The following is a 56,676-nucleotide window of genomic DNA, read 5'->3' on the forward strand; positions in this document are numbered from 1 at the left end:
ACCCCACCGACGCGGTTCTTACAGTTGGTAATGCTCCCAGAATCACCGGGGTCCCGTAGGCCGCTCAGGCAAATTGTGATCAAAAACGGCGGCCCACGGCCGACTTGAGGTGTGATGGGCGTTACCAGGCTGCTCGTACCCTTCACTCGGTCGCAGGAGATAGCGTTGGCAGCCATGAAGACCCTCGTCGTTGACCATCCGCTGGTCGCTCACAAGCTGACCACCCTCAGGGACGTGCGCACCGACTCTCCGACGTTCCGCCGGCTGGCCGACGAGCTGGTCACGCTGCTGGCGTACGAGGCCACGCGCGACGTACGGGTCATCGACGCGACGGTCTCCACCCCCGTGGCCCCCGCGCACGGCGTGCGGCTGGCCCGCCCCGCGCCCCTGGTCGTGCCGATCTTGCGGGCCGGCCTCGGCATGCTCGACGGCATGACCCGCCTGCTGCCCACGGCCGAGGTGGGCTTCCTCGGCATGATCCGCGACGAGGGCACCCTCAAGGCGCAGACCTACGCCACCCGCCTGCCCGAGGACCTTTCGGGCCGCCAGTGCTTCGTGCTGGACCCCATGCTCGCCACCGGCGGCACGCTCGCCGCGGCCATCGAGCTGCTGTTCGAGCGCGGCGCCGAGGACGTCACCGCCATCTGCCTGCTCGCCGCGCCCGAGGGCCTGACGTACCTGGAGCAGGTCTTCGCCGACTCGGGCAACCCCGTGCGGGTCGTGACCGCCGCCCTGGACGAGCGGCTGAACGAGCACGGCTATATCGTCCCCGGCTTGGGCGACGCGGGAGACCGCCTCTACGGCGTCGTCTGATTCTTTTTCCTTCCTCTTCCCCAGGTTGACGCACCCTTCGTTACATACTGTGTTTCACAGGGTACACAGAGTGATGACATAGTCACTGTGTTCCGGCCCCCGCGGGGCCGTGGACGCACACCTGGGAGAGCGATGGACCACCTGCCGGATTTTGACGCCTACACACAGGTCGAGACCGCGCTGAAGGTCGAGTTCGCCGGGGTCCATCCCGCCGCGACGGTGACCCGCTGCATAGAGGCGGCGCACCACGGCGCGATGGAGGTCACTGGTTACGCGTACCCGAGCCTCGTCGAGCGGATCGCGCGCAAGCACCTTCAGGTGCTGGCCACGGTCGTCGGCGAGCAAGGGTGACGCAGGTCACATCCAGACCCCTAAAGACTGTGGGGTCAGGATGCCTTTACCGAGCGAATGAGCTGGGTAATGTATACGGTGGGTGCAGTGGGTGAGTTGGTTAACGGAGGCGGCAGTGCAGGTCAAGAAGGTTCTAACGTACGCAGCCATCGCGTTTGTGGCTTTCTACCTGTTCACCAGACCGGCTGACGCGGCGAGCGCGGTCAGAGGAGCAATGGACACTGTGGTGAACGCCGCGGATTCGCTGGCGCTATTCGTCGCGAAGCTGACATGAGACTTGTGACCCACGGGGACTCTGCTCCGTCGTCGGTCAATCGTTACCTTCTGCCCCACGAACACCAGGTCATCATGGTGCGGCGCCACCCGGCCGTGCTGCTGCGGCCGGTCGCCGAGGTCTTCGGCGGCCTGGTCCTGGCGGGGCTGCTGAGCAAGTGGCTCGGAGAGAACCAAGGGTCCCAGGCCCTCGTGATCGTGTGGTGGGCCTGGCTTCTCTTACTCATCCGCTTCGTGTGGAAAGTGGCCGAGTGGTCCGTCGACTACTTCGTGGTGACGTCCAAACGCATGCTCCTTACCACTGGTTTGATCACTCGCCGAGTGGCGATGATGCCGCTCGGCAAGGTGACCGACATGAGCTTCCAGCGCTCATTGCTCGGCCGCATGCTCGGCTACGGCGAGTTCGTCCTGGAGTCCGCCGGTCAGGACCAGGCGCTCTCGACGGTCCCCTTCATTCCGTATCCGGAGACCTTGTACCTCGAGGTTTGCCAGATGCTCTTTCCCAGTTCTGACGACGACGATTAGTCCGGGTTCGTCCTGAATCCCGAGGGGTGAGACAGTCTTGCCCCTCGGGATTCTTGACGTGGGTATACCCGATTCGGCTGCTTCGTGCCATCATGGCGAGACCATTGACCATAACATCGCCTTAAGAGATCACATGCCGAGTCAGGGAACCATTGGTGATCGCGTCCGCGGGCTGCGTCTGAGCAGGCGCATGTCTCAGGCCCAGCTGGCTGGACCCGACCTCTCCGACAGTTATGTCTCACTCATCGAGTCCGGTAAGCGTACGCCGACGCCGGTGGTCGCCCGCCTTCTCGCGGAGCGCCTCGGATGCACCACCGAGTTCCTGCTCCACGGGATCGAGCCGCGCCAGCGCATCGACACCGAGCTCGGCCTGCGCCACGCCGAGCTGGAGCTGTACCACGGGGACGCGGCCCTGGCCGCCGACCGCTTCGGCGACATCGTCAAGGCCGCCGGCGAAGAGAACGCTCTCTTGGCCGCCCATGCCCGTCTGGGGCGGGCGCGTGCGCTGGAGGCACAGGGCAAGGTGGGCCGCGCGGTCGAGGCGTACGAGCGGCTGCGCCGCGAGGCCGCCGCGCACCCGGAGCGGCTGGCCGACATGCCGCTCACCGTGGCGCTGTGCCGGTGCTACCACAAGGCCGGCGACGTGATGCGTGCCCGCGATCTCGGCGCCAAGGCGCTGGAGCAGGTTACGCAACTGTCACTGTTCCACGGTGAGGTCGCGGTGGACCTCGCCGCGGCGCTCGCCGACCTCGAGATCGGCCTGCCCTACGTCGAGCACGTGCTCGAGGTCACGGGCGTGCCGGTGCCGTCCGACCGTACGACCGAGATCCTCTCGCTCTGGCAGGCCAGCGTGTCGGCGGCCGAGGGTGAGGATTCGGCGCTCGCGGTGCAGTTCGCCGACGACGCCCTGTCGGCCGGCCGGCCCGCGCGCATCGCGGTGCAGATGGCGAAGATCGCCATGCGCTGGGCCGAGATCGCCGCCGCACGGTCCGGCGGGGACGATTCCGACGCGCTGGTCTCCCGCGCCTCGGAGGTCTTCTCCGTGCTGCCGGCCGAGTCCGCGGAGTACGCGCACAGCCTCATCGTGCTCGCCCGGGTGCACCTGCGGTCCGGGGACACCGGCGACGCCGACGACCTCGCGTCCAAGGCGCTGGACCTGCTGGCCGACGAACCGCGCACCATCAGGGCTTCGGCCCATCTCGTGCGCGCCGGGGGCGCTTTGGCACGGTCCGATGCCACGGTCACGGCTCACCTGCAGCGTGCCGAGGAGGTCCTGGCGGCGATGCCGTCGTCGGGCGCGATCCGCGACAGGGAAGCCGCCGAGGTGTGGCGCGAGTTGGGCGACCTGTGGGGCAAGGCCGGTGACCGTGGCCGGCAGACGCGCGCGTATCGTAGGGCACTCGAAGCGGTCGGGGTCAGGTCGACCGTCGCCGGTGCCGTCACAGCAACGGTTTTCGCGCGGTAGACCTCCCTCCAGGGCCCCGGATTTGGCTCGGGGCCCTGGAATAAATAAGGTCGACCAATCATTGACTCGTAGGATGATTGGTTACCCGGAGGAGGCAGACTGTGAGTCTGCGTACGGCGCAGCGGGCTTCCCTCGTCGACCAGGTGATCGAGCAGCTCAAAGAGCAGATCACCTCTGGGTCCTGGCGTCTGCACGCCAAGATCCCTACGGAGACCGTCCTCGCTGAGCAGCTCGGCGTCGGCCGCAACACCGTCCGTGAGGCGGTGCGCGCGCTCACTCATGCGGGCCTGCTCGAATGCCGGCAGGGTGACGGCACCTACGTCCGCGCCACCAGCGAGCTCTCGGGCGCCATGGCGCGGCGCCTGCGGGCCGCCGAGCACCTGGAGATCCTCGAGGTGCGGCGCGCGCTGGAGGTCGAGGCCGCGCGGCTCGCGGCCGTCCGCCGCACCGAAGGTGACATCGAGCTGATCGAGGCTGCCCTGCTCAGGCGCGAGGAGGCATGGGCCGAGGGCGAGGTCAACTCCTTCGTGGAGGCCGACCTTGCCTTCCACGTCGCGGTGGTCGAGGCCACGCACAACCGGGTGCTGATCGAGCTGTACAAGGACTTCTCGGCGGCGCTGCGCGCCAGCATCGCCGCCGCGGGCGCGCCATTGCAGAACGGCCACATCCCGCACGACGCCATCGCCAGGGCCATCGCCTCCGGTGACGCGGCCGCCGCCGAGCGCGCCGGGCACGCCTGCATGGAGCACATCGCGATCGCGCTCACCGAGACGCCCGAGCTGGTCGACTGACGCGCGGCTCCTCCCCTCGAAGGCCGCCGACCGGGCGGTTCAGGGCATGCGCTGACCGGGTGGTTCAGGGCATGCGCAGAGACATCACCAGATAGCGGAACGCCGGGTCGTCGTCCTCGTCGGTGATCAGAGCGGGCCGGGTGGGCGAGGCCATGTGGATGCTCGCCTTCTCGGTCTGTACCCCGGCCAGGCCGTCCAGCAGGTAGTGCGGCTGGAAGGCGATCTGGATGTCGTCGCCTTCCAGGTCGGCGGCGACCGCCTCGGCGCCCCGGCCGATGTCGCCGCCGCCGGCCTGCACCAGCACCTGCCCCTGCGTGAACGACAGCCGGATGGCGGTGTGGCGTTCGGCGACCAGGGCGACGCGCTTGACGGCTTCGACGAACGGCGCCACCGTGACGTCGGCGCGGATCGCCCAGGTGTCGGTGAGCCGCGCCCGGTAGTCGATGAACTGCTCGTCCAGCAGGCGCACGGTGGTGGTGCGGCCTGCGCACTCGAAGCCGGCCACCCCGTCGCCGAGGCCGATCGACACCTCGCCGGCGCGCAGAGCACGGCCCACCTCGACCATGACCTTCGCGGGCACCATGACCGCGGCCTGCCCGTCGGGACGCTCGGGGTTCCACAGGAAGTCACGTACCGCGATGCGGTAGCGGTCGGTGGCCGCCATGGAGACCTGGGCGCCGTCGATGTCGACGCGGATGCCGGTGAGCATGGGCAGGGTGTTGTCGCGGCTGGCGGCGGCCGCCACCTGCGTGACGGCGGAGGCGAAAACGCCGCCGCCCACCGCGCCGGCCTTGGGCGGCATGGCGGGCAGCGTCGGAAAGTCCTCCACCGGCATGGTCAGCAGGCCGAACTCGGCGCCGCCACAGGTCAGCACCGCCTCGGCGCCGGAGGTGACGATCTGCACGGGCTCGGGCGGCAGGCTGCGGGTGATCTCGGCGAGCACCCGGCCGGGGATCAGCACCCTGCCCGGCTCGGCGACGTCGGCGTCCACGACCGCGCGGGCGGAGACGTCGTAGTCGAACACCGACAGCATGAGGCTGTCGTCGAGCGCCTCCAGCAGGATGCCGGACAGCACGGGCATCGCGGGACGTCCCGGCAGCGTGCGGGCGCTCCATGCCACCGCGTCGGCGAGGACATCGCGGTTCACCTGGAACTTCACCCTGATCCATCCCCTTCGGTAACCTTTGTTCTCCAGAAGGTAGCGCCTGGGTCGGACATTTACCCGCGAAGCAAGCGGACCATCACCCACCTCGCCCCTACTTCGGGAGATTCAGCCCCTGGTGCCGTTGAGGTAGGCCAGGACGGCGAGGACGCGCCGGTTGTCGTCGTCGGACACGGCCAGGTCGAGCTTGGTGAAGATGCTCGCGGTGTGCTTGGCGACGGCGCTTTCGCTGAGGAACAGTCGCTGGGCGATGGCGGCGTTCGACCGTCCCTCGGCCATGAGCCCGAGCACCTCGCGCTCGCGCGGGCTGAGCCGTCCCAGCGGCTCGTGGCGGGCGTTGCTGGCCAGCAGTTTGGCGATCACGTCGGGATCCATCGCGGTGCCGCCGGCGGCCACCCGCCGCACCGCGTCGACGAACTGCGCGGCGTTGAAGACCCGGTCTTTGAGCAGGTAGCCCACCCCGCCGGTGCCGTCGGCGAGGAGCTCTCTGGCGTACAGCTGCTCGACGTGCTGGGACAGGACCAGCACGGGCAGGCCGGGGATCGACTGACGGGCCGCCAGCGCCGCCTGCAGCCCCTCGTCGGTGAAGGTCGGCGGCAGCCGCACGTCGACCACCGCGACCTCGGGGCGCTCGTCGAGCAGGGCCTTGAGCAGCTCGGGCCCCGACTCGACCGCCGCGACGATCTCGAACCCGTGGGCCTGCAGGAGGCGGACCAGGCCGTCGCGGAGAAGGTAGAGGTCTTCGGCCAGGACCACCCTCACGCGTTGACCCCGGACTCCGCCTGCTTGGCCTGGTGGGACAGGCCGTACGCGACGAGGAGCATGGCCGTGCCGACAGCGGTCATGCCGATGATGGTGGGCCACTGGAGCGCCTCGGGCAAGTAGAGCGCCAGGAACCAGCTCCGCTGGTCGGCATTGAAGATCTTGAAGCCGGCCGTGACCAGGCCCTGCGGGAACAGCGGCAACCAGCTCGTCCCCCAGCAGAAGACCATGAGTTTGTGCTTCCAGCCGGGCAGCCTGGCGTGGCACGCGGCGTATCCGGCGAACACGCGGGGGATGTCCACGCCCGCCTTGGTCGGCCCGCCGGGAGGGCTGTGCAGGGTGAGGGTGCCGCCGAAGGCGGCCACCCGCCGTTCGATGCCGCGCAGCCCGCTGCCACGCGACGGATCGGCCCCGCCCTGCCCGTCGTCGATGACGGTGATGCGCAGGGCGGGGCCGCGGCGGCTGATGTCCACCGCGACACGGCGGGCGCCGCCGTGCCTGCAGGCGTTGGTGAGCAGCTCGCTGACCACGAAGTACGCGGCCGACTCGACCGGAGCCTCCGGCCGGACGGCCAGTTCGACGTCGACCGAGACCTGCAGCGGGCTGTCGAGGGCCAGGGCTCGCACGGCGTCCTCCAGGCCGCGTTCGGCGAGCACGGGCGGGTGGATGCCCCGCACGAGCTGCCGCAACTCGACCAGCGACGCGGCCGACGCCTCGCGGACCTTGGCGATCAGCGCCTTGGCGGCCTCCGGGTCTGAGTCGATGAGCTCCTCGGCCGCGCCGAGGGTCATGCCCATGGCCACCAGACGGGCCTGCGCGCCGTCGTGCAGATCGCGCTCGATGCGCCGCAGCTCGGCGGCCTGGGTGTCGATCGCCTCGGTGTGCGCCTGCGTCAGCCGGCGCATGGCGTTGGTCAGGCGGGCGCGGTAGGTGGGGGCGAGCAGCCGGCGCGTCCACACGCCGTGCAGGCGGACCGCGCGCGGGGCCACCAGGAGCCCCGCGACCGCGAGCGCCACCCCGGCCGGCGCCGCAGCCAGGCCCTGCGCCGCCAGCGCCGCCCCGGCCGCCACCATGAGCGGCGGCACCAGGACCGGACCCCCGCCGAACAGCGGGTCGGCGATCAGCCAGGCGAGATCGCGCCAGGTGGCCGGGTCTGTCAACATCCAGTTCAGGGTGCGGTTGAAGTTCGGCACCAGGGACGTGCGGTAGAGGCTGCGGCCTTCGCGGTACCAGCCGTCGCGCTGCGGCACGGGCGGCGGCGGCGCCGCGCGGTAGGGCGGGACGATCTGCACCTCGGCCCAGGCGAGGGCGAGCCTGCGCGCCTGCGTGGCCCGGCGGCGGATCAGGCGGATGGTGGCCGGGAACAGGAAGACCATGCCGAGGCCGAAGCTCAGCACGAGCACCAGCAGCGCCAGCGCGCCGATCGCCGCGTTCACCGCGGCCAGCGCGAGCAGCGCCAGAGCGCGCCCGAAGCCGACCGCCGTCCTGAGAACCATGCCGCCCAGTCTGCGACATCCGGCGCTTAGCTCGTAGTGCCCATTGCACCCGTTCGAAGGTGTACTTAGGTACACCCCGGCCGGGGCCGCAGGCGCATTCCACCGACAAGCCCGGCGTTCTTACCGTCGGGTGCATGGAAATCATCGAGATCACCGACCTGCGCAAGGTGTACGGAGATCAGGTGGCGGTCGACGAGGTGTCGTTCGCCGTGCGCGAAGGCGAGCTTTTCGGCGTGGTGGGCCGCAACGGCGCCGGCAAGACCACGACAGTCGAGTGCGTGTGCGGCCTTCGCACTCCCGACGGCGGCGCCATCACCGTCACGGGGCTCGATCCGCGTGCGGACCGCGCGCTGCTGCGCCAGAGGGTCGGCGTGCAGCTCCAAGACTGCTCGCTGCCCGACAAGCTGCGGGTCGGTGAGGCTTTGGAGCTGTACGCGTCGTTCTACGACCGGCCGGCCGACTGGCGGGCGCTGCTGGAGGAGGTCGGGCTCGGTCCCAAGCGCGACACCGCGTTCGCCAAGCTGTCGGGCGGGCAGCGGCAACGGCTGTCGATCGCCCTGGCCCTGGTGGGCGCGCCCCGCGTGGCCATCCTGGACGAGCTGACCACCGGCCTCGACCCTCAGGCACGCCGGGAGACCTGGGAGCTCATCGAGCGGATCAAACGGCGCGGCGTCACGATCGTCCTGGTCACCCACTTCATGGAGGAGGCCGAGCGGCTCTGCGACCGCATCGCGGTGATCGACCGCGGCCGGGTGGCCGCGGTCGACACGCCCGCCGGCCTGATCGCCCGGGTGGACGGCGGTCAGCGTCTGCGCTTCCGCGGCGCGCCCGGCGCCGACCAGGTGCTCAAGGCGCTCCCCGAGGTGGCGACCCTCACCCGAGACGGCGACACGGTCACGGTGACCGGGGCGGACGGCGTCCTGCTGGCCGTGACGACGGCCCTCGCGGCCTGCCAGATCGTCCCTGCGGGCCTCCAGATGGAGCGCGCCACGCTGGACGACGCCTTCCTCGCCCTCACCGGCCGCCCGTCCGTCGACGCCTCCTGACCGGCGGCTCCGACCGACCGGGCGAGTGCCACCGACGCCGCCCCCCAAGCACACCCAGGAGACTCCATGACGACGACCGGCTCGCCCTCTCTTCACCCGGCCCGCCGGGGCCGCTCGGCGCTGCGCAAGGTGCTGCTCACCGAAGCCCGCCTCTATCTGCGCGAACCCCTCACGGCGTTCTTCACCATCGTCCTCCCGGTCGGCCTGCTGCTGATCCTGGGCAGCGCCATCCCCGCCTTCCGCGCGGCCGACCCCTCCTTGGGCGGCGAGCGGGTGGTCGACACCCACCTCCCGGCAATGATGATCATGCTGTCGGTCGCGACCTCCGCCTTCAGCGCCATCCCCACCGCGCTCGCCACCTATCGCGAGCGGGGCGTGCTGCGCAGGCTGTCCACCACTCCCGCCTCGCCGGCGTCGCTGCTCGGCGCCCAGCTGGTGCTGAACCTGGCCACCTCGGTGCTCGCCGCCTTCCTGACCCTCCTGCTCGGGCACCTCGTCCTCGGCACGCGCGTCCCGGCGGCTCTGCTGTGGTTCGCGCCATCCTTCGTCGTCGGGGTGTGCGCCATGTTCGCGCTCGGCCTGTCGGTCGCCGCCGTGGTGCCGAACGGCCGCGTCGCCGGAGGTGTCGGCTCGCTGGTGATGTTCCCGTTGCTGTTCCTCGGCGGCATGTGGCTTCCCCGCGAGCTGATGCCCGAGGTGCTGCGCCGGCTCAGCGATTTCACTCCGACGGGCGCGTTCGGCCAGGCGATGCGCGACACCTGGGCCGGCGCGGCCCCGCAGCCGCTCCACCTCGGCGTCCTGGTGGCATGGGGGCTGGCCGCAGGCGTGTTCGCGGCCCGGGTCTTCCGGTGGGAGTGAGGGCGGACCGAGCGTACGGTGACGGTCCGCGGGGGCGGCCGTCGCCGCTTTTATTAGACCGTTCATTCTTGATAAGGTCAGAGCCATGGCGCGTACGAAGGAGTTCGACCCCGAGAAGGCGCTCCAGGCCGCTCTGGAGCTGTTCTGGGAACGCGGCTACGAGGCGACCTCGATGGCCGATCTGGTCGACAGGCTCGGCGTCGCCCGCGCCAGCCTCTACTCCACCTTCGGCGGCAAGCACGAGCTGTACGTGCTCGCCCTGCGCCGCTACATCGAAAGCCGCCGGCCCTCGCCGCTGGAGATCCTCTCCCAGCCCGGCCCCGCGCTGCCGGCCGTGCGCGCCCTGGTCGAGTTCTACGCCTCCGACTCCGTGAACGACGTGCGGCGGCGCGGGTGCATGGCGGTCAACGCGGCGGGCGAGATGCTCCCGGGCGACGAGGAGGTCACCCGCATCCTGGACGCCAACTGGACGGCCATGGAGACCGCGATCGCCTCGGCTCTGACCCGCGCCCGCGCGCAGGGCGAACTGCCTGCCGACCGCGACCCGCTGGCGCTGGCCCGCTTTCTGCTGGTCTTCCTGCAGGGGCTGCGGCTGGTGAGCAAGGGCTCCCCCGACCATCGGCGGCTGCGCGACGCCGCGGCCCAGGCCCTTTCGGTGCTCGGCTGACCGTGCCCTCCGGGCGCGCGCCGCCTCCACACCGCCCGTGCCGGCCCGCGGCACGGCGATCGACCCGGCCACCAGGACCGACTCGGCAAGTTTCGAGAACGAACGATCCAATATCAGATACGACCAGAGCGGACATCCGCCAGGGGGCACGATGAGATTCGACGGCAAAGTGGTGCTGGTCACCGGGGCCGGTTCCGGCATCGGCCGGGCCGTCGCGCGCGGCTTCGCCCGCGAAGGCGCGGTGGTGTGCGTCGCGGGCCGCCGGCGCGAGCCCCTGGAGGAGACCGTGCGCCTCATCGAGGCCGACGGCGGCCTGGCCACCGTGCTGACCGCGGACGTGACCAGCTCCTCCGACATCGCCCGGCTCGTCACCGAGATCACCCGACGGCACGGAGGGCTGGACGTCGCGGTGAACAACGCCGGCGTGTTCACCATGGGCCGGGTCGCCGACATCGACGAGGACGACTGGGCGCGCACCATCGACGCCAACACCACCGGCGTCTTCCTGTCGATGAAGCACGAGATAGCCGCCATGCGCCGGCGCGGCACAGGGGTGATCGTCAACGTGTCGTCACAGATCGGCGCGCACAAGAGGGTCCCCGGCCTCGGCGCCTACGCCGCGTCCAAGGCCGCGGTCGCGGCGCTCACCCGCACGGCCGCCCTGGAGTACATCGGCGAGGGCATCCGCATCAACGCGGTGAGTCCCGGGCCGCACGACACCCCCATGTCCATGCGCCCCGGCGAGTCCGAGGAAGACCGTGCCGCCCGCATGAAGGCGCAGCTGCCCATCGGACGGGTCGGCACGCTCGCGGAGATCACCACCGCGGTGCTCTGGCTCGCCTCGGACGAGGCCGGCTTCGCCGTGGGACACGATCTCGTCGTGGACGGCGGCTCCACCGCCTGACGCGAGCCATCGGCGGAACGCCTGCCATTACCCGGGACGTAATCGCGGCGGCGCGGGGCCGCGCATAGCCTCGGGTCATGACGATGACGGCGCTCTCCCAGCGGCCGGTCGGCGAGCTGCTCCGCCAGTGGCGCGAGCGCCGCAGGCTCAGCCAGCTGGACCTCGCCATCCAGGCCGACATCTCCGCCCGGCATCTGAGCTTCCTGGAGACCGGGCGATCCAATCCGAGCCGCGAGATGGTGCTCAACCTGTCCGAGCATCTGGAGCTGTCGCTGCGCGAGCGCAACCGTCTGCTGCTGGCGGCCGGCTTCGCGCCCGTCTTCTCCGAGAGCACGCTGGACGCGCCGGGCATGCGGGCCGTGCGCCGGGCGATCAGGCAGGTCCTCACCGGGCACGAGCCCTACCCCGCGGTCGTGGTCGACGGGCGCTGGAACCTCGTGGACGGCAACACGAGCCTCGCGCTGTTCACCCGGCTGGTGTCACCGGAGCTGCTCTCTCCGCCCGCCAACGTGCTGCGAGCCAGCCTGCATCCCGACGGCCTGGCCCCGCACATCGTCAACCTCGGCGAGTGGCGGGCGCACCTGCTCGGCAGGCTCCGCCGCCAGATCTCGCTCACCGCCGACCCGCGATTGGAGGCCCTGGACCAGGAGCTGCGCTCCTATCCGTGTGACCAGCCCGAACCGGAGGTGGAGCTGCCCGGTCCCGGCGACATCGTCGTGCCGCTGCGCCTGCGCCACGAGGGCGGCGAGCTCGCGTTCTTCAGCACGATCGCGACCTTCGGCACTCCCCTCGACATCACGGTCGCCGAGCTGGCCATCGAGTCGTTCTACCCCGCCGACGAGCCCACGGCCGACGTCCTGCGCACGGTGGCCTCCCAGGCCGCCGGCTCATCGTCCGGCCCATCGTCGTGACGGACCGGCCCCGCGACCGCGAGAACGCGCCCGGTGACCCGCCCCTCGCGGAAAGGGTTCAGTGCGGGGCCATGTCGACGAAGCGGCTGTAGTGCCCCTGGAAGGCGACGGTCACCGTGGCGGTGGGGCCGTTACGGTGCTTGGCCACGATGAGGTCGGCCTCGCCGGCCCGCGGCGACTCGCGCTCGTAGGCGTCCTCCCGGTGCAAAAGGATCACGACGTCGGCGTCCTGCTCGATCGACCCGGATTCTCGCAAGTCGGACACCTGGGGGCGCTTGTCTGTGCGCTGTTCAGGACCGCGGTTGAGCTGGGAGATCGCGATGACCGGCACCTCGAGCTCCTTGGCCAGGAGCTTGAGCGCACGGGAGATTTCGGAGACCTCCTGCTGGCGGCTTTCGGTCTTCTTCGGCGAGCTCATCAGCTGGAGGTAGTCGACGATGACGAAGCGCAGGTCGTGACGCTGCTTGAGGCGACGGCACTTGGCGCGGATCTCCATCATCGACATGTTGGGCGAGTCGTCGATGAACAGCGGCGCCTCGGCGACCTCGCTCATGCGACGCGCCAGGCGCGTCCAGTCGTCGTCGTTCATGGTGCCGGAACGCATGGTGTGCAGGGCCACCCGCGCTTCGGCCGACAACAGGCGCATCGTGATCTCGTTGCGCGACATTTCCAGCGAGAACACCACGGTGGCCATATGGTGCTTGATCGCAGCAGATCTGGCGAAATCCAGCCCCAGGGTGGACTTGCCGATGGCAGGGCGGGCGGCCACGACGATCATCTGGCCGGGGTGGAGGCCGTTCATCAGGGCGTCGAGATCTTGGAAGCCGGTGGGCACGCCGACCATCTGGCCGCTGCGGCTGCCGATGGCCTCGATCTCGTCGAGCGCGCCCGGCATGATCTCGGACAGCGGGCGGTAGTCCTCGCTGGTGCGGCGCTCGGTGACCGCGTAGATCTCCGCCTGGGCCCGGTCGACCAGCTCGTCGACCTCCTCGTTCTGCCCGCCGTAGCCGTAGGAGACGATGCGGGTGCCCGCCTCGATGAGCCGGCGCAAGATGGCCTGCTCGCGCACGATCTTGGCGTAGTAGCCGGCGTTGGCGGCCGTGGGCACGATGGCGGTGAGCGTGTGCAGGTAGGTGCCGCCGCCCACCCGCGCCATCTCGCCGCGCCGGGACAGCTCGTTGAAGATGGTCACCGCGTCGGCCGGCTCGCCGCGCCCGTACAGGTCGAGGATGGCGTCGTAGATGACCTGGTGCGCGGGCCGGTAGAAGTCGTCGGAGCGCAGGACCTCCACCACGTCGGCGATGGCGTCCTTGGACAGCAGCATGCCGCCCAGCACCGACTGCTCGGCTTCGATGTTGCTGGGGGGCGTGCGCTCGAACGGTGCGTCGAAGGCCGGGACGATCTCACTGGTCAACTGGCGGCCCTCCCTGACTTCCGCGCCACCCCCGAAGTAGCCGGGCTGACAGTTTCGCCGGTTCTCGCCCCAGGGGCAACGCGTCCTGTCGACAAGGTTGTGGATAACGTGTGCAGTTCTCCGCCGGAGGTGTGGGCACACTGGGGACAACCTTGTGGATAACTGTTGGGGAAAACCACGGACCCCCTTCCGAACAGGGGAAACGGTATCCACGGGCTGTGGAGAAAAGAAAGTCCTCGCGACAGGCCGGTGACGGCGGGGCCGGTGCGGAGCATGCTGAGGTAAGGGGCAAGATAGACAAGTGGCTCTTACCCCCCGTGTCGGCAGCCGGGAGATCCTCAGGCTCGCCATCCCCGCCTTCGGCGCCCTGGTCGCGGAGCCGCTTTTCATCCTCGCCGACTACGCCATCGTCGGCCGTCTCGGCACGGCCTCGCTCGGCGCCCTCGGCATCGCGGGGACCGCCCTCACCACCTTGGTGAACGTCTGCGTCTTCCTGGCGTACGGCGCCACCGCCGCGGTGGCCAGGCAGGTCGGCGCGGGCAACTTCGTGCGGGCGGTCAAGCAGGGCATCGACGGGCTCTGGCTCGCCACGGCGATCGGGCTGGCGCTGATCGCCGTGTGCTGGCCGCTCACCCCGTGGATCGTCCAGTGGTTCGGCGCCACCGCCGAGGTGGCCGGGCCGGCGGTCACCTACCTGCGCATCAGCCTGTCCGGCGTCCCCGCCATGCTGATCATCCTGGCCGGCACGGGCGTGCTGCGCGGCCTGCAGGACACCGTCACCCCGCTGGCCGTCTCGGTCGGGTCGTTCGCGTTGAACGCGGTGCTGAACGCCGTGTTCGTGCTGGTGTTCCACTGGGGCATCGCGGGGTCGGCCTGGGGCACGGTCGTGGCCCAAGGGCTGGGCGCCCTCGTCTACCTGCTCGTCATCGCCCGTGCGGCCCGCCGGCATCGGGTCCCCGTACGGCCGGACCTGGCCGGCGTGCGGGCCTCCGGCGTGGCGGGCATCGCATTGATCATCCGGACGGTGTGCCTGCGGATCGTGCTGATCGCCGCGACGGCCGTGGCCACCCGCATGGGCGTCGCCCAGCTCGCGGCCCACGCGATCGCGACGCAGATCTGGTCGTTGCTCGCCTACGCCCTCGACGCGATCGCCATCGCCGCCCAGGCCATCGTCGGCCGCACGCTCGGCGCGGGGCAGAGCGCCCACACGCGGGCCGCCACGCGCACCATGGTGACCTGGGGCGTCGGCTACGGGGCCGTCCTCGGAGCCGTCATCATCGTGCTGCGGCCGGTCATCCCGCACCTGTTCGACGCCGACCCCGCCGTGAGCGCCGAGCTGGTCGCGGTCCTGTGGCCGGTCGCACTGCTCCAGCCGCTGGCCGGCGTGGTGTTCGTCCTGGACGGCGTGCTCATCGGGGCCGGCGACCGGCGATATCTCGCCTGGGCCTCGGCGATCACGACGGTCGTCTACCTGCCCGCCGCGTTCGCCGTCGTGCACCTGGGCGGCGGCCTGGTGGCCCTGTGGACGGCGTTCGGCCTGTGGATGGCGGCCCGTCTGCTCACCCTCGGGTCACGCGCGTACGGCCGCGCCTGGCTGGTCACCGGCGGCTGAGCGCCCGCCCGACGAGCTCGCGGGCGAGCGACCCGACGCCCACCGTGCCTCGACGCCCGCCGCCTCAGGAGGCCCACCGCCTCAGGACGTTCATCATGCGGAAACGCACAACGTGCGGAGACGATCAACGTGCGAAGACGCCGAAGGGCCCCTCTCCGTCAGGAGAGGGGCCCTCGCGGAACTCTGTCCACAGGCTGCCTTCCCCGCGGGCGGGGATGGCGGGCCGGCGGCGGCCGTAGCCGGCGCGGTCAGGCGCCGACGACCTCGACGTCCAGGTTGGCGGACACCTCGGGGTGCAGCCGGACCGAGACGCGGTGCGAGCCGACGCTCTTGATCGCGTTGGTGATCTCGATGCGGCGGCGGTCGAGGCTGGGACCGCCGGCGGCCTTGACGGCGTCGGCGATGTCACCGGTGGTCACCGAGCCGAACAGGCGGCCCGAATCGCCGGCGCGGGTCTTCAGCGTGACCCGCAGGGCGCCGAGCCGGCCGGCGACCTCCTTGGCGGTGCCGAGGTCGCGGATCTCGCGGGCGTCGCGCGCCTTCTTGATCGACTCGATCTGCTTCTCGCCGCCACGGGTCCAGCGCATGGCGAAACCGCGCGGGATCAGGTAGTTGCGGCCGTAGCCGTCCTTGACCTCGACGATGTCACCGGGCGCGCCGAGGCCCGAGACCTCATTGGTGAGAATGAGCTTCATATCTGCAAGCCTCCTGTCAGCGCGCAGTGCTCGTGTACGGCAGCAGCGCCATCTCACGAGCGTTCTTGATCGCGGTGGCCACGTCACGCTGGTGCTGGGTGCAGTTGCCCGTCACCCGGCGGGCACGGATCTTGCCGCGGTCGGAGATGAACTTCCGCAGCAGCGCCGTGTCCTTGTAGTCGACGTAGGCGATCTTGTCATGGCAGAACAGGCAAACCTTCTTCTTCGGCTTGCGCAGTGCCGGCTTCGCCATCTTGGTGCTCCTCCTAAGAGAGCCCCGCATGACGCGGGAATGGTCGATCGGTTACTGGAATGAATGGATGATCAGAAGGGGGGCTCGTCACTGAGGTCGCCGCCACCGCCACCGCCGCCGAAGCCGCCCTGGTTGTAGCCGCCACCCTGGTTGTAGCCGCCCCCGCCGCCACCGCTGTAGCCGCCGCCGGAGGGCGCCGGAGTGGCCGAGGCCCACGGGTCGTCGGCGCCGCCGCCGAACCCGCCTCCGCCGCCGCCCTGCCGCGCGGTCTTGTTGACCTTGGTGGTGGCGTTGCGCAGGGACGGGCCGACCTCGTCGACCTCGACCTCGTAAACCGTGCGCTTCTCGCCTTCCTTGGTCTCGTACGACCGCTGGCGCAGCCGCCCCTGGACGATGACCCGCATCCCACGCTGGAGGCTCTCGGCGACGTTCTCCGCCGCCTGGCGCCACACGTTGCAGGTCAGGAAGAGGCTTTCGCCGTCCTTCCACTCATTGGTCTGGCGGTCCATGAACCGCGGAGTGGACGCGATGCGGAACCGGGCCACGGCCTGCCCCGAAGGGGTGAAACGCAGCTCGGGGTCGTCGACAAGGTTGCCGACGATGGTGATCGTTGTGTCGCCTGCTGCCATCGGTCGCTTTCGCCTTCCTGCGTGAGTCTGCGCAGCCTGTCGGGGCTCAGAGTACGGCTACCGCCCGACAAAAGCCGGGCTTCCGCGGACTCGGGGCCGCTCAGTGCATGTCGGGGCGCAGCACCTTGGTGCGCAGAATGCCTTCGTTCAGGTTGAGCTGGCGGTCGAGCTCCTTGACGGTGGCCGGAGCCGCCGTCAGGTCGATGACGGCGTAGATGCCCTCGGACTTCTTGGTGATGTCGTAGGCCAGCCGGCGACGACCCCACACGTCGACCTTCTCCACGGTGCCGCCGTCGTTGCGGACGACGGTGAGGAACTGGTCGAGCGAGGGAGTCACCGTGCGCTCATCGAGGGACGGGTCGAGGATGACCATCAATTCGTAGCGACGCATGCGGACTTCCAACCTCCTCTGGACTTTCGCGGTCACGACACCATGCCGTGACAGGAGGACGCTGACGTCTTCGCCCCCGCCTTTCGGTGGCGGGGCGAGCGCGCGGCCGTTGATCGGCATGCCGAACGGCACGCATATGCGACGCAGCCCAGGAAGTCTACCAGGGCGGCGCGACTGACCTGCCGCGATTGCCCGCCGCCGCAAGGGGAACGTGGAAAAGAAGAGGAAAGGAGGTGGTCGGCATGCGATCTGCCACCGGCCGTGCCGGCGAAGAGCGCCTCGACGCCGGCAGAGAGCGCTTCCACCTGACGCTGAACACCGACGGCAGGAAGCACACCGTCGAGAACACCTTGACGATGGTGGCGCTGGCCTGCGGCGTCATCGCGTTCATCAGCGGCCTGGTGGTCGCCGCGCACGTGGTGGCCTCATGGGCGGGAGCGCTCGGATTCGTGGTGGGAATGTACTCCCAATATGTGTCGGCCACGACGGCCGAGCGGGCGCTGAACATCGTGGCCATCGTCATGTCGTTCGTCGGCGTCGCGATGGGCGTCTACCACGGCGGGTTCATCTGACCGACCGGCACTGTCGTCGCGTCCGGCGGGGACGGTGAGTGCGGCAGGCTGCGACAGGAGCGTCCGGCCGGTCATCAGGCGATGGGGGCGCCCCCCGAGGCGCCCCGCCGTTCACTCTCCGCCGATGTGGAGGTCGACTCCGAGCAAGATCAGGAACCACAGGAAGACGGCCAGCAGGGCCTGGGCGATCCTCCTTAGCAAACTGGGGGTGATGTAGTCGTGAACCCATGCCACGTAGATGCCGATGAGGATGTAGATCAGGCCTAAGAGGCTGACCCCGCGGCGGTAGTAGGCCACAGTCGTTCTCCTATTTGTCACGGCACGCGAGTTTTCAGGGCGTACCAGCCTGGGCCCCCCACTGCCCCTGGTGCAGGCATCGAAACGGCTAGGCTCGACCCATGGTTCGCATCGGAGCTCACGTCGACCGAGATGACCCGCTGGCGCACGCCGCGGCGCGCGACGCCGAGGTCGCGCAGTTCTTCCTGGGCGATCCGCAGGGGTGGAAAGGGCCGGTCCTGCCGCAGAACGTCGAGGCCCTCACCGCCTCGGACGTCGACGTCTACATCCACGCTCCGTACGTGATCAACGTCGCCACCGCGAACAACCGCATCCGCATCCCGAGCCGCAAGCTGCTCGCCGGCCAGCTGGAGGCCGCGGCGTCGATCGGCGCCAAGGGCCTGATCGTGCACGGCGGGCACGTCGGCAAGGACGACGACCCGCAGGTCGGGTTCGACAACTGGCGCAAGGTCTTCGAGCGCCTGGAGACCCCCATCCCCGTCCTGATCGAGAACACCGCCGGCGGCGGTAACGCGATGGCGCGCCGGCTCGAACGCCTGGCGCGGCTGTGGGACGCGCTCGACGGCTTCGACGTGGGGTTCTGCCTGGACACCTGTCACGCGCACGCCGGCGGCGAAGAGCTCGCCGACGTGGTCGACCGGGTCAAGGCCATCACGGGCCGCATCGACCTCATCCACTGCAACGACTCGCGCGACGCCTTCGACTCCGGCGCCGACAGGCACGCCAACCTGGGCAAAGGTCAGATCGATCCCGAACTGATCCTGGGCGTGTGCCGCGCCGCCGGGGCGCCGATCGTGGTCGAGACCCCGGCCGACGGGCAGGCGGCCGACATCGCCTTCCTTCGCGAGCACCTTTGATCCACAGCCTGTGGATAAATCCCCTGGATTACGGCGCGGGAAAAATGGGTAAACCCCGCCCGCGTTGAGCCCCGACGCCGGCCCGGCGGCTCCAGGGGCCCGTCAGCCCGCCCAGGCGCCTCTCATGAAGGTCAGGGTGTTGAGCACCATGAGCGGCCCGGCCACCAGCGCGTACAACAGAAGCACCCAGGGGCGGCGCACCGACACCCGGCCGATCATCACCCACAGCGGCCACCACAGCAGCGCCGCGCGCGGCACCGACAGGTAGTACGCCGAGAACAGCAGGGCCCCGAGCTGCAGGCCGACGTAGACGAACTCGCTCCACCGGCGCGCGAGGAGCAGCCAGAGCAGCACGGCGACCCCGAGCAGCGCGCCGGCGACCTCCATGCGGAACGCCCACACGAACTGCCCGTCCCCGGACGCCATCGCCCAGGTGGTCGAGAACGAATCCCACGGCCACACCATCTGCCGTCCCCAGCCGGCCTCCTGCGCGTGCTGCCAGGCGAGCCAGTCGCCCGTGCGCCCGTGCTGGTAGGCCGAGTAGGCGATCAGCGGCAGGAACGGCACGAGCAGCCACCACGCCCGGCGGATCCGGCCGCGGCTCGTGACGAACTCCACGATCAGCGCGAGCGCGAGGAACAGCCCGGTGATGCGCACGCAGGACGCGCCGGCCGCCAGCAACGCCGCCGCCGGCCAGTCGCCGCGCCGCGCGTACAGCCACGCGGGGATCGCGAACGCCAGGAACAGCGACTCGCTGTATCCGGCGAACAGGAACACCGCCATGGGGAACAGCAGGATCGCGATCACGGCGCGCCCTCCGGCGCCGGCGGGGCCCTCGAATTCGGCCAGCCGTGCCAGGGCCACCATCGCCACCGCGCCGGCGACGAACGAGATCAGCAGGCCGGCCAGCGACCAGTCGTCGACGATCACATTGACCAGGCGCAGTGCGAGGGGCATCCCTGGGAAGAAGGCGGGCAGGCCGGGGTCGGGATCCTGGGCCGGGTCACCGTCGTAGCCGAACTTCGCGATCTCCGCCAGGTGCCCGGCGTCCCAGTGCGCCCAGCGCGACAGAAAAGGGGTCTCGTCCGCCTCGCCGCCCAGCACGCCGGCGCCGACCGTCATCGCGACGACGAGCCCCAGGCGTGACCCGACCCATACCAGCAACGCCTCGCCGACGGAGAATCGCGCGGGCCGCGGGGCGGTGGGCTCCGGGGCGGCGGTCTCCGGAGGGGAGGTTTGCACATACAGGAGAATAGGGGATCAAGCCGGACTTCCCGCTAGAGATCGCGCGGCCACCGCGACGGTCAGGAGGCGTCGGGAGCGGCCTCCCGCACCACCGGGCGCGACGGGATCCGCAGCACCAGGCGGTCCTCGGCGCCGTCGAAGACCCCGCCCACCGGATCGTCCACGCCCCCCTGCCTGATGACATCGTGCTCGGGCCGCAGGATGTCCCTGACCACGAACACCGCCATGATCGCGACGGTGATCGCCCGGGCCCACACCGCGCTGAAGTAGGCGCCGTCGCCGATGCCGAGGGCCTCGTTGCCCGGCTGCACGTGAACCAGATACAGCCAGATCGCGAAGAAGTACCAGCACTCGGCCACCTGCCACAGGGCGAGCGGCTTCCAGTTCGGCCGCGCCAGCACCGCGAACGGCACCAGCCACAGCACGTACTGCGGAGACCACACCTTGTTGGTGGCCATGAACGCGGCCAGCACCAGGAAGCAGAGCTGCATGAGCCTCGGCCGGGTGGGCGCGGTCAGCGCGAGCAGGCCTATGGCCAGGCAGAGCACGCCGAACGACACGATGCCGAGCATGTCCACCCGCCCGGCGTCACCCAGGAACGGCCACTGCCGGTTCTGGAAGAAGAACCACAGCGACCCCCAGTCGGCTCCGCGCTTGCTGCTGAAGACGTAGAACTCCTTCCATCCGGTGAACGCCAGCAGCATGAACGGCAGGTTGACCACCACCCAGGTGATCACCGTGCCGCCCAGCGTCCACAGGAACGGCGACAGCTTGCGGCTGCGCAGTGCCAGCAGCAGCAACGGACCAATGAAGATCACTGGATAGAACTTCGTGGCGATGGCGAGGCCGAGCAGCACACCTGCCAGGAAATGCCCCCGCCGCGACCAGGCGAGGAAGGCGCCGAGGCAGAGCGCGCCGCACAGCAGGTCCCAGTTGATGAACGCGGTGAGGATGACCGCGGGCGCCAGCGCGTACCAGGCCGCGTCCCACGGACGGCCCTGCAGACCGGCGAGCGCCACCATGATGACCACCCCGGCCACCAGCGACGCCGCCATGACGATCACGGTCAGGTCGTAGAAGCGGACGCCCGGATCGCTGGTGCCCATGACCAGCTTCTGGATGACCCACATCAGCGACCCGATGCCGACCGGGTACTCCACCGGATGCCCGAAGTACGGCGCGAGGCCCTGGTCGAGCTTCTCGGTCCACCACAACGGATAGATGTCGGTGTAGCAGAAGTTGAGGAACTGCTGGGTGCCGTCGTTCCACGCCCCGCCGAACCGGCACGGCGCCTTCCATGCGTACGCGAGTATCGCCCCGAGGGCCGCGAGCAGCCCGAGGGGGACGTACGGCAGCGCGGCGCGCGCCACGGAGCCGGGGCCGGTGGTCCCCGGCAGGGACGTGGAACGGGTCATGACGTCGTCCGATCAGCGAGAGGGCGCGGGCGTCGAGCGGCGCCCGCCCGGCGCGGTCGGGGTGGGGGCCGGCGTGGTGGCGGCGTTGGGGGCGCTGCCCTGGTTGAACGGGTCGTTCCCGCCGCCGTTGTTGCCGTTGTTGCCGTTGTTGCAGCTGTCGTCCCACGGCAGGCAACCGCCGCCGTTGTTGTCGGGGTTGCCGTTGCCGTCCGGGAAGCCGTCGTCGTCGGGGAAGCCGTTGTCGTCGGGGAACCCGGGCTCGTTCACCGTGGGCGTCGGGGTGGGGACCGGCTTGGGCGCCAGGTCCAGCGGCGAGCCGATGTTCGACGGCGGGGGGAACTCCATGGGCTTGCGGCCCTTCATCGCCTCGGACATGAACGCCCGCCAGACGCGGGCGGGCACGGTGCCTCCGTCGAAGTTGTTGCCCAGCGACAGCTCCGCGCCCGTCTTGCGGTTCTCCTTGTACATGCCGACCGCCGTGGAGAGCTGCGGGGTGAAGCCGACGAACCACGCTTCCTTGTTGTCGTTGTTCGTACCGGTCTTGCCGGCCACCGGACGGTCCGCCAGCGCAGCCGCCGTACCCGTGCCTCCCTTGACCACCGACCGCAGCGCCACGATCGCGTCGGCGGCGACCTCCTCGGAGATGACCTGCTTGGGGGACTTGTCCTCGTTGATGATCTCGGTCTTGTCCGGCGCGATGACCTTGATGACGGTGTGCGTCTTGTAGTGCTTACCCTTGTTCGCGAAGATCGAGTAGCCGCCCGCCTGCTCGACGGGGGTCACACCGGCGCTGCCGATGGAGAACAGGAACTTGTGCTCGTCGACGTCCTTGTCCAGGCTCTCCTTGCTCAGCCCGGCCTCCTCGGCGATGCGCTTCACCGCGTCCAGCCCGACCTCGGCGCCCATCTGGCCGTAGGCCGTGTTGATGGAGTGCTGAGTCGCGTAGATGATGTCCATCGACTGCGGGGTGGCGTGGCCGTTGAAGATCGGCGTGGTGCCTTCCAGCTTGAGCGGCTGCTTGCCGGTCACGTAGCTCTTCAGGCTGTGATCGGCCGCCAGCCACGCCGCGAGCACGTACGGCTTGAACGCCGACGCCGCCTGCTTGCGGGCCTGGAACGCCTCGTTGAACTGGTCGGGGTGCTTGCCGAGGTAGTTGTCACCGCCGTAGAACGCCACCACACGCCCATTGGTCGGGTCGACCGCGGCCAGGCCGGTGTGGACCTCCTTGGGAAGCCCGGCGGTGGTCTGGTTCACCGCCGTCCTCGCGGCCAGCATGAGCTTCTTGTCGAAGGTCGTGTAGATCTTGTAGCCCTTGGTCTCGATCTCCGAGCGCGGGATGCCCGCGGCCTCGAGCTCCTTGAGCACCTCGGTGAGCATGTACCCGCGGAGTCCGGCGTAGGCCTGGGAGATCTTCTGCGGCTTGGGCTTGGGGAACTTCAGCTTGGCCGGGAAACCGCCGTACGCCTGGGGGTTGAGCTTCGCCATCTGCTTGAGGACGTAGTTGAAGCGGAACTCGGTGCCGGAGTAGTTCTTCTTCTCCTCGGCGGCGTCGAAGTTGCTCGGCTGCTGGATGCGTCCGGCGAGGTAGGCGCCCTCGGCCTCGGTCAGTTTCTTGACGCCGTGACCGAAGAACTTCTGGGCGGCGGCCTCGATGCCATAGGTGTTCCGGCCGAAGGGCACCGTGTTCAGGTAGAGCTCGAGGACCTTCTTCTTCTCCCAGTCCTTGTCCAGCTTGACCGCGATGAAGATCTCCTTGACCTTCCTCTTGATCGACACTTCCGAGCTGAGGCCCTTGAAGTAGCCTCTGGCCATCTGCTGAGTGATCGTCGAGGCGCCCTGCAGCTGTGTGCCGGTCGCGGTGCTCCACGCCGACCGCGCGATGCCGGACAACGAGATGCCCGGGTCGGTCCAGAAGGTGTCATTCTCGGCCGCGACCACCGCGTCCTGGACGTACTTCGGCACGTCGTCGAGCTTGACGGCCTTGCGCTCGGTGCCCAGGCGGGCCATCGCCGTGCCGTCCGCGTAGTAGAACGTGCTGCCCTGAGCCGTCGCGGTCTCCTGGGCGTCCTTCTCGCTCGGCAGCGGAGTGTTGGCGTACGCGACGGCGATCATGCCGAAGACGCCGGCCGTCAGGACGGCGAAGGCCGCCATCACGATCTTCCAGTTGGGGATGAACCGCCGCCAGCGGGGACGGCCGGGCGGGCCCGCGTCCTTCGTCCGCCGGCCGCGTCCCTCACCGGGAGGGCCGTCTCCCGGACCGCGGCCACCCGGCCCACCCGGCCCACCCGGGCCGCCTGGGCCTCCCGGACCGCCGGGGCCACCTGGGGCGGCCGGGCCGCCGCGAGCCCGGCGAGAGCGCCTGGCGCCGTCGGCGTCCCGCTTCACCACCGTCTCGGCATCGGGCACCTCACGCCGCGGGGCTCCCGGGACCGGCGAGGACGCGACCTGCCCCATCGACTGGGTGTCCTCGAAGGCCGCCTCGGAACGGCGGCTGCGCGGGTCCCCCGCGCCCCTGCGCGGGTCGCCGCCACGTGAGCGGGGGTCGGCCGCGGCCGCGCGCGGACGCGGGGCGGAGGCGGGACGGCCGGTCGACGGGCGCTGGGAGGAGGGCCACCCCGCGTCCGGGGCCGGCTGCGGGGCGGCACGCCGCCCGGAGCCCTGGTCGTATCCCGGCGCCGAAGGCGCCGGCTGGTGTCCACCGGCGGGCGCGTCCCCTTGGGGAGAGCGACGGCGCCGCCCGGGACGAGCTGATCCACCGGCGCCCTCTGATGGGTCGGGTCGGCCGGTCGGCTCGGGACCATAGCTGCTGTAACTCACGCGTCCTCGTTGGGTCATCTGGCGATCTGGAGGGTCTTCGACGTCTGTCTACGGCAGGCGGAGAACGTGCCTCCCGGGGGAACTCATCTGCGCACGGCTAGGTCTCGTCGGGATGCCCGCCTGAGTCGGAGCCGGTCTGTCGCGCCGTGTCTGAGTTGCCCGGTGGCCCGCCGTTGCCCAGGACGAAGGAAACCGTCAGGTGATTCCATGAACAACCTTGGCAGACCTCGACTACGTAGACCCGGAATTCCTCGTATTCGTGGGCCATCTGAACAAGGTCTGACGTGGCTTTTACCCGGCCTGCGCTGCGACCGAGCGCATCGCCGTACACGTATGTGACATGAGTCACGTTCCGGTGTTCACAGATGGGGCAGACGCGTTCCGTCGGCTCCCCGTGGTAGCGAGCGGCACGCAAAAGGTAGGGATGCGCATCGCACACATCGCGCCTGGCCGTGCGACCGGAGCGAAGCGACTGGAGCGTCGCTCGCTTCGCGAGGCCGTAGTCCACGACCGCTCGCTGTGACCACATGAGCGTCAGACTACGACTTTTTCGGCTATTCCGCCCAACAGCTTGACGGATTTCTTGATTGCGGAGTATGCCGACGCGACGTATCCTCTGGATGTATCGGCTCGATACATCGACGGGACACATCGCTGCGAGAGGGGGCGGTTCCAGTGGCGGTCGGCAAAGGCGGAGTGTTGGAACTGGCCGTGCTCGGCTCGCTCCACGAGACGCCTCTGCATGGCTATGAGCTGCGCAAACGGCTCAATGCCCTGCTCGGCATGTTCCGCGCGTTCTCCTACGGCTCGCTCTACCCGTGCCTGCGGCAACTGCTGGCGAACGGGCTGATCGCCGAGGAGTCGCCCGAAGAAAGCGCTGCGGGCGCCGGCGCGCAGACCGCTCTCGACAGCGCCCTGCCGCTCACCGGCCGCCGGTCGAAGATCGTCTACAAGCTCACGGCCGAGGGCAAGGAACGGCTCCACGAGCTGCTGACCCAGGCGGGTCCCTCCTCCTGGGAAGACGAGAGCTTCGGCGTCCACTTCGCCTTCTTCCGCCACACGGAGGCGGAGGTCCGGCTGCGCATCCTCGAAGGCCGCAGAAGCCGGCTGGAGGAGCGGCTCGACGGGGTGCGCACCGCCCTCGCCCGCACGCGAGAGCGGCTCGACAGCTACACATTGGAATTACAGCGCCACGGCTTGGAATCGGTCGAGCGCGAGGTGCGCTGGCTGAACGAGCTGATCGATACCGAACGAGCGCAAGCCGTCCGGGCAAGAGCGGACAGGGCACAGGCGCAGGACGCCGAGCCCGTTCCTGATAAGACGAATGAGTAAAGGAGCGAGTGCCATGGGTTCCGTGCGCGTAGCCATCGTCGGTGTCGGCAACTGCGCAGCAGCGCTGGTCCAGGGCGTGCATTATTACAAGGACGCCGATCCGGCAGTCCGGGTGCCCGGCCTCATGCACGTCCAGTTCGGTGACTACCACGTCGGTGACGTCCAGTTCGTTGCCGCTTTCGACGTCGACGCCAAGAAGGTCGGGCGCGACCTGTCCGAGGCGATCGTCGCCTCGGAGAACAACACGATCAAGATTTGCGACGTGCCGCCGACGGGCGTCACCGTGCAGCGTGGCCCGACCTATGACGGCCTCGGCGAGTACTACCTGGAGATGATCGAGGAGTCCGACGAGGAGGCGGTCGACGTGGTCGCCGCGCTCAAGGCCGCCAAGGCCGACGTCCTGGTCTCCTACCTCCCCGTGGGCTCGGAGGACGCCGACCGTTTCTACGCCCAGTGCGCCATCGACGCGGGCGTCGCCTTCGTCAACGCGCTGCCGGTCTTCATCGCCTCCGACCCGGTCTGGGCGCAGAAGTTCACCGACGCCGGCCTCCCGATCGTCGGGGACGACATCAAGTCCCAGGTCGGCGCCACCATCACCCACCGCGTCATGGCCAAGCTCTTCGAAGACCGCGGGGTCGAGCTGCTGCGCACTTACCAGCTCAACTTCGGCGGCAACATGGACTTCATGAACATGCTGGAGCGCAAGCGCCTCCAGTCGAAGAAGATCTCAAAGACGCAGTCGGTCACCTCGCAGATCCCGCACGAGATGGCCAAGGCGGACGTCCACATCGGCCCGTCCGACCACGTGCCGTGGCTGGACGACCGCAAGTGGGCCTACGTCCGCCTCGAGGGCAGGTCATTCGGCGACACCCCGCTGAACCTCGAGTACAAGCTGGAGGTCTGGGACTCCCCGAACTCCGCCGGCGTCATCATCGACGCCGTGCGCGCCGCCAAGATCGCCATGGACCGCGGCATCGGAGGTCCGATCCTGTCCGCCTCGTCCTACTTCATGAAGTCGCCGCCGGAGCAGTACTCCGACGACGACGCGCGCGACGCCGTTGAAAAGTTCATCCGCGGCGAGGTCGAGCGCTGACAGCGGTCCGATCGCCGGCCGACCGGCCGGCACGGCGGCGGTCCGGCGCGCTCGGCGCGTCCAGAGCTTGAACGGCTCGCGCCACCCGGCGGCGGTTCCAGCGGTCCGTACTGATCAGCGGCGTACCGACGCCACATTCGCACCACCTCGGCTCGCGACAGAAGCGCCCGTGGTTCCACGTGAAACCACGGGCGCTTCCGCATCACGCGCTCAGAAGACCGCCATCGGCGCGCCCCCACGACCGAACGGCGCTCGAAGAACCCGAGGCTCGAGAACCTGACGCGCTTCAGGCGCCCGGCGCGGGGACGCGAGCAGCGGGCGGCAGCTCGGCGGGGTCGGCGGAAGGCCAGGTGTACGGGTCGGAGCCGAGCGCCGCGAGCAACGGCACCTGTTCCCCGCACCAGGGGGAGATCGCCAGCAGCCCGCACATGACGTCGTCGGTGAACTCCTTCCACGGCATCCAGCGAACGTCGCCGACCTCCTCGGGGTTCGGGGAGGGAACGGTGGAGACGACCGCCCGGTAGACCGGGCACATCTCGTGCTCCACGGTGCCGTCCCGCATCACCGCGCGGTAGGTGAAGCTCGGAAGCATCAGCTCGACGTCGTCAGCCGTGAGGCCCAGCTCGTAGGAGAGCCTGCGCCCGACCGCCTCGGTCAGCGGCTCGCCCGGCAGCGGGTGCCCGCAACAGCTGTTGGTCCACACCCCCGGCCAGGTGCGCTTGTGCGAGGCGCGCCGGGTGAGCAGGACCCTTCCCTCGCCGTCGAACACATAGCACGAGAACGCCAGATGAAGCGGGGTGTCGGCGCCGTGCACGACCGTCTTGGCGGCGGTGCCGATCGCCTCGCCTCGCGCATTCACGAGTACGACATGTTCGTCCTGGGTCACGTCAATGAGAGTACGTGATCATGTCAGGTAGATGGACTGCGCTGAAGTGCTGTCACCAAGACTCGACCCAAAACGATCCCCCACAGATAAAGGATCGTCCTTCCCGGTAGACCAACCATCTACCTACAGTCACCCACAAAACCCGACTTCGCCCCAGCACCACCAGAAGACACGTTCCCCGCGATCGCCCACACAAGCGGCCCCACCCCTCACCCCCACCGCCTCCTGGCCAGGCCTCCCATCCATCGGTCTGCTGCATCGGCCAACGGATGATGGCGTCCGGGACCGCCGGCGGCGACCGGCTTTGGTCTGCGGTTCGATGCCGGGTGAAATGGGAGAGTTCATTACCTATTGGGGGTGAATCAGGGTTGTTCCGGATGTGGTGCGCGACAGGCGGACAGTAGGCTGGCCCGCGTGTCATTCGTCTCCGACCTCCGTGCCGTCCTTCGAGGCCGGGACTTCAGACGTCTGTTCGCCACCCGCCTGGTCTCGCAGTTCTCCGACGGCGTGTTCCAGTTCGCGGTGGCGGGTTACGCCTTCTTCACTCCGGAGAAGCAGACGAGCGCGGCCGAGGCCGCCGTCGCGTTCGCGGTGCTCCTCCTGCCGTACTCCATCCTCGGGCCCTTCGCCGGGGTGTTCATCGACCGCTGGTCGCGGCGGCAGATCCTGGTCATCGCGCCTGTCGTGCGCGGGGTGCTGCTGGTGGCCGCCGCGCTGCTGGTGGGGCTGGGCGCCCCCGACTGGTGCTTCTACGCCGCCGCCCTGGCGGTACTGGGCGTCAACCGATTCTTCCTGTCGGCGCTGAGCGCCTCGCTGCCGCACGTGGTCGAAGGCGAGCGCCTGTTGCTGGCCAACGCCGTCACCCCGACGTCGGGCACGGTCGCCACGTTCGTCGGCGCCGGCGTGGGCTTCCTGCTGCGCCTGGTCTTCGGCCCCGAGCACAGCGGCACCGCCGGACTGCTGGTCGTGTCGGGCGTGGTCTTCGGGTTGAGCGCCGTCATCGCCTCCACCATGCACAGGGACCTGCTGGGCCCGTCGTACGACCCGAGCCTCCCGCAGGCCCGCCAGGCCGTGCGCCATGTGATCACCGGGCTGGTCGACGGAGCGCGTCACGTGGTGCACAAGCGGGCTCCGGCCGCCGCGCTGGGCAGTATGGCCGCCCACCGGTTCCTGTACGGCCTGACCATCGTCATGACCGTGATGCTCTACCGCTTCTATTTCACCTCGAACGTCGAGGCCGGTCTGAACGAGATCACCGGCGTTCTGGCGACCTCCGGCGCCGGCTTCTTCATGGCCGCGCTGATCACCCCGTGGGCCACCGAGCGGTTCCGCCCGGAGGCGTGGATCCCGATCATGCTGGCGACGGGAGGGGTGCTGCTGCTGGCGCTCTGTCTGCCGTTCCAGCAGATCGGCTTCCTGGCCGCGGGCTTCGTCCTCGGCGTGACCGGACAGAGCGTGAAGATCTGCGCCGACACGATCGTGCAGCGCGACGTCGAGGACGCCTACCTCGGCCGGGTGTTCTCCATCTACGACATGCTCTTCAACGGCATGTTCGTGCTGGCCGCCGTGGCCGCCGCGTCGCTGCTGCCCGCCAACGGCAAGTCCTACCCGGTGCTGCTGATCGCCTCCATCGGCTACGTCGTGAGCGCCGCCGTCTACCGTCTGCTCGTCGGCGTCACCACCCGTCCCGCACCTCAGGAAGCCGCTCACGGATCGACACCCCATCTCTGATCACTCATCGCCCACCTGCCTTCCGTCACCCCACACGACCCCGCTGAGCGCCCGGCGGCCCAGGACGCCTGGAAGGGTCAGGGATGGAGGGTGGCCACGGCCGCTCTCATCGCCTCGGTGATGGTCGCGAGGTCGGCGGAATCGGTGCAGTACGGGGGCATGGTGTAGAGAAGGTGTCCGAAGGGGCGCAGCCAGACGCCGTGCTCCATCACGACATCTTGGATCTTCGCCACGTCCACCGGATCGACGGTCTCTATGACGCCGATCGCCCCCAGGACGCGGACATCTCGCACCCCTGGAGCGCCGGCCGCCGCCGCCAGCCCTTCGCCGAGGGCGGCCTCGATGCCCTTGACCTCCTCGCGCCAGGGGCGCTCGGACAGCAGGGTGAGGGAGGCGTCGGCGACCGCCGCGGCCAGCGGATTGGCCATGAACGTCGGGCCGTGCATCAGCACACCGATGCGCTCGGCGACCTCGGCGGTGCACAAGGTGGCGGCCATGGTGAGATAGCCGCCGGTCAGAGCCTTGCCCACGCACATGATGTCGGGCCGCACACCTGCGTGATCACAGCCGAACAGCTCGCCCGTGCGTCCGAAACCCGTCGCGATCTCGTCGGCGATGAGCAGGAGGCCGTGCTCGTCGGCCAGCTCGCGAAGCCGCCTCAGGTAAGCCGGGTGGTAGAAGCGCATGCCGCCCGCTCCTTGCACCACGGGCTCGACGATGATGGCCGCCAGCTCGCCCGCGTGCCGCGCGACCATCGCGTCGAGATGCCGCAGGTAGGCCTCGTCGACGGCCCCGGCGGAGACCGGTGAATCCGGGCGCAGGCCGTAGTCGCTCGGTGGGCGATCGGCGAAGACATGGGCGGGCAGGACGCCGCTGAACAGATGATGCATGCCGTTCACCGGGTCGCAGACGGACATCGCCCCGAAGGTGTCGCCGTGATAGCCGCCCCGCACGGTGAGCAGGCGGCTCTTGCCCGTGCACTGGAGAGCCATCTTGATGGCGACCTCGACGGCCACCGAGCCCGAGTCGGCGAGGAAGACCTTGGTCAGGCCGGTCATCTCGGCCAGCCGCCGTGCCAGGCGGACGGCCGGTTCGTGGGTGAGGCCGCCGAACATCACGTGCGCCATGTCGCCGAGCTGATCGCGGAGCGCGGCGTCCAGACGCGGATGACCGTACCCGTGGATCGCCGCCCACCAGGAGGACATGCCGTCGATGAGCTCTCGCCCGTCGGCGAGCGTCAGCCGCACACCTTGGGCTTTGATCACGGGATGGGCGGCGACGGCCGGAGAAGCGGCGGCGTAGGGGTGCCACAGGTGTCTCCAATCGAGGTCACGCAGGTTCTCGGCGTCCATGCGGCCACCTTAATCAGGCTTGCCGTCTTCGATCGGAACCGCGTGCTGCCTGTGGAAAACCTACCCCGGACACTGGCCACAAGCTGGGGATAACCCTCCCGAAAGCCCGACATCCTGTGGAAAACTCCGGGATCCGGTCCTCCGGCACGGAGGCGGTAGGCCGGTCCACTCGCGCGGAGGGGCGGTCGGCGTCCCGGAGCCGGCTGCGGGTGCGTGCGAGGGCCGGTCAGTCGGTCGCCGGGGGGAAGCCCTGTTCGCGGCTCCAGTCGAGCAGGGCTTCCTTGGCGGCGTCCTTACCGACGATGCCCTGGTCGAGGCGCATGTCGAGCAGGAACTTGTACGCCTTGCCCACCACAGGACCCGGTCCGACGCCCAGGACCTTCTGGATCTCGTTGCCGTCCAGCTCTGGCCGCATCTTCGCCAGCTCCTCCTCGTCGGCGAGGCGGGCGATGCGCTGTTCGAGGTCGTCGTAGGTGCGGGACAGGGCCTGAGCCTTGCGCTTGTTGCGGGTCGTGCAGTCGGCGCGGGTGAGCTTGTGCAGCCGCTCCAGCAGGTGGCCGGCGTCGCGGACGTACCGGCGCACGGCGGAGTCGGTCCACTCGCCGGTGCCGTAGCCGTGGAAGCGCAGGTGCAGTTCGACCAGCCGGGCGACGTCGGCGACGACGTCCTTGGGGAAACGCAGCTCGCCGAGACGCTTCTTGGCCATCTGGGCGCCCACGATCTCGTGGTGGTGGAAGGAGACCCGTCCCGCCTCCTCGTACCGGCGCGTCTTGGGCTTGCCGATGTCGTGCAGCAGCGCCGCCCACCGCAGCACGCGGTCGGGCCCGGCGGCCTCCAGCGCGATCGCCTGCTCGAGCACGATGAGGGTGTGCTCGTAGACGTCCTTGTGGCGGTGGTGCTCGTCGATCTCGAGCCGGAGCTTGGGCAGCTCGGGCAGCACGTGGGCGGCCAGGCCGGTGTCGACGAGGAGCCCGAGGCCCTCGCGGGGACCGGCGCCGCAGATCAGCTTGTCGAGCTCGTCGCGGATGCGCTCGGCGGACACGATCTCGATGCGGTCGGCCATCGCCGTCATGGCCGCCACCACGGCGGGATCGACGGCGAAGCCGAGCTGGGAGGCGAAGCGCGCCGCCCTCAGCATCCTGAGCGGGTCGTCGTCGAAGGACTGCTCGGGCGTGCCGGGCGTGCGCAGCGTCTTGGCGGCGAGGTCGGACAGGCCGCCGTACGGGTCGACGAACTCGTGCCCGGGCAGCCGCACGGCCATGGCGTTGACCGCGAAGTCGCGCCGCTCGAGATCGGCTTCCAGGGTCTCGCCGTAGACGACCTCGGGCTTGCGGGACTTGGGGTCGTAGGACTCGCTGCGGTAGGTGGTGATCTCCAGGACCCAGTTGCCCTTGCGGACGCCGACCGTGCCGAAGTCGATGCCGATGGTCCAGATGGAGTCGGCCCAGTCTCTGACGATTTCCAGCACCCGCTCTGGGCGCGCGTCGGTGGTCAGGTCGAGGTCGTTGCCGATGCGGCCGAGCAGGACGTCGCGGACCGAGCCGCCGACCACGGCGAGCTCGTGCCGCTGCGCGGCGAAAAGTTCGCCGAGCTCGTCGGCGACGGGAGCAATCCGCCGAAACAGGTCGATGACGGCCCTCTGCTGACTAACGCTCAGATTTGAGACGGACAAGCTGGGTAGGTCCTTCGGTTACGGAAGCAAATCTCCGAGCTAGCCCTGGTGTAACCCGCCCGGGAATACACCCCGAGCGATCACCAGGTTACGGTCGGTCGTAGATCTGTCGGGGGCACCCGGACAAGACAAGGAGCACGAGAGATGAAAGACGCCCTCGCGATCCACCGCTGGCTCCTGTCCCACCAGATCCACCATGAGATCGTACGGCTTCCCCGCGCCTTGACATGCGCCGACGACCTCCCAGCCATTCTCCACGCCGAGCCGGCCCGCTGCATTCGAGTAACGGTCTTTGAGGTCACGACCCGCAACCAGCGCGAGGCCGTCGCCGTGGTCACCACGGTCGCCTCGCCCCCGCGGCCGGGCGCCGTCGGAGCCCTTCTCGGCGCCCGCAGGGTGCGTCCCGCGCCCGCCTTCCTGGTCAACTCCGCCACCGACTACGCCGCCACATGCGTATCACCTCTGCTGCTCCCCCAAGACCTCACCGTGCTGATCGACGAGCGGCTGGCGGACCTCGGCGACCCCGACGAAATGATGTACACCCCGACCGGCGAGCGGCGTACCGCCCTGCGCCTGAGGACCCTCGACCTGCTGTCTCTCACGCGGGGCAAGCACGTGGACCTGCAGTCGCCCCGGCACAGGACCGTGCGCATGCCCGGCACCCGGGAGGTGCGGCCGGTGAGGGGGGCGCCCCGCTGCGAATCGCCGCCCGCTCTGCTTTAGGCCATACCATTCTGGGCGTGCGCCCAACTCCACCCCTGGCCGGCACGTGATCCGCGGAGCCGCCCCGATCTTCGCCCTGACCGCCGCGTTCCTCACGACGCCGGCGGCCGTCGCCGGTGCCTCGGCCGGTGCGGCGGGTACGGGCGCCGAGCGGGCCGTCGCGGTGACGCAGGCGCATTCCTCGCACGCGACGCTCCAGGCGCGGGCCCGCTCCGCGCACGCCGGTGCGGCGGCCACCGGCCGGCAGGAAACGCAGATCGTGATCAACTCGATCACGCCGCAGGCGCCCCGCGAACCGGCCGCCGAGATCAAGGTCTCCGGAGCGGTCGCCAACACCGGCGGCACCACCCTCAACTCGCTCACGCTCCGCCTGCGCTTCTCCCGCCAGCCGTTCGCCACCCGCGCCGAGATGCAGGCGTTCGCCGACGGCGGCCCGATGCTGGACTCCTCTCGCGACTCCCTGGTGGTCGGCCAGTTGGTGGCCTCCCAGAAGGTCCCCTTCGAGTTCACCACCACGGCGGCGGAGCTGGGCATGTACCGCTTCGGCGTCTACCCCCTCACCATCGAGATCATCGACGCGGCCGGGCGTCAGCTCGCCGCGCAGCGCACGTTCCTGCCCTACGCCCCCAAAGACCAGCAGGTCGCCCGCACGAAGATCGCCTGGGCGCTCCCCATCGTCGACCAGCCCCACCGCGGCGACGACGCCACCTTCGTCGACGACGGCCTGCACGACACCGTCGCCGACGGCGGCCGCCTGGGCAAGATCCTCAAGATCGCCGAGACCCCCGCCAAGGGTGTGAACTGGTTCGTCGACCCGGCGGTGCTCGACGACGCGCAGGCCATGGCGAAGGGGTACACGCTCAGGTCCGGCGACAAGAGCTCCAGCCGGCCCGGCGACCAGACCGCCTCGCAATGGCTGCAGCGGCTGCGCACGGCCCTGCAGGACGTCCCCGTCTCCGCGGTCCCGTACGCCGACCTGGACGTCACGGCGGTCAACCACCACGGTCTGGACACCGCCACCGGCATCGCGCTCAAGCAGGGCGCCGCCGTCGCCACCACGCTGCTGGGCAAGCAGGTCACCACCGCCGTCAACTGGCCGGCCGCCGGGGTGGTCGACCGCGACGCGCTGGACGTCCTGGCCGTCGGGGACGTGCGCACCGTCCTGCTGAACGCCTCCGCCCTCCCGCCCAGCATCCCGGTCACCTACACGCCGAACGCCGCCGCCACGGTGGACACCGTGCGAAGGCCGGTGCGCGCGCTGCTGGCCGACCCGGTGCTGAGCGAGCTGATCACCACGACCGGCACCTCGGCGCCGAACGTGACGGCCCTGGTCACCCAGCGCTTCCTCGCCGAGACCGCGATGATCAGCGCCGAGCGTCCCACCGAGTCGCGCGCGGTCGTGGCGGCGCCCTCGCGCCGGTGGAACCCCGACCCCGCCTTCGTCACCACGCTGCTGAAGACCGCGGCCTCGGCCCCCTGGCTCAAGCCCGTCTCCCTGAACTCCATCAAGCCCTCCGCCAAGACGGGGGTCCCGCGCGCCGACCTGATGTACTCCGACAAGGACCGGCAGGCGGAGCTGAGCCGGGCGTACGTCGGCGGCGTCAGGAAGCTCAGCAGGCGCGCCGAGCTGACCGCCACCGTCGCCGGTGACCACCGCCGGGTGTTCGACACCGCGCTGCTCCGCGCCGCCTCGACCGCCTGGCGCGGCCGTACCGGCGCCGCCGCGCCGCTGCTCGAGCAGGTCGACGCCGCCGTCACCAGGCGCACCGAGGCCATCTCGATCACCAGCGGCGAAGGGCGCGCGCTCGCCGGCAAGAACGGCATCGTGCCGATCAGCATCCGCAACGACCTGGGCGATCAGGAGGTGACGGTCGGCGTCCGCATCACCTCGGGCGACCGCAAGCTGCTCACCATCGGCGCCTACGAGTCGCCCGTCACCATCAGTCCCGGCAAGACCCGTCCGATCGACATCCCGATGACGGCCAACGGCAGCGGTGAGACGACGGTCAAAGTGCAGCTCACCACCGCGAACGGCATCCGCTACGGCGCTCCCGTCGAGATCACCGTGCGCACCACGGGCTACGCCGCCATCGCGCTGGTCATCGTGGGCGCGGCCGTCGCGGTCATGCTCGCCGCCGTACTGCTGCGCGTCGTGCGCCGCCGCTCACGCAAGATCGCCAAGGCTCGCGGCGCGGCGCGCGGCGCCCCCCGGGCCGTACCCGAACCGGCACAGCAGCGAGAGGGGCCTTCATGAGCCGCATGTTGCGCGCGAGCGCGATCATGGCCGCGGGCACCATGGTGTCCCGCCTGACCGGCTTCGTGCGCACGGCGGTGCTCGCCTCCGCCATCGGCGTCGCCGCCCTGGGAGACGCCTACAACGTCGCGTACACGATCCCGTTCATCCTGTTCGACCTGCTCATCGGCGGAGTGCTCAGCAGCGTCATCGTCCCGATGATCGTCAAGGCGCAGAAGCACGACGCCGACGGCGGCCGCGCCTACGAGCAGCGGCTGATGACCGTGGCCACGCTGGCGCTGGTGGCGATCGCGGTCGTCGGCGTACTGTGCGCTCCGCTGCTGATCGACCTGCTCACCACCGACCTGCCCGCGCGCGAGGCCGAGGTCGCCACCACGCTCGCGCGCTACATCCTTCCCCAGATCGCGTTCTTCGGCGTCGGCGCCATCTCCGGCGCCATCTTGAACACCCGCGACCGGTTCGCGGCCCCCATGTGGGCGCCGGTGCTGAACAACATCGTGGTGATCGGGGTCGGCCTCCTGTACCACCTGGTCAGCAGCACCGGCGGGAACATCGGGGCGGTCACCGCCTCCGACCTGTTCCTTCTCGGCGTCGGCACCACCACGGGCATCGTGATCCAGTCGATCGTCCTGGTGATCGCGGTACACCGCGCCGGGTTCAGGTTCGTCCCGCGGTTCGACCTGCGCAACGCCAGGCTGGGCGAGATGGGCAGAGCGGGCGTGTGGACGCTCGCGTTCGTCGTGTTCAACCAGGTGTCCTTCATCGTGACGACGAACCTCGCGACCGGCGCCACCGCGAAGGCCGGCGGCGAGCACGTCGCCGGCATCGCCTCCTACAGCTACGCCTTCCAGCTCTTCCAGCTGCCCTACGGCATCATCGCCGTCTCGGTGATCACCGCGATGCTTCCGCGCATGAGCCGGTATGTGCACGAGGGCGAGTACGGCGCCATCCGCGAGGAGTTCGCCTCCGGCGTGCGCCTGGTGTGCTGTGTGATCGTGCCGTGCGGGCTGCTGCTCATGGTCCTCGGCCCGGCGGTGACGGTGCTGATCTTCGGGCACGGCAGCACCTCGGTCGAGGACGCCGTGAACATGGGCAACGTCCTGCAGGTGTTCGGGCTCGCGCTGGTGCCGTTCTCGATCTACCAGCTGCTGCTGCGGGTGTTCTACAGCTTCGGCGACACCCGCACCCCCGCGCTCATCGCCGCGGGGAACGTCGCGGTGAACGCCACGGTGGCCTACATCCTGTACCTCACGCTGCCGCCGCGGCTCATCGTCATGGGGCTCGCCGCGTCGTTCACCATGGCGTACGTGGTCGGCGGGACGATCGCCTGGACGCTGGCGAGCCGCAAGGTGGGCGGCGGGCTCGGCGGCCGCCTCGTCGCCTCCGGGCTCTCGCGCATGTACGTCGCCGCCATCCCTGCGGCCGTCGTCGCGCTGGCCGCCCTGTGGGCCACCAAGGAACTGGCCGGCGTCACGCCGCTGACCTCGGCGATCATGCTGGTGGCGGGTGGCGGGCTCGGCGGAGTTCTCTACCTGCTCACCTCGCACCGCATGCGCATCGCGGAGATCAGCTCGATCATTGGACTTGTGGCGGGACGGGTAGGCCGCTAGTCATAGGTAACCCGGAAGTCCGGTTCGCCCGTGTTCAAAGGGCAACACGGACGACAGCCGCTCCGGACTACGATGGTGCCCGGCGCACGGTGACGATCGCGCGCCACCGGCTGACGAAGAGCAGGAGGGGCGTGGGGTCATTCGCACGGACATCGCCCGCGACCAGGGAGAGGATCACCTCATGAGCGCCCCGGCCGTGGAGCCCGGCGGCCGCCTGGCCGACCGGTTCCGCCTGGAAGACCGCGTCAGCGAGTCGGGTGGCGCCACCTTGTGGAAGGCCATCGACGAGGTGCTCGCCCGGCCCGTCTGTGTCCTCACGCTCGATCCCGACTTCGACCGCGTCTCCGAAGTCGTCACCGCGGCCCGCCGGGCCAGCCGCCTGACCGACCCCCGGCTCACCCAGGTCTTCGACGCCGCCGAGGAGAACGGCCAGGCGTACGTGGTGAGCGAGTGGGTCACCGGTGAGACCCTGACCGACATGGTGTCCTCCGGGCCCATGGCGCCCGAGCGGGCCGCCGCGCTGGTGGCCGAGGCCGCCGAGGCGGTCGCGCACGCCCACGAGTCCGGCCTCGCTCACCTGTGCCTCACCCCCGACCGCCTCATCTGGACCGCCGGAAGCACCGTCAAGCTGCTCGGGCTGGCCGTCGACGCCTCGCTGAGCGACATCGAGAGCGACAACGCCGCCCGCGACGACGCCCAGGGGCTCGGCCGCCTGCTGTACACCGCGCTGACCGGCCACTGGCCCGGCGACGGGGACGTCGAGCTGCCGCCCGCCCCGCTCGACGACGGCAAGGTCTGCACGCCGCGCCAGGTCACCGCGGGCGTCCCCGGCTTCCTGGACGCCATCACCTGCCGCGCCCTGTTGCAGGAGCCGAGACGGGGCCTGCCCGCGCTGGCGACGCCCGCCGCGGTGGCCGAGGCGCTCGCCGAGGTGCCGAGGCCCGCGCCCGTCCCGGTGTCGGTGACGCCGCCCGCGGTCAGCCTGCGCTCGGAGGCCCCGGTCGACACCGAGCCGCCCCGGCAGTCCCACTCGACCGCCTACCAGCACACGCCGGTGCACACCATGCCGCGCAGGTCCGGGGGCATGGCGGGCCGAGTGGTGATCACTCTCGTGGTCGTGCTGGTCATCGCGGCGGTCGGCATCGGGGCGTGGACACTGGGTCAGAGCCTCGGCAGGCGGCAGCCCCCGCCCGCGGCGTCCTCCTCCCCCTCGCAGGCTCCGCAGCCGAAGATCACCACGGTGAAGCCGTCGAGCGCCAACGGGTTCGACCCGCTGGGCACCGACCATTCCGAGCATCCCGAGTGGGCGCCCCTGGCCATCGACGGCAAGCCGTCCACCGAGTGGCACACCGACAAGTACAACACCGCCGAACTCGGCGGCCTGAAGAAGGGCGTCGGCCTCATCGTCGAGCTGTCCAAGCCGACGCCGGTCGCCGATGTGGTCGTCTCACTGGGCGACACGCCGGGTTCCACCATCGAGTTGCGCATCGGCGACTCGGCCGATCTCGGTGCGCTGAAAACCGTCGCCAAGCAGGAGAATGTCTCCGGCACGGTGACCCTCACCCCGGAGAAGGCCACCAGCGGTCGGTACGTTTTGATCTGGTTTACGCGCCTTCCGGCCTTTGAGGGGAAGTTTCGTGGCACCATCTATGACGTAGTGGTGCACTCTCCCGGATCGGCATAACAGGACACGCGTTGTGAACCCTCCTCCCGATAGCCCGCCGGCGGCTCAGCACGCCGCACGGTCCGCGTTGTCCGACGCCGACCTGCTGACGAGCCATATCGGCGGCGATCCACACGCCTTCAGCGAGATCGTCCGGCGTCATCGCGACCGCATGTGGGCGGTGGCGCTGCGTACGCTCGGTGACCCCGACGAGGCGGCCGACGCCGTTCAGGACGCCTTCGTCTCCGCCTACCGCAAGGCCGACAGCTTCCGCGGCGAAGCGGCGGTGACCACCTGGCTCCACCGCATCGTCGTGAACGCCTGCCTCGACCGCATGCGGCGCAAGTCGATCCGCCCGGTCGCCGACGACGAACTCGTCGAGGCCGCCGAGCGGGACACTCCGATACCCGACCAGACCGGCGACCGCGACGTCTCCATGGAGGTCACGGCCGCCCTCAAGCTGCTCCCGGCCGACCAGCGCGCGGCGTTGGTGCTGGTCGACATGATGGGGTACTCCGTCGACGACGCCGCCCAGGTGCTCGGCGTGCCGACCGGCACGGTCAAGAGCCGTTGCGCTCGGGGCCGCGCCAAACTTGCCCCGATTCTTTCCCATCTGCGGAACCGTTCGGACCTATCTCGCGTCTCATCCGCGAAGGGAGCAGAACTTCGTGACGGGTGATACGCACTACGATATGGAGATCCTCGCCGAGCTGGCAGAGGGTCTTCTCGACGGCGCCACGGCCGCGCGGGTCCGCGAGCATCTCGCGGTATGCGATCCCTGTGGGGAGAGCCTCGCCGACCTGGCCGCGGTCCGCGAGATGCTCGCGGGAGTGCCGGTGCCCGCGATGCCGATGGGCGTCGCGCTCCGCATCGACAAGGCACTGGGCGCCGAAGCCGAGGCGAGGAGGTCCGGCGGGCTGCGGCTCGACGAGGCTCCCGACTGGGATCGCATCATGGCGGACTCCCCCTGGGAGACCGCGCCGGCCTCTCCTTGGGAGACGACGCCCGCGGCGCCCTTGCCGGCCGCCGAGCCACCGCTGCGGGCGATGCCCGCGGTGGCCGCCGAGCCGCCGGAGCCGTTCGAGCCACCGGTTCAGCAGCCCGAGGAGGTCGTGCGCCTCGGCGTCGTGGCCGACGACGGCACCGTCGTCCCCGCGAGGCGCCGCAAGGCGTCCCGGCGGCATTCCTGGCGGATGCCCGCGGTGGCGAGCGTGGCGGCCGCGGCCGTCATCGGCGTCGCCGGAGTGTCGGCGAGCATGCTGACGGCCTCGGGCACCGGGACGGGAGGCAGTCCTCCCCCCCTCGCCGAGGCCATCCCCACGGCGGCTGCGACGCCCAGCGGCCAGCCCTCGAAGCCGACGACCATAGGGCCGGGCCGCGGGGGGCCGAGCTACGTGATCGCGAGCAGTGACTTCAACTACTCCAACACGGTGCTCGACGGCCCGCTGGCGACCTACGTCGGCGCCTACGGCCCCGGTTCCACCGGGGACGCCTCGGGAGACCCGTCGGTGGTGCGCTGCATCACCCGCATCTCCGAGCAGGTGGGCGACCAGCTGGGCTCGCGGAAGAACCCCAACCCGATCGGCGTTGACCAGGCCTTCTACCAGGGCAGCGAGGCCACCGTGATGGCCTTCTGGAAGGATCGCCTGCACAACGCGGTCTGGGTGTACGTCGTTGACGACAACTGCCGCAACATGCGGCCGCCGTCCGTCAGCCGCTGGCAGTAGGGCCGCACCGGCCCCTTCTGACCCCAGTGTCGAAGAAGTCCTCCGCGGGTTCCGCGGAGGACTTCTTATTGTGGAAGGCGCGGCTTGCCTGGTGCGGGAATCCCGGACGCCTAGGATCTGTTGACGCCACTGGCATCCACGAACGGGTCACCAGAGCCGGACAGCGTGCGGCGACGCACACCGGCGATCAGCCGGGACCACCATGCGCAGAAAGGCGAGAGGCGTGAGCGACGTCCGTAATGTGATCATAATCGGGTCTGGCCCGGCCGGTTACACGGCAGCTGTCTACGCGGCACGCGCTGACCTCAATCCTCTTGTGTTCGAGGGTTCGGTCACCGCCGGTGGCGCGCTCATGAACACGACCGACGTGGAGAACTTCCCGGGCTTCCCGGACGGCATCCTCGGTCCCGACCTGATGGACAACTTCCGCAAGCAGGCCGAGCGCTTCGGCGCCGAGCTGATCGCGGACGACGTCGTCGAGGTCGACCTGACCCAGACGCCCAAGGTCGTCAAGACCGCCACCGAGACCTACCTGGCCAAGACGGTCATCGTCGCCACCGGCTCCGGCTACCGCGAGCTCGGGCTGCCGAACGAGAAGCGTTTGTCCGGCCGCGGCGTCTCGTGGTGTGCCACCTGTGACGGCTTCTTCTTCCGCGACCATGACATCGTGGTCGTCGGCGGCGGCGACACCGCCATGGAGGAGGCCACCTTCCTCAGCCGGTTCGCCCGCTCGGTCACGGTGATCCACCGCCGCTCCGAGCTGCGCGCCAGCAAGATCATGCAAGATCGCGCGTTCGCGAACGAGAAGATCCGCTTCCTCTGGGACAGCCAGGTGGTCGACGTCGTCGGCGACAACCGGGTCACCGGCGTCGTGGTCCGCGACGTCAACACCGGCGAGCAGACCGAGCTGGCCGTGGGGGGCATGTTCGTCGCCATCGGCCACGACCCGCGCAGCGAACTGTTCAAGGGTCAGCTCGAACTGGACGAGGACGGCTACATCGAGGTCGAGGCGCGGAGCACCCGCACCAACCTCGACGGCGTCTTCGCCTGCGGCGACGTCGTCGACCACATCTACCGCCAGGCCATCACCGCCGCGGGCACCGGCTGCTCGGCGGCGATCGACGCCGAGCGGTGGCTCGCCGAGAGCGCGCACGCCACCGCGAGCGCCACCGCGACCGCGAGCGCCACCACCGCAAGCTGACCTCACCCGCCACCGCCAAAGCCACCGCCACAAGTCAAGGGGAGAACATCGTGGGCGACATCAAATCCGTGACCGACGCCACCTTCGAGGCCGAGGTGCTCAAGAGCGACAAACCCGTCCTCGTCGACTTCTGGGCGGAGTGGTGCGGGCCGTGCCGCCAGGTCGCGCCGATCCTGCAGGAGATCGCCGCCGAGAACGCCGACAAGCTCACCATCGTCAAGATCAACATTGACGAGAATCCCGAGACTCCGCGCGACTACGGCGTACTCCAGATCCCGACCCTGAACGTCTACAAGGGTGGAGAGGTCGTGAAGCAGATCATCGGAGCCAAGCCGAAGGCCATGCTGCTCCGCGAGCTCGACGGCGTCATCTAGACGCCCCTGCGGATCGCGCCGTCGGCGACCGTGCGATTCGTACCACCCGCCGCCTCCCTCCGGGCGGCACCCACCCAGCAGAGCCCTCCGCGCCATCGGCGCGGGGGGCTCTGTGTGTGCGGAGGGCTCTGTGTGCGCGGACGCTCATGGTGGCGACCCGCGGGCTCAGGATCATGGCGGCCCGGGGCTCAGATCGTCTCAGACGGGGCGAAGGGCCCGTTCTGGGGTCATGGACCCGAGCAGGCGTTCCAGCGCCACCTCGACGTCCTCGCGCCACGATGCCGCCGTCTTGAGCTCCAGCCGTAGCCGTGGGAATCGCAGATGTGGGCGTACCGTCTTGAACCCCACCGCGAGCAGGTATTCGGCGGGCATGACGCAACCCGGCTGTTCCCATTTCAGGTCGCCGAACGCCTCGATCGCCCGCACTCCGCGCCGCGTCAGGTCTTTCGCCACGCCCTGGATGAGCATCCGGCCGAGCCCGCCCCCGGAGAATTCGGGAATGATGTGCGCGGTCATCAGCAGGACGGCGTCCGCGCTGACAGGAGAGGTGGGAAAGGCGACCGACCGGGGCACGTAAAGCGGCGGCGCATAGAGCACGAAGCCGGCCGGCACCCCGTCGACGTAGCAGATCTTGCCGCAGCTCCCCCATTCGAGCAGGGTCGCGGAGATCCACGCCTCCTTCTCCAGCGCCGGATCGCCCGCCAGCTGCGCCCGCTCACCGCTGACCGGGTCGAGCTCCCAGAAGACACACCGTCGGCAGCGGCGCGGCAGATCGTCAAGGTTGTCCAGCGTGACGTTCACCAGCCGACGCGACACCTCGGGCCCCCCAATCCTTGCGAGACGACGCGAGTCATGGCGGAAATGCGCACGAATTACGGCGTCTCCAAACTGGCATGGTAGCCGAGTGAAAGCGGGCTACGCGGGTCCTGCCCGTCGGGCCTCGCCGCCTGTCGCCGCCACAGGCCGCCGAGCAGGGCGGACACCACATCGGCGGCGTGCGAACGACTATGGGACGCCGCCGGCGGATTCCAGCCGTCCGCGGACGACTTCAGCGGTGGGCGCCCGATCGACGGGCTGGGCATGCCCCCGGCATGGTCAAAGTCCACCCCAGAAATACAGGCAGAAATGTCGGAAGAAGCACCTGAAGTGAAGAATTGCGGGAAGCTTTCGAGGGTGGCTGCCGTAGGCTGGTCACTTCGCAACGAAACCTAGCTCGGCTATGCCCTAGGAGGTGGACCGTGACGCAAGAGCAGGATCACGGTCGGAGGACGGCGGCCCACGGGTCGCGCATCGACGCCTACATCGACCGGTACGCGGCACGCGCGACCGGCATGGTGGCCTCCGAGATCCGAGCTCTTTTCGCCGTCGCATCGAGGCCCGAGGTGGTCTCGCTGGCCGGCGGCATGCCGTACGTCACGGCCCTCCCCCTCGACACCGTCGGCGAGATCGTCGCCGACCTGGTGGCCCACCGCGGCACCGTGGCCCTGCAGTACGGCTCCGGCCAGGGCGACCCCCACCTGCGCGAGCAGATCTGCGAGGTCATGCGCCTGGAGGGCATCGACGCCGGCCCCGACGACGTCGTGGTCACCGTCGGCTCCCAGCAGGCCCTCGACCTGATCACCCGCATCTTCATCGACCCTGGCGACGTCGTCCTCGCCGAAGGCCCTTCCTATGTCGGCGCCCTCGGCACCTTCGCCGCCTACCAGGCGTCCGTGGTGCACGTCGCCATGGACGACGAGGGGCTCATCCCCGAGGAGCTCTCCGCCACCATCGACGCGCTGGCGCGCGAAGGCCGCCGCATCAAGTTCCTCTACACCGTGCCGAACTTCCAGAACCCGGCCGGCGTCACGCTCAGCGCCTCCCGGCGCCGCCAGGTCATGGAGATCTGCCAACGGGCCGGCGTGCTCGTCGTGGAGGACAACCCGTACGGCCTGCTCGGCTTCGACGGCGACCCGATGCGGGCGTTGCGGGCGGACGACCCGGACGGCGTGGTCTATCTCGGGTCGTTCTCCAAGACGCTGGCCCCGGGCTTCCGGGTCGGATGGGCGCTGGCCCCGCACGCCGTGCGGGACAAGCTGGTGCTCGCCATGGAGTCCGCCGTCCTGTCGCATTCAAGCTTCTCGCAGCTCGCCGTCGGGCAGTATCTGGCGACGCAGCCGTGGCGCGAGCAGATCAAGTCGTTCCGCGAGCTCTACCGCGAGCGGCGCGACGCCCTGCTCGGCGCGATGGACGCGCTCATGCCGCCCGGCTGCACCTGGACGCGGCCCGCCGGCGGGTTCTTCGTGTGGATGACGCTGCCCGAGGGGCTCGACTCCAAGGCGATCCTGCCCCGCGCCGTCGCCGAACGGGTGGCGTTCGTGCCGGGCACGGGGTTCTACGCCGACGACTCCGGCTCGCGGAACATGCGCCTGTCGTACTGCTACCCCGAGCCCGAGCGCATCCGCGAGGGCGTCCGCAGGCTGGCCGGCGTGATCCAGCAAGAGCTGCTCATGCGCGACACGTTCGGCACCGGCTCCGCCCCCGCCCACGGCGGCGTCGACACCCCCGGCCCCGATCTAGCCTGAAGATGATGTGCGGCAGGCGCCTTCCCCAGGCCGGGGCGGCGCCTGCCCTTTGAGAGCAAGCGGTAAGAAAGGTCCTCGATGAGCGATCTCGGCCATGTGCTGGTGCTGGCAGGCGGACTGTCCTACGAGCGCGAGGTCTCATTGCGCTCGGGCCGCCGCGTGAGCGAGGTGCTTCGTGCGGCCGGCATCGACGTCGAGACACGGGACACCGACGCCAGCCTGGTGCCGTCCGTCCTGGCCGACCCGCCCGACGTGGTGTTCGTGACGCTGCACGGCGGCAGCGGCGAGGACGGCGCCATCCGTTCGGTGCTCGAACTGCTCGGCCTGCCGTACGTGGGCGCCGCTCCTGAGGCCTGCCGCATCGCCTTCGACAAGCCGACCGCCAAGACGATGGTCCGCTCGGTCGGTGTCCGCACCCCCGACGCCGTCGTGCTGCCCAAAGAGACCTTCCACGACCTCGGCGCCTCGGCCGTGCTCGGCCGCATCGTCGAGCGGCTCGGCCTGCCGCTGTTCGTCAAGCCGTCGCACGGCGGGTCGGCACTGGGCGGCTCCATCGTCCGCAAGGCCGACGAGCTGCCCGCGGCCATGGTCGGCTGCTTCGCCTACGGCGACACGGCGCTCGTCGAGCAGTACATCGAAGGCGTGGAGGTCGCGGTCTCGGTGGTCGACCTGGGGGACGGTCCCACCGCTCTTCCGCCCGTCGAGATCGTCGCCGACGAGGGCGTGTACGACTACTCCGCGCGCTACACGGCCGGACGCACCGAGTTCTTCGCGCCCGCGCGGCTCAGGCCGGAGGTCGCCGAGGCGTGCGCACAACTCGCCGTCACCGCGCACACGGCCCTCGGGCTGCGTGACCTCTCCCGCACCGACATCATCGTCGACGGCAAGGGGCAGCCGTACTTCCTGGAGGTCAACGTCGCCCCCGGGATGACCGAGACCTCTCTGCTGCCGATGGCCGTGGAGGCCGCCGGCCAGGATCTCGGCGCCATCTGCCGCGGCCTGCTCACCTCCGCCCTCCAACGCGCCCGCTGACCATCCGCCTCTTCGGCCGGCCCGGCCATTCCCTTCGGCGTCCCCGAGTACGATCGGCCCCGGCGCCTGGTGACCGGGCCGGTCCGTGGGTGTGCGGGTCCGCGGCGTAGCCTTGCGGCGTGATCGAACCGCTTTACTCCAAGAGCTTCGCGAGCGACAACCACGCCGGTGCGCATCCGGCCGTGCTCGACGCCATGGCCGCCGCCAACGCCGGCGACGCCCCCGCGTACGGCGACGACGACTGGACCGGCGCCCTGGCCGGGCAGGTGCGCGCCGAGTTCGGCGAGCACGCCACCACTCTGGTCGTGCTCAACGGCACCGGGGCCAACATGCTTTCGCTGAGCATGATGCTGGGACGCCGGTACGAGGCGACCATCTGTCCGGAGACGGCGCACATCGCCACCCACGAGACGGGCGCGAGCGAGCGGGTGCTCGGGGTGAAGCTCGTCACCGTTCCGACCCCTGACGGGAAGCTGACCCCCGCGGACATCATCGCCCGGCTCGGTGAGCGCGGCAACATCAGCGTGGTGCAGCCGCGGGTGGTGTCCATCTCGGAGGTCACCGAAGTCGGCACCTGCTACACCACCGACGAGGTCGCCGCCATCGCCCGGACGGCGCACGACAACGGCCTGCTGCTCCACATGGACGGCGCCCGCCTCGCCAACGCCGCCGCCCACCTCGGCTGCTCGCTGCGCGAGCTGACCACCGACGCCGGGGTCGACGTGCTCAGCTTCGGTGCGAGCAAGAACGGCGCCGTCGTCGGAGAGGCCGTGGTCGTCCTGCGCCCGGAGCTCGCGGAGGCCGGGCCGTACCTCCGTCGGCAGACGCTCCAGCTCGCCTCCAAGATGCGCTTCGTCTCGGCCCAGATCTCCGCGTTGCTGACCGGCGAGCTGTGGCGGCGCAACGCCGACCACGCGAACGCGATGGCACGCCGGCTGGCCGACGGCGTCGCCGACCTCCCTGGGCTGGACATCGCGTGGCCGGTCGAGTCCAACGCCGTCTTCGCCGCGCTACCCTCCCAGGCGATCAGCGAGCTCCAGGAGCGTTACCTGTTCCACGTGTGGGACGCCTCGCTCGGCATCGTCCGCTGGATGACGGCGTTCGACACCACCCCAGAAGACGTCGACACCTTCATCACCGACATCCACCACTCCCTCAAAGCCGCAACCACCCCCTGACCGCCCCCCAGGGACACCCCCCGTCTCCACCAACTCCCGCCCTCCACCCGGTGGGCGCTGGAATCTCCACCCGGTGGGTGCTGAGTGTCCCCTCCCGACGCGTGCTGGACGTCTCCATCCGGTGGGCGCTGGCGGTGATCGGCGCCGGTCGGCGAGTTGTGGTGCGGCGATGACGGCGCCCTCGTACGGCGCCCCACCCGGCGAACGATCGTGGACAGCGCACCGGAGACAGCGGAAGACGCCAGACGGTCTTCTCGGTGGCGCTGTTTCACGTGAAACCAGCAAGGCCGACGGCCGCGCCTGGTCGGCCGCACACCTGCACCGGGTGCCGTCCTCCCCCGGTGCGTGCTGGATGTGACCAGCGCCGGGTCGAGTCGTGGGGCGGCGATGCCGGTCCGCGGGTGCAGGCGCCCCCTGTCTTCACCGGGTGCCGCCCTCCATCCGGTAGGCGCGCTGGATATCTCCACCCAGTGGCTGTTCGATGTGATCGGCGCCGGGTCGGCGGGTCGTGGTGCGGCGATGACGGCGCCCTCGTACGGCGCCCCACCCGGCGAACGTCCGTGGACAGCGCACCGGAGACAGCGGAAGACGCCAGACGGTCTTCTCGGTGGCGTTGTTTCACGTGAAACCAGCGAGGGTGACGGCCGTCGCCTTGTGCGGTGACCACAGGGGGACGTGTGGGCTACGCGGCGGGAACGGTCAGCAGGGGGAGTCGTCAGGTGATCTGCGGGCACGCCAAGGATTCGGGAAAGGGTCCCCAAGAGGCGGCCTGAGGTCAGTCAGGGTGGGCCAGGAGAGGGTCAGTCTTCGGGGGCGTGGATGGCGGTGGCGGCTTCGGGAGCCATTGCGCCGATGATGCGTTCGAGGTCGTCCATGGTGGCGAACTCGACAACAATGCGGCCCTTGTGGCGGCCGAGGTCGACCTTCACCCGGGTCTCGAAGTGGTCGGACAGACGGGTTGCCAGGTGCGCCAGTGCGGGCTCGGGGGCGTCCTTGGCGCGGCGGGCCCGGGGGGCGGGGGCCGCGGTCGCCTCCCCCATGGAGACGATCTCCTCCACGGTGCGCACCGACAGCCCTTCGGCGACGATGCGGTTCGCCAGGTGTTCTTGCGCCGCCGGGTCGCTGAGGGCGAGCAGGGCGCGCGCGTGCCCCGCGCTGATCGTGCCCGCGGCCACCCGTGTCTGGACGTTGGGGGGCAGGTTCAGCAGGCGCAGGGTGTTGGTGATGTGCGAACGGGAACGTCCGACCCTCTGGGCGAGCTGCTCGTGCGTCGCGCCGAAGTCGTCCAGGAGCTGACGATAGGCCGCGGCCTCTTCCAGCGCGTTGAGCTGCTCGCGCTGGAGGTTCTCGATGAGCGCCTCGCGGAGCATCTCGTCGTCCTGGGTGCTCCGGACGATCGCGGGGATCTCCCGCATGTCCAGCAGCTGCGACGCCCGCCAGCGCCGCTCCCCCATGATCAGCTCGTAGCGTCCCTCGCCCACCGAGCGCACCACGATGGGCTGGAGAAGCCCGACCTCCTTGATAGAGTCGGCCAGCTCACGGAGGGCATCGTCGTCGAAGATGTCCCTGGGCTGTCGTGGGTTCGGAATGATCGACGTGAGCGGGATCTCCAGGAAGTACGCCCCCGCGACCGGCTTCGGCCCGTCCTCGACGACCGACGCAGCTTGCGCGGCCGACGCGCCCTGCGCGACCGGCCCGGCCGGGGTCGGCGCCTCGACGGCCGGCCCGTTGGGGATCAGGGCCGCGAGCCCCTTCCCCAAACCACCACGCCTCTGCTGAGCCACGACTCCTCCTCGCCCAACGCCTCGCCCGCGCGGAGACGGTCACGACCGGCACCGCCTCTGTCGCCGCGTATTCCTCGAATCTGGCCTGAACCACCGGAACCGGCGCGGGACACTCCACAGGAGGGTACCGCTGCCGGAGAGGGTCAGCTTCCCGCCACGGCCGCGGCGCGGAACGCGATCTCCCGCGCGGCCTCCATGTACGCCATCGCGCCGCTGGAGCCGGCGTCATAGGTCAGCACGGACTGGCCGTAGCTGGGCGCCTCGGAGACCCGGACGCTTCTCGGGATCACCGTGTTGAGCACCGTGTCACCGAAGTGGGACCGCACCTCGTCGGCCACCTGCGACGCCAGCCGCGTGCGGCCGTCGTACATCGTCAGCAGGATGGTGGAGACCTTGAGCCTCTGGTTCAGGTGGACGCGGACCAGCTCGACGTTCTGCAGGAGCTGGCTGACGCCTTCCAGCGCGTAGTACTCGCACTGGATGGGGATCATCACCTCTTCGGCCGCCACCATGGCGTTCACCGTGAGCAGGCCGAGCGACGGCGGGCAGTCAATGAAGATGTAGTCGAGGTCGACGGCGTCGAACGCCTCCAGCGCCCGCTTGAGCCGCGCCTCGCGGGCGACCAGCGACACCAGCTCGATCTCGGCCCCGGCCAGGCCGATGGTCGCCGGGGCGCAGTACAGGTTCGGCATGTCGGGCACCGGGCTGACGATGTCCGCGAGCGGGAGATCTTCGACCAGCACCTGGTAGACCGAGGGAACGTCCCCGCGGTGCTCGACGGACAGAGCTGTGGAGGCGTTGCCCTGCGGGTCGAGGTCGACGACGAGCACGCGCTGGCCGTGCATCGACAGCCCTGCGGCGAGGTTGACCGCCGTCGTGGTCTTGCCGACGCCGCCCTTCTGGTTGGCGATGGTGATGATGCGCGGCTTCGGAGGACGCGGCCAGTCCCCCTCCTGCAAGGAGGACGAGTAGCCGATCGAAGCGGCGGCCACCGGAGCTGATGGAGCTGTTTCACGTGAGACCACTGAGCTGAGCGCCTCTCGGACCAGCGGCGAATCGCCGGGGTTAAGGGGGGGTTGAGACACGGTCGTCGTCCTTTCAACCGGCGGGGCGGCATCAGGGAAGGTCGGCCAGCCGAGACCTGAGGGCCTTCCGCTCGTGGCGGAGACATGACCAGCGGGCCATCCAAGGCCGCCTGCCGTATCCGGCATAACCGTCACCTCTTCCGTCGGCGCCGCGCACTCTGCGCACTTCGAGCTGGTGAGCGTCCGGCGACCACCCGGACAAGAGTCGCGGGCGGATCGACCTTACCGCGCCCGACCGTGACAAGCTCGGCGGAATGCACGCCGTATGCCTGCAATTGCTCTGTCGCGGCGTCGAGTTCCTCGGCGGCGCGCTCACCCTTCATCGCCAGCAGTTGCCCGCCCTCGTGCAGGAGGGGCAGCGACCAGGCGAGCAGGCGGTCGAGCGGCGCCACGGCGCGCGCGGACGCCACGTCGAAGACCCGCTTGCCGACAAGCTCCTCGGCGCGCCCGCGCAGCACCTCCACGTTGTCCAGCTTCAGCTCCTCCACGCACTCCTGCAGGAAGGTCGTCCTGCGCAGGAGCGGTTCCAGCAGCGTCACTCTCACGTCGGGCCGCACGATCGCCAGCACGATGCCGGGCAGCCCGGCTCCGGAGCCGATGTCGACCAGGTGTGCTTCGTCCGGCACGGCCTCGGCCACCACGGCGCAGTTGAGCAGGTGCCGGTCCCAGATGCGCGGGACCTCTCTGGGACCGAGCAGCCCGCGCACGACGCCGGGACCCGCCAGCATCTCCGCGAACGCCCGGGCCCGGGGCCACGCCTCACCGGTGAAGACCGCGCGCGCCACGTCGGGCGCGTCGGGCAGTTCGTCGCTTTCCGCCATCACTCACTCAACTAGAACGGTCGCCATATCTTCGCGTAAGGGTAGCCGTCTCCGTCGTCGGCGACGGCTCGACGCGTCCGATCGGCGCGCACGGGGGACATGACGGCAGCCCGGGCGAACGTGGACGGACAGGGGGAGGCAAGCCCTGGGTCCGGCACGACACAAGATCGCGTACGGATTCGGCATGCGGACCCGCGCCGCCGCGTCCGGCAGGCCGCCGGGCGTTACAAAGAGGGGGACGCATCGGGTTGCCCGGCTCGCACCGACAGGAAGGGCCGGACAGCCGAAGGGCCGCCGATCCGTGAGGATCGGCGGCCCTTCGCTCGTATCACCAGGCCCGTTGGCCGCGCGCCCGTCCGTCGAGGGCGTCCATCGCCGTCAGGCGGGGAGGACGACGACGTAGCGCTCGGGCTCCTCCCCCTCGGACTCGCTCCGCAGGCCCGCCGCGGCGACGGCGTCGTGCACGATCTTGCGCTCGAAGGGCGTCATCGGCTGCAGGGACTTGGCCTGGCCGGAGCGCTTGACGTCCTCGGCGGCCTTGGCGCCGAGCTTGCTCAGCTCGGCGCGCTTGCCCTGCCGGTAACCGGCCACGTCGAGCATCAGGCGCGAACGCTCGCCCGTGCGGCGGTGCACGGCCAGGCGGGTGAGCTCCTGCAGCGCTTCGAGCACCTCGCCGTTCTCGCCGACGAGGTCGTTGCCCTTGATGTCAACGATGGACACGAGAGCGCGGTCGCCTTCGACATCCATGTCGATGTCGCCGTCGAGGTCGGCGATGTCCAGCAGACCTTCGAGGTAGTCGGCCGCGATCTCGCCCTCCTGCTCCAGAGCGGCGATGTCGGGCGCGGCCTTCGGGGCCTGCTCCTCGTTGACTTCGGTCACGTCCGGACTCTCCTTTAAGACAACCGGCTACGGCTTCTTGCTACCTGTGCGCTTGCTGCGCGGCTGCCGCGTGGGCTGCTGGCGAATGATCTTCTGTTCTGGCTCGGGCGGCGGCGCGTCGGCGGGCTCCTTGGCTTCGGCCTTCCCCGGCAGGATCTTGCTCAGCAGCCCTGGCTTGGGCTCGGGCGTCACCATGTTGCCCTTGGCGTCGACCACCGGCATCGGATGCCGGCTGTAGAACCAGTGTTGCTGACCCAAGGTCCACAGGTTGGTGGTGACCCAGTAAAGGATAAGCCCGAGAGCGAAGTTCAAGCTGAAGATCGCGAACAGCGGCGAGATGTACATCAGGATCTTCTGCTGCTGCGCCATGGGGTTGTCGGGCATCTGCGCCATGGAGCGCGTGACGCTCTGCCGCACCGTGAGGAAGGTGGTGGCGGAGCTGACCGCCACGAAGATGCCCAGAATGATCTTCGTGATGATCGGGTCGGCGCCGAAGGCGTGGATCTCGGCCGAGCTGGTGAAGAAGGTCGCCGGGATCGGCGCGCCGAAGATGTGGGCGGAACGGGCGGAGTCCACCATCTCCTGCGTCATGCCGTGCGCGGCCTTGTCCTCGGCGATCGACCGCAACACGGTGAAGACGGAGATGAAGATCGGGAACTGGGCCACCACGGGCAGGCAGCCGCCCAGCGGGTTGGCGCCGGCCTCCTGATAGACCTTCATGACCTCCTGGTTCATGCGCTGCTTGTCGTTCTTGTACTTCTTGCGCAGCTCTTGAACCTTGGGGGCGAGTTCCTGCATCTTCTTCGACGAGCGCATCTGCTTGAGGAAGAGCGGGAAGATCAGCAGACGCATCAGCACGGTGAGCGTGATGATGGTCAATGCCCAGTTCAGCCCGTTGTCGGGGGGAATGATGACGCTGTACGCCGCGTGAATCCACGCGATCACCGTCGCTACCGCGGTGTACAGCGGTTCCAGGAATGTCAGCTCCACCGAGCTAGCTCCCTTGCGTTTCGTCGTGGGACCGGACCGGGCGCGGAGGCACCGGGTCGTAACCTCCCGGGTGGAAGGGGTGGCAACGCCCGATTCGCCTGGCGGTCAGCCACAGCCCGCGCGGCGCGCCGTGGACGGCGATCGCCTCAAGGCCATAGGCACTGCAGGACGGTTCGAAGCGGCATCGCGGCCCAAGGAGGGGGCTTATGAAGGCTCGATAGAACCGGATCGGGGCGATGAGGACTCGAGCGCCCGCCGAAATCGCGGGGGGCCGCCCTGTGTCGACGGTCGCGCTCGGCGTGGGGATCACGTGCCCGCCCGCGTCCCGTGCTCTCGCCTCTGGATCTCCGTTGGTCATGCCTGTCCATCCGTCGCGGCCGGGCGATCAGACCGTCGGCCAGACGCCCGCCGCCCGATCAACCGGTCCAGCGCGACGTCCAGCTCGGCGGCGAGGTGCTCGCTTCGCGCCGACGCCGCCTGTGGATTGGCGCGTACAACAAGCAGGCTACCTCGCGGGAGCGCATGCAGGCGGTGCCGCATCAGGTGCCTCAGCCGGCGCTTGACCTGGTTGCGGACGACCGCGCCGCCGACCGCTTTGCTGACCACGAAACCCACCAGGGGAGGGTCGTGAGGATCACCCCGGTCGCTGAAGTGGGCGACCAGAGTGGGGCGACCGGCGCGCCTTCCTCTTCGGATCGCGCTCGCGAACTCCTCGGCCCGGCGCATACGGGAGGCGGACGGCAGCACGAGTGGACCTGCTTTCAGACCGAAAGGTGCCCGGGCACGCCTATCGCCCGCCGGTCAGTTCCGACGGGCGAGACGAACACGCACCGGGCGCTCGGCGCCGTCAGGCGGACAGCTCCGCGCGGCCCTTGCGGCGGCGGGCGGCGAGGATGGCGCGGCCGGCCCGCGTGCGCATGCGCAGCCGGAAGCCGTGGGTCTTCGCGCGGCGACGATTGTTCGGCTGGAAAGTACGCTTGCTCACGAGTGGGCTCCAGGCTTGAGTTCACCCGCACACGGTGCGAGCGATTGACACACAGGGCATGGCCTGTCGAATGCGTGGGCACGCCAAAATGCCGTCGCGCGACAAGCCGACCGTCGTACGTTACGGGGCCGGAAGGCCGTAGGTCAAACCGGAACGGCGCCTACGTGTCTCGCGAACCGGGCGGCCGTGCCGGCCCGCCGCCCCGGACATCGGGGCCCGTGCGCCAGGTTATCCACTATTCCACAGGGCGACTTTCCACCGCCTCCGCGTCATCCACAGTATGTGCACCACCTCGCCCCCAGCCTGCCACTAGGCTGTGGACAACGTCTTGAACAGGGATGTGCACAGCGCTACTGTCGGCCCTCCGGAACTTCCCTCCATCTCACCGATGTGCACGGAAGCGCGCCTGGAAGGTTGTGGACCACCAGTGGCCCCTGTGGACACTGTGTGGACCACATGTGGACCGGTTGTGGACCACCGAAGGCAGCCTGCGGACAACGCTGTGGGGACAGCCGCGAGGCTCGGCGCCGACGGAGCTTGCTCCGGAAGGCGTCCATGTGGAAAACAGATCGCGGCGAGCGTGCGGGGGCCGCGTTAGGGAGGAGGGGCCGGACAATGGATGGCGTCGACCTCGGCCCGTTGTGGGCCCGGGCGCTTGAGAGCTTCGCCGAGGGCAGCGTTCCGCCCCAGCAGCGCGCGTGGCTGAACATGACCCGGCCGTTCGGGCTCGTGAACGACACGATCATCCTCGCCGCCCCCAACGACTTCGCCAAGGACGTCCTTGAGACCAAGCTGCGGCCGCTGATCGCACAGGCGCTCTCGCAGGAGTTCGGGCGCCCGATGCGCGTGGCCGTCATGGTCGACCCTGTGGCCGTCGCCGGCGATCCCCAGGGGCCCGGCTCCGAGGGATATCCCCAGGCTCCCTCGCCCGGTTATCCCCATGGTGGACAACCGCAGCAAGGGTACGGACAGCCTGGCAGGCCGGGGTCGCCGGGCCAGCAGCCCTTCCCCGACCAAGGCGTGTCCACCGACTATCCACAGGGCAGGCCACAGGGGCAGCAGTACACCTATCCTTATGGGGGAAACCCCGAGGAGTCCTACGGAGGCGGCCCGGCGGGGTCGTCGCAGACCTACCGTCAGGATGGCTACCAGGGCCAGGCCGAGGGTTTCACCGGCCGCCCGGCTCAGCCCGGCCAGGTCGGCCAGCCCGGCCAGCCCGGCCAAGAGAAGGGGCACGCCTCCCAGCAGGAGCCGTCGGCGCCCCAGCCGTTCCCGCGCGGCGACGGGTCCCAGCCCTTCCAGCAGGGCGAGTCCGCACAGCCCTATTCCGGCGCCGACGGCCAGCAGTCGTTCCCGCGCGGTGAGTCGTCCCAGCCCTACAGCTCGCACAACGACGGCTCCCAGCCGTACTCGCAGGGTGAGTCCGCGCAGCAGTACGCGCGCGGCGACGGGTCGCAGCCGTTTCCCCGAGGTGAGAGCCCGCAGCCGTTCCCGCACGCCGACGGGTCCCAGCCGTTCCACCGCGCCGACGGCGCGCAGCCATATCCCCGTGGCGAGTCGGCGCAGGCCTATGGTCAGGGCGAAGGTTCCCAGCCCTACGCGCAGGGCGAGGCGTCGCGTCCTTATCCTCCACAGGGCGGCGGCTACGGTGGACAACCTCCCTACGCAGGCGCCCCCGAGAGCCGGCCGCCGCGTCCCCGCCAGGAGCCCGAGACCTATGACCGCCCGGTGCAGAACCGCTGGGACGGCCGGGGCGGCAAACCGGGCGAGCCGGGCAGGCTCAACCCGAAGTACACCTTCGAGACCTTCGTCATCGGCGCGTCCAACCGGTTCGCGCACGCGGCCGCCGTGGCGGTCGCCGAGGCGCCGGCCAAGGCGTACAACCCGCTGTTCATCTACGGTGATTCAGGTCTGGGCAAGACCCACCTGCTGCACGCCATCGGCCACTACGCGCAGCGGCTCTACGACGGCGCCCGCGTGCGGTACGTGAGTTCCGAGGAGTTCACCAACGACTTCATCAACTCCATCCGCGACCACAAGGCCGACGGGTTCCGGGCGCGCTACCGGGCTGTGGACATCCTGCTCGTGGACGACATCCAGTTCCTGGAGGGCAAGGAGCAGACGCAGGAGGAGTTCTTCCACACCTTCAACACGCTGCACAACGCCAACAAGCAGATCGTCATCTCCAGCGACCGGGCGCCCAAGCAACTGGTGACCCTGGAGGACCGGCTCCGCAACCGCTTCGAGTGGGGGCTGATCACCGACGTCCAGCCGCCCGAGCTTGAGACGCGCATCGCCATCCTCCGCAAGAAGGCCATCCAGGAAGGGCTCGCGGCGCCCGGCGACGTGCTCGAGTACATCGCCAGCAAGATCTCCACCAACATCCGCGAGCTGGAGGGCGCCCTCATCCGGGTCACGGCGTTCGCCAGCCTCAACCGCCAGTCCGTCGATCTGCAGCTCGCGGAGGTCGTGCTCAAGGACCTCATCACCGAGGACTCCAGCACCGAGATCACCATCGCGACGATCATGGCGCAGACCGCGGCCTATTTCGGGCTGTCGATCGACGACCTGTGCGGCAGCTCGCGGTCACGGGTTCTGGTGACGGCCCGGCAGATCGCCATGTACCTGGCGCGCGAGCTCACCGACCTGTCACTGCCCAAGATCGGCCAGCAGTTCGGCGGCCGTGACCACACCACCGTCATGCACGCCGAACGCAAGATCCGCTCACTGATGGCCGAGCGGCGGTCGATGTACAACCAGGTCACAGAGCTGACCAACCGCATCAAGCAGAACTCCCGTAACGCATGATGATCCACAGCCTGTGGATATCTCTGTGGATCAGCGCATGGTGTCGATGAATGGCCGAAATGCCCGGGCCGAACGGCGAACAAGCAAGCGTCCGGTTGGGAAAGTCCATGTCAGAGGCTGTGCACAACTCTGGGGACATCCTGGGGAAGACCTGGGGACTACTCGTGGATGAGCTGGGGACGCCCTGTGGGCGGTGCCCGAGCGCATGCTCAAGAGGGTCTCTTTCCCCGTGGATAACCGGTGGAAACCTCGTGGATGACCTGTGGGTGAAGACCCCGGAAACTGGGGATGGCCTGTGCGCAACCTTCGGCCGTCCCCAGGCAGGGCGCGGAAACCCACCGCCCACCCACAGGCGCGGTGGACAAAAAAGGGGTGCTGAGCTGGGAGGACACCCGACTTCCACAGTATCCACCCCCCCTAATGTGATGACCTGTATCTCTCTCTACTAAGAACTCAAGACCCATAGAAGGGTTCTCGCGGAGCTCCCGTGCGGGAGAGTGAACACTTGAATCAGCGGCGAGGAGCAGTCGAGCCGTGATCAAGTCCGCGAGCCAGGCACATCCACAGCCGAAGACGACAGGAGGCGGTTCGACGTGATGTTCCGTGTCGACCGAGACGTACTCGCAGAGGCGGTCGCGTGGACCGCGCGCAGCCTTCCCGCCCGGCCCTCGGTGCCGGTTCTGGCCGGCATGAGGCTGGAGGTCACCGAGC

At 69.6% G+C, this 56,676-nt stretch carries 55 protein-coding genes (1 of these 55 only partly in view); 30 read left to right on the forward strand and 25 right to left on the reverse strand.

Features of this window, described 5'->3' with window-relative positions:
- The first annotated feature begins 174 nt into the window (after positions 1–174).
- The 6 genes from upp (at position 175) to ACZ6QO_RS08905 (ending at position 4,218) form a co-directional block, all read left to right on the forward strand.
- Positions 175–813, forward strand: a complete 639-nt coding sequence (gene upp, locus ACZ6QO_RS08880) for a uracil phosphoribosyltransferase (protein ID WP_465849038.1) — start codon at positions 175–177, stop codon at positions 811–813.
- A gap of 132 nt (positions 814–945) precedes the next feature.
- On the forward strand, positions 946–1,164 hold the full coding sequence (locus tag ACZ6QO_RS08885; RefSeq protein ID WP_465849040.1) for a three-helix bundle dimerization domain-containing protein: 219 nt from the start codon (positions 946–948) through the stop codon (positions 1,162–1,164).
- Between the two features lie 115 nt (positions 1,165–1,279).
- A complete protein-coding gene (locus ACZ6QO_RS08890; protein WP_354851688.1) occupies positions 1,280–1,438 on the forward strand; it encodes a hypothetical protein in 159 nt (52 codons plus the stop codon).
- A complete protein-coding gene (locus ACZ6QO_RS08895; RefSeq protein WP_248964684.1) occupies positions 1,435–1,962 on the forward strand; it encodes a PH domain-containing protein in 528 nt (175 codons plus the stop codon). Before ACZ6QO_RS08890 ends, ACZ6QO_RS08895 begins: the two co-directional genes overlap by 4 nt.
- A gap of 133 nt (positions 1,963–2,095) precedes the next feature.
- On the forward strand, positions 2,096–3,427 hold the full coding sequence (locus ACZ6QO_RS08900) for a helix-turn-helix domain-containing protein (RefSeq protein ID WP_465849183.1): 1,332 nt from the start codon (positions 2,096–2,098) through the stop codon (positions 3,425–3,427).
- Positions 3,428–3,528: 101 nt separating this feature from the next.
- Positions 3,529–4,218 (forward strand): FadR/GntR family transcriptional regulator, encoded by a 690-nt coding sequence (locus ACZ6QO_RS08905; protein ID WP_465849043.1) that lies wholly within the window; start codon positions 3,529–3,531, stop codon positions 4,216–4,218.
- Between the two features lie 64 nt (positions 4,219–4,282).
- On the opposite strand, the gene dnaN (ACZ6QO_RS08910) is transcribed toward ACZ6QO_RS08905, so the two are convergent.
- The 3 genes from dnaN (ACZ6QO_RS08910) to ACZ6QO_RS08920 form a co-directional block, all read right to left on the reverse strand.
- Positions 4,283–5,377: a DNA polymerase III subunit beta gene (dnaN, locus tag ACZ6QO_RS08910; RefSeq protein ID WP_465849044.1), complete on the reverse strand. Its 1,095-nt coding sequence runs from the start codon at positions 5,375–5,377 to the stop codon at positions 4,283–4,285.
- 111 nt (positions 5,378–5,488) lie between these two features.
- The gene (locus ACZ6QO_RS08915; RefSeq protein ID WP_465849046.1) at positions 5,489–6,142 is read right to left on the reverse strand and encodes a LuxR C-terminal-related transcriptional regulator; all 654 of its coding nucleotides are present in this window, start codon (positions 6,140–6,142) and stop codon (positions 5,489–5,491) included.
- Positions 6,139–7,638 carry a sensor histidine kinase gene (locus ACZ6QO_RS08920; RefSeq protein WP_465849047.1) on the reverse strand — a complete coding sequence of 500 codons (1,500 nt, stop codon included), beginning with the start codon at positions 7,636–7,638 and terminating at the stop codon, positions 6,139–6,141. Before ACZ6QO_RS08920 ends, ACZ6QO_RS08915 begins: the two co-directional genes overlap by 4 nt.
- A 134-nt stretch (positions 7,639–7,772) precedes the next feature.
- On the opposite strand from ACZ6QO_RS08920, the gene ACZ6QO_RS08925 reads away from it, so the two are divergent.
- From ACZ6QO_RS08925 to ACZ6QO_RS08945, 5 genes are all read left to right on the forward strand, one after another.
- A complete protein-coding gene (locus tag ACZ6QO_RS08925) occupies positions 7,773–8,684 on the forward strand; it encodes an ABC transporter ATP-binding protein (RefSeq protein ID WP_465849048.1) in 912 nt (303 codons plus the stop codon).
- A 66-nt stretch (positions 8,685–8,750) separates the two neighbouring features.
- Positions 8,751–9,542: an ABC transporter permease gene (locus tag ACZ6QO_RS08930; RefSeq protein ID WP_465849049.1), complete on the forward strand. Its 792-nt coding sequence runs from the start codon at positions 8,751–8,753 to the stop codon at positions 9,540–9,542.
- An 85-nt stretch (positions 9,543–9,627) separates the two neighbouring features.
- Positions 9,628–10,209, forward strand: coding sequence for a TetR/AcrR family transcriptional regulator (locus ACZ6QO_RS08935; RefSeq protein ID WP_465849050.1), 582 nt, complete (start codon positions 9,628–9,630; stop codon positions 10,207–10,209).
- 151 nt (positions 10,210–10,360) lie between these two features.
- Positions 10,361–11,113 (forward strand): SDR family NAD(P)-dependent oxidoreductase, encoded by a 753-nt coding sequence (locus ACZ6QO_RS08940; RefSeq protein ID WP_465849052.1) that lies wholly within the window; start codon positions 10,361–10,363, stop codon positions 11,111–11,113.
- Between the two features lie 77 nt (positions 11,114–11,190).
- Positions 11,191–12,024, forward strand: coding sequence for a helix-turn-helix domain-containing protein (locus ACZ6QO_RS08945; protein ID WP_465849054.1), 834 nt, complete (start codon positions 11,191–11,193; stop codon positions 12,022–12,024).
- 58 nt (positions 12,025–12,082) lie between these two features.
- On the opposite strand, the gene dnaB is transcribed toward ACZ6QO_RS08945, so the two are convergent.
- Positions 12,083–13,438: a replicative DNA helicase gene (gene dnaB / locus ACZ6QO_RS08950; protein ID WP_465849056.1), complete on the reverse strand. Its 1,356-nt coding sequence runs from the start codon at positions 13,436–13,438 to the stop codon at positions 12,083–12,085.
- A 301-nt stretch (positions 13,439–13,739) separates the two neighbouring features.
- Here dnaB and ACZ6QO_RS08955 point away from each other — a divergent pair, with 301 nt between their 5' ends.
- Complete coding sequence (locus tag ACZ6QO_RS08955; RefSeq protein ID WP_465849058.1) at positions 13,740–15,050, forward strand: MATE family efflux transporter; 1,311 nt, start codon at positions 13,740–13,742, stop codon at positions 15,048–15,050.
- Positions 15,051–15,298: 248 nt separating this feature from the next.
- Here ACZ6QO_RS08955 and rplI read toward each other — a convergent pair whose 3' ends face one another.
- The 4 genes from rplI to rpsF form a co-directional block, all read right to left on the reverse strand.
- The gene (gene rplI / locus ACZ6QO_RS08960; protein WP_465849059.1) at positions 15,299–15,745 is read right to left on the reverse strand and encodes a 50S ribosomal protein L9; all 447 of its coding nucleotides are present in this window, start codon (positions 15,743–15,745) and stop codon (positions 15,299–15,301) included.
- Positions 15,746–15,761: 16 nt separating this feature from the next.
- Entirely contained in the window at positions 15,762–15,998 is a 237-nt protein-coding gene (gene rpsR / locus ACZ6QO_RS08965; RefSeq protein WP_465849061.1) for a 30S ribosomal protein S18, read from the reverse strand.
- Between the two features lie 71 nt (positions 15,999–16,069).
- The gene (locus ACZ6QO_RS08970; protein WP_465849062.1) at positions 16,070–16,627 is read right to left on the reverse strand and encodes a single-stranded DNA-binding protein; all 558 of its coding nucleotides are present in this window, start codon (positions 16,625–16,627) and stop codon (positions 16,070–16,072) included.
- A 100-nt stretch (positions 16,628–16,727) separates the two neighbouring features.
- On the reverse strand, positions 16,728–17,018 hold the full coding sequence (rpsF, locus tag ACZ6QO_RS08975) for a 30S ribosomal protein S6 (protein ID WP_465849064.1): 291 nt from the start codon (positions 17,016–17,018) through the stop codon (positions 16,728–16,730).
- 242 nt (positions 17,019–17,260) lie between these two features.
- On the opposite strand from rpsF, the gene ACZ6QO_RS08980 reads away from it, so the two are divergent.
- Positions 17,261–17,590, forward strand: coding sequence for a hypothetical protein (locus ACZ6QO_RS08980; RefSeq protein ID WP_465849065.1), 330 nt, complete (start codon positions 17,261–17,263; stop codon positions 17,588–17,590).
- A 111-nt stretch (positions 17,591–17,701) separates the two neighbouring features.
- Here ACZ6QO_RS08980 and ACZ6QO_RS08985 read toward each other — a convergent pair whose 3' ends face one another.
- Positions 17,702–17,887 (reverse strand): hypothetical protein, encoded by a 186-nt coding sequence (locus ACZ6QO_RS08985; RefSeq protein WP_380838964.1) that lies wholly within the window; start codon positions 17,885–17,887, stop codon positions 17,702–17,704.
- Between the two features lie 101 nt (positions 17,888–17,988).
- On the opposite strand from ACZ6QO_RS08985, the gene ACZ6QO_RS08990 reads away from it, so the two are divergent.
- A complete protein-coding gene (locus tag ACZ6QO_RS08990; protein ID WP_465849067.1) occupies positions 17,989–18,744 on the forward strand; it encodes a deoxyribonuclease IV in 756 nt (251 codons plus the stop codon).
- 102 nt (positions 18,745–18,846) lie between these two features.
- Here ACZ6QO_RS08990 and ACZ6QO_RS08995 read toward each other — a convergent pair whose 3' ends face one another.
- The 4 genes from ACZ6QO_RS08995 to ACZ6QO_RS09010 form a co-directional block, all read right to left on the reverse strand.
- A complete protein-coding gene (locus tag ACZ6QO_RS08995) occupies positions 18,847–19,986 on the reverse strand; it encodes a mannosyltransferase family protein (RefSeq protein WP_465849069.1) in 1,140 nt (379 codons plus the stop codon).
- Positions 19,987–20,048: 62 nt separating this feature from the next.
- Positions 20,049–21,404, reverse strand: a complete 1,356-nt coding sequence (locus ACZ6QO_RS09000; protein WP_465849070.1) for a glycosyltransferase family 87 protein — start codon at positions 21,402–21,404, stop codon at positions 20,049–20,051.
- Positions 21,405–21,416: 12 nt separating this feature from the next.
- Positions 21,417–23,555 (reverse strand): transglycosylase domain-containing protein, encoded by a 2,139-nt coding sequence (locus ACZ6QO_RS09005; RefSeq protein ID WP_465849072.1) that lies wholly within the window; start codon positions 23,553–23,555, stop codon positions 21,417–21,419.
- Between the two features lie 763 nt (positions 23,556–24,318).
- Positions 24,319–24,873 (reverse strand): DUF5318 family protein, encoded by a 555-nt coding sequence (locus ACZ6QO_RS09010; protein WP_465849074.1) that lies wholly within the window; start codon positions 24,871–24,873, stop codon positions 24,319–24,321.
- A gap of 23 nt (positions 24,874–24,896) precedes the next feature.
- Between ACZ6QO_RS09010 and ACZ6QO_RS09015 the strand changes: the two genes are divergently transcribed.
- Both ACZ6QO_RS09015 and ACZ6QO_RS09020 read left to right on the forward strand, forming a co-directional pair.
- Positions 24,897–25,553 (forward strand): PadR family transcriptional regulator, encoded by a 657-nt coding sequence (locus ACZ6QO_RS09015; RefSeq protein WP_465849076.1) that lies wholly within the window; start codon positions 24,897–24,899, stop codon positions 25,551–25,553.
- Between the two features lie 13 nt (positions 25,554–25,566).
- A complete protein-coding gene (locus ACZ6QO_RS09020) occupies positions 25,567–26,646 on the forward strand; it encodes an inositol-3-phosphate synthase (protein WP_465849078.1) in 1,080 nt (359 codons plus the stop codon).
- Positions 26,647–26,932: 286 nt separating this feature from the next.
- On the opposite strand, the gene idi is transcribed toward ACZ6QO_RS09020, so the two are convergent.
- Positions 26,933–27,532 carry an isopentenyl-diphosphate Delta-isomerase gene (idi, locus tag ACZ6QO_RS09025; protein ID WP_465849080.1) on the reverse strand — a complete coding sequence of 200 codons (600 nt, stop codon included), beginning with the start codon at positions 27,530–27,532 and terminating at the stop codon, positions 26,933–26,935.
- Positions 27,533–27,946: 414 nt separating this feature from the next.
- Between idi and ACZ6QO_RS09030 the strand changes: the two genes are divergently transcribed.
- Entirely contained in the window at positions 27,947–29,263 is a 1,317-nt protein-coding gene (locus ACZ6QO_RS09030; protein WP_465849082.1) for an MFS transporter, read from the forward strand.
- 77 nt (positions 29,264–29,340) lie between these two features.
- On the opposite strand, the gene ACZ6QO_RS09035 is transcribed toward ACZ6QO_RS09030, so the two are convergent.
- A complete protein-coding gene (locus ACZ6QO_RS09035; RefSeq protein ID WP_465849084.1) occupies positions 29,341–30,615 on the reverse strand; it encodes an adenosylmethionine--8-amino-7-oxononanoate transaminase in 1,275 nt (424 codons plus the stop codon).
- A 226-nt stretch (positions 30,616–30,841) separates the two neighbouring features.
- Positions 30,842–32,287, reverse strand: a complete 1,446-nt coding sequence (locus tag ACZ6QO_RS09040) for a CCA tRNA nucleotidyltransferase (protein WP_465849085.1) — start codon at positions 32,285–32,287, stop codon at positions 30,842–30,844.
- 144 nt (positions 32,288–32,431) lie between these two features.
- Here ACZ6QO_RS09040 and ACZ6QO_RS09045 point away from each other — a divergent pair, with 144 nt between their 5' ends.
- The 8 genes from ACZ6QO_RS09045 to trxA all read left to right on the forward strand — a co-directional run bounded on the left by ACZ6QO_RS09045 (position 32,432) and on the right by trxA (position 41,839).
- Positions 32,432–33,010 carry an aminoacyl-tRNA deacylase gene (locus ACZ6QO_RS09045; protein WP_465849087.1) on the forward strand — a complete coding sequence of 193 codons (579 nt, stop codon included), beginning with the start codon at positions 32,432–32,434 and terminating at the stop codon, positions 33,008–33,010.
- Between the two features lie 46 nt (positions 33,011–33,056).
- A complete protein-coding gene (locus ACZ6QO_RS09050) occupies positions 33,057–35,264 on the forward strand; it encodes a DUF6049 family protein (RefSeq protein WP_465849089.1) in 2,208 nt (735 codons plus the stop codon).
- A complete protein-coding gene (gene murJ / locus ACZ6QO_RS09055) occupies positions 35,261–36,874 on the forward strand; it encodes a murein biosynthesis integral membrane protein MurJ (RefSeq protein ID WP_465849091.1) in 1,614 nt (537 codons plus the stop codon). Before ACZ6QO_RS09050 ends, murJ begins: the two co-directional genes overlap by 4 nt.
- Positions 36,875–37,055: 181 nt before the next feature.
- Positions 37,056–38,558 (forward strand): protein kinase family protein, encoded by a 1,503-nt coding sequence (locus ACZ6QO_RS09060; protein ID WP_465849092.1) that lies wholly within the window; start codon positions 37,056–37,058, stop codon positions 38,556–38,558.
- 13 nt (positions 38,559–38,571) lie between these two features.
- Positions 38,572–39,216, forward strand: coding sequence for an RNA polymerase sigma factor SigM (gene sigM, locus ACZ6QO_RS09065; protein ID WP_465849094.1), 645 nt, complete (start codon positions 38,572–38,574; stop codon positions 39,214–39,216).
- On the forward strand, positions 39,206–40,264 hold the full coding sequence (locus ACZ6QO_RS09070; protein WP_465849096.1) for a zf-HC2 domain-containing protein: 1,059 nt from the start codon (positions 39,206–39,208) through the stop codon (positions 40,262–40,264). Before sigM ends, ACZ6QO_RS09070 begins: the two co-directional genes overlap by 11 nt.
- A gap of 223 nt (positions 40,265–40,487) precedes the next feature.
- Entirely contained in the window at positions 40,488–41,465 is a 978-nt protein-coding gene (trxB, locus tag ACZ6QO_RS09075; protein ID WP_465849097.1) for a thioredoxin-disulfide reductase, read from the forward strand.
- 50 nt (positions 41,466–41,515) lie between these two features.
- The gene (gene trxA / locus ACZ6QO_RS09080) at positions 41,516–41,839 is read left to right on the forward strand and encodes a thioredoxin (protein WP_465849098.1); all 324 of its coding nucleotides are present in this window, start codon (positions 41,516–41,518) and stop codon (positions 41,837–41,839) included.
- A 198-nt stretch (positions 41,840–42,037) separates the two neighbouring features.
- Here the strand turns inward: trxA and ACZ6QO_RS09085 are convergent, their stop codons facing one another.
- Positions 42,038–42,655, reverse strand: coding sequence for a GNAT family N-acetyltransferase (locus ACZ6QO_RS09085; RefSeq protein ID WP_465849099.1), 618 nt, complete (start codon positions 42,653–42,655; stop codon positions 42,038–42,040).
- 515 nt (positions 42,656–43,170) lie between these two features.
- Between ACZ6QO_RS09085 and ACZ6QO_RS09090 the strand changes: the two genes are divergently transcribed.
- The 3 genes from ACZ6QO_RS09090 (at position 43,171) to ACZ6QO_RS09100 (ending at position 46,613) form a co-directional block, all read left to right on the forward strand.
- Positions 43,171–44,403, forward strand: a complete 1,233-nt coding sequence (locus tag ACZ6QO_RS09090; protein ID WP_465849184.1) for an aminotransferase-like domain-containing protein — start codon at positions 43,171–43,173, stop codon at positions 44,401–44,403.
- 78 nt (positions 44,404–44,481) lie between these two features.
- Positions 44,482–45,435 carry a D-alanine--D-alanine ligase family protein gene (locus tag ACZ6QO_RS09095; protein WP_465849101.1) on the forward strand — a complete coding sequence of 318 codons (954 nt, stop codon included), beginning with the start codon at positions 44,482–44,484 and terminating at the stop codon, positions 45,433–45,435.
- Positions 45,436–45,554: 119 nt separating this feature from the next.
- Positions 45,555–46,613: a threonine aldolase family protein gene (locus ACZ6QO_RS09100; RefSeq protein ID WP_465849103.1), complete on the forward strand. Its 1,059-nt coding sequence runs from the start codon at positions 45,555–45,557 to the stop codon at positions 46,611–46,613.
- A gap of 800 nt (positions 46,614–47,413) precedes the next feature.
- Here ACZ6QO_RS09100 and ACZ6QO_RS09105 read toward each other — a convergent pair.
- The 8 genes from ACZ6QO_RS09105 to rpmH all read right to left on the reverse strand — a co-directional run bounded on the left by ACZ6QO_RS09105 (position 47,414) and on the right by rpmH (position 53,157).
- On the reverse strand, positions 47,414–48,397 hold the full coding sequence (locus ACZ6QO_RS09105; RefSeq protein WP_465849104.1) for a ParB/RepB/Spo0J family partition protein: 984 nt from the start codon (positions 48,395–48,397) through the stop codon (positions 47,414–47,416).
- Positions 48,398–48,540: 143 nt separating this feature from the next.
- Positions 48,541–49,389 (reverse strand): ParA family protein, encoded by an 849-nt coding sequence (locus ACZ6QO_RS09110; RefSeq protein ID WP_465849105.1) that lies wholly within the window; start codon positions 49,387–49,389, stop codon positions 48,541–48,543.
- Positions 49,390–49,613: 224 nt separating this feature from the next.
- Positions 49,614–50,303 carry a 16S rRNA (guanine(527)-N(7))-methyltransferase RsmG gene (rsmG, locus tag ACZ6QO_RS09115; RefSeq protein WP_465849107.1) on the reverse strand — a complete coding sequence of 230 codons (690 nt, stop codon included), beginning with the start codon at positions 50,301–50,303 and terminating at the stop codon, positions 49,614–49,616.
- 378 nt (positions 50,304–50,681) lie between these two features.
- Positions 50,682–51,182, reverse strand: a complete 501-nt coding sequence (locus ACZ6QO_RS09120) for a Jag family protein (RefSeq protein ID WP_465849109.1) — start codon at positions 51,180–51,182, stop codon at positions 50,682–50,684.
- Between the two features lie 27 nt (positions 51,183–51,209).
- Positions 51,210–52,172, reverse strand: coding sequence for a membrane protein insertase YidC (gene yidC / locus ACZ6QO_RS09125; RefSeq protein ID WP_465849110.1), 963 nt, complete (start codon positions 52,170–52,172; stop codon positions 51,210–51,212).
- Between the two features lie 4 nt (positions 52,173–52,176).
- Entirely contained in the window at positions 52,177–52,434 is a 258-nt protein-coding gene (gene yidD / locus ACZ6QO_RS09130) for a membrane protein insertion efficiency factor YidD (protein WP_465849185.1), read from the reverse strand.
- 92 nt (positions 52,435–52,526) lie between these two features.
- Entirely contained in the window at positions 52,527–52,919 is a 393-nt protein-coding gene (gene rnpA / locus ACZ6QO_RS09135) for a ribonuclease P protein component (RefSeq protein ID WP_465849112.1), read from the reverse strand.
- Between the two features lie 100 nt (positions 52,920–53,019).
- Positions 53,020–53,157: a 50S ribosomal protein L34 gene (gene rpmH, locus ACZ6QO_RS09140; RefSeq protein ID WP_010849920.1), complete on the reverse strand. Its 138-nt coding sequence runs from the start codon at positions 53,155–53,157 to the stop codon at positions 53,020–53,022.
- 615 nt (positions 53,158–53,772) lie between these two features.
- On the opposite strand from rpmH, the gene dnaA reads away from it, so the two are divergent.
- Both dnaA and dnaN (ACZ6QO_RS09150) read left to right on the forward strand, forming a co-directional pair.
- Entirely contained in the window at positions 53,773–55,965 is a 2,193-nt protein-coding gene (dnaA, locus tag ACZ6QO_RS09145) for a chromosomal replication initiator protein DnaA (RefSeq protein WP_465849114.1), read from the forward strand.
- 593 nt (positions 55,966–56,558) lie between these two features.
- A protein-coding gene (gene dnaN, locus ACZ6QO_RS09150; RefSeq protein WP_465849115.1) for a DNA polymerase III subunit beta crosses the window boundary here: on the forward strand, positions 56,559–56,676 show its 5' end (the start). Its footprint extends 1,019 nt past the window's final position; the window shows 118 of its 1,137 coding nt (coding positions 1–118); its start codon is at positions 56,559–56,561; its stop codon lies off the right edge, out of view.

It is taken from the genome of Sphaerisporangium sp. NPDC049457 (assembly GCF_055586705.1).

Excerpts from the sequence above, each read along its gene's own strand:
- upp (WP_465849038.1), top strand. The coding sequence starts at position 175 with ATGAAGACCCTCGTCGTTGACCATCCGCTGGTCGCTCACAAGCTGACC.
- ACZ6QO_RS08885 (WP_465849040.1), top strand. The coding sequence starts at position 946 with ATGGACCACCTGCCGGATTTTGACGCCTACACACAGGTCGAGACCGCG.
- ACZ6QO_RS08895 (WP_248964684.1), top strand. The coding sequence starts at position 1,435 with ATGAGACTTGTGACCCACGGGGACTCTGCTCCGTCGTCGGTCAATCGT.
- ACZ6QO_RS08900 (WP_465849183.1), top strand. The coding sequence starts at position 2,096 with ATGCCGAGTCAGGGAACCATTGGTGATCGCGTCCGCGGGCTGCGTCTG.
- ACZ6QO_RS08920 (WP_465849047.1), bottom strand. The coding sequence starts at position 7,638 with ATGGTTCTCAGGACGGCGGTCGGCTTCGGGCGCGCTCTGGCGCTGCTC.
- ACZ6QO_RS08925 (WP_465849048.1), top strand. The coding sequence starts at position 7,773 with ATGGAAATCATCGAGATCACCGACCTGCGCAAGGTGTACGGAGATCAG.
- ACZ6QO_RS08930 (WP_465849049.1), top strand. The coding sequence starts at position 8,751 with ATGACGACGACCGGCTCGCCCTCTCTTCACCCGGCCCGCCGGGGCCGC.
- ACZ6QO_RS08935 (WP_465849050.1), top strand. The coding sequence starts at position 9,628 with ATGGCGCGTACGAAGGAGTTCGACCCCGAGAAGGCGCTCCAGGCCGCT.
- ACZ6QO_RS08940 (WP_465849052.1), top strand. The coding sequence starts at position 10,361 with ATGAGATTCGACGGCAAAGTGGTGCTGGTCACCGGGGCCGGTTCCGGC.
- ACZ6QO_RS08945 (WP_465849054.1), top strand. The coding sequence starts at position 11,191 with ATGACGATGACGGCGCTCTCCCAGCGGCCGGTCGGCGAGCTGCTCCGC.
- rplI (WP_465849059.1), bottom strand. The coding sequence starts at position 15,745 with ATGAAGCTCATTCTCACCAATGAGGTCTCGGGCCTCGGCGCGCCCGGT.
- rpsR (WP_465849061.1), bottom strand. The coding sequence starts at position 15,998 with ATGGCGAAGCCGGCACTGCGCAAGCCGAAGAAGAAGGTTTGCCTGTTC.
- ACZ6QO_RS08970 (WP_465849062.1), bottom strand. The coding sequence starts at position 16,627 with ATGGCAGCAGGCGACACAACGATCACCATCGTCGGCAACCTTGTCGAC.
- rpsF (WP_465849064.1), bottom strand. The coding sequence starts at position 17,018 with ATGCGTCGCTACGAATTGATGGTCATCCTCGACCCGTCCCTCGATGAG.
- ACZ6QO_RS08980 (WP_465849065.1), top strand. The coding sequence starts at position 17,261 with ATGCGATCTGCCACCGGCCGTGCCGGCGAAGAGCGCCTCGACGCCGGC.
- ACZ6QO_RS08990 (WP_465849067.1), top strand. The coding sequence starts at position 17,989 with ATGGTTCGCATCGGAGCTCACGTCGACCGAGATGACCCGCTGGCGCAC.
- ACZ6QO_RS09000 (WP_465849070.1), bottom strand. The coding sequence starts at position 21,404 with ATGACCCGTTCCACGTCCCTGCCGGGGACCACCGGCCCCGGCTCCGTG.
- ACZ6QO_RS09005 (WP_465849072.1), bottom strand. The coding sequence starts at position 23,555 with ATGGCGGCCTTCGCCGTCCTGACGGCCGGCGTCTTCGGCATGATCGCC.
- ACZ6QO_RS09010 (WP_465849074.1), bottom strand. The coding sequence starts at position 24,873 with ATGTGTCCCGTCGATGTATCGAGCCGATACATCCAGAGGATACGTCGC.
- ACZ6QO_RS09020 (WP_465849078.1), top strand. The coding sequence starts at position 25,567 with ATGGGTTCCGTGCGCGTAGCCATCGTCGGTGTCGGCAACTGCGCAGCA.
- ACZ6QO_RS09035 (WP_465849084.1), bottom strand. The coding sequence starts at position 30,615 with ATGGACGCCGAGAACCTGCGTGACCTCGATTGGAGACACCTGTGGCAC.
- ACZ6QO_RS09045 (WP_465849087.1), top strand. The coding sequence starts at position 32,432 with ATGAAAGACGCCCTCGCGATCCACCGCTGGCTCCTGTCCCACCAGATC.
- murJ (WP_465849091.1), top strand. The coding sequence starts at position 35,261 with ATGAGCCGCATGTTGCGCGCGAGCGCGATCATGGCCGCGGGCACCATG.
- ACZ6QO_RS09060 (WP_465849092.1), top strand. The coding sequence starts at position 37,056 with ATGAGCGCCCCGGCCGTGGAGCCCGGCGGCCGCCTGGCCGACCGGTTC.
- ACZ6QO_RS09090 (WP_465849184.1), top strand. The coding sequence starts at position 43,171 with ATGGTGGCCTCCGAGATCCGAGCTCTTTTCGCCGTCGCATCGAGGCCC.
- ACZ6QO_RS09095 (WP_465849101.1), top strand. The coding sequence starts at position 44,482 with ATGAGCGATCTCGGCCATGTGCTGGTGCTGGCAGGCGGACTGTCCTAC.
- rsmG (WP_465849107.1), bottom strand. The coding sequence starts at position 50,303 with ATGGCGGAAAGCGACGAACTGCCCGACGCGCCCGACGTGGCGCGCGCG.
- dnaA (WP_465849114.1), top strand. The coding sequence starts at position 53,773 with ATGGATGGCGTCGACCTCGGCCCGTTGTGGGCCCGGGCGCTTGAGAGC.